General features: G+C 70.2%; 50 protein-coding genes, 1 tRNA gene and 1 pseudogene (2 of these 52 only partly in view). 28 read left to right on the forward strand and 24 right to left on the reverse strand.

The window, feature by feature from the left end; genetic code table 11:
* The 14 genes from HBB12_RS13005 to bchO all read left to right on the forward strand — a co-directional run.
* Window positions 1-507 carry the end of a magnesium chelatase subunit H gene (locus HBB12_RS13005; RefSeq protein WP_236989725.1) on the forward strand. It extends 3,195 nt beyond the left edge of the window, so 507 of the gene's 3,702 nt are visible here — the last part of the coding sequence; the start codon falls outside the window, past its left edge; the stop codon is at window positions 505-507.
* A complete protein-coding gene (bchL, locus tag HBB12_RS13010; RefSeq protein WP_048451562.1) occupies window positions 504-1,397 on the forward strand; it encodes a ferredoxin:protochlorophyllide reductase (ATP-dependent) iron-sulfur ATP-binding protein in 894 nt (297 codons plus the stop codon). The genes HBB12_RS13005 and bchL overlap by 4 nt, the downstream gene beginning before the upstream one ends.
* The gene (gene bchM, locus HBB12_RS13015) at window positions 1,397-2,098 is read left to right on the forward strand and encodes a magnesium protoporphyrin IX methyltransferase (RefSeq protein WP_236989726.1); all 702 of its coding nucleotides are present in this window, start codon (window positions 1,397-1,399) and stop codon (window positions 2,096-2,098) included. Before bchL ends, bchM begins: the two co-directional genes overlap by 1 nt.
* Window positions 2,095-3,501: a BCD family MFS transporter gene (locus HBB12_RS13020; protein WP_236989727.1), complete on the forward strand. Its 1,407-nt coding sequence runs from the start codon at window positions 2,095-2,097 to the stop codon at window positions 3,499-3,501. Before bchM ends, HBB12_RS13020 begins: the two co-directional genes overlap by 4 nt.
* 12 nt (window positions 3,502-3,513) lie before the next feature.
* Entirely contained in the window at window positions 3,514-4,305 is a 792-nt protein-coding gene (gene puhA, locus HBB12_RS13025) for a photosynthetic reaction center subunit H (protein ID WP_236989728.1), read from the forward strand.
* A 14-nt stretch (window positions 4,306-4,319) separates the two neighbouring features.
* Window positions 4,320-4,943 carry a photosynthetic complex putative assembly protein PuhB gene (gene puhB, locus HBB12_RS13030; protein WP_236989729.1) on the forward strand — a complete coding sequence of 208 codons (624 nt, stop codon included), beginning with the start codon at window positions 4,320-4,322 and terminating at the stop codon, window positions 4,941-4,943.
* A 9-nt stretch (window positions 4,944-4,952) separates the two neighbouring features.
* On the forward strand, window positions 4,953-5,402 hold the full coding sequence (puhC, locus tag HBB12_RS13035) for a photosynthetic complex assembly protein PuhC (protein WP_236989730.1): 450 nt from the start codon (window positions 4,953-4,955) through the stop codon (window positions 5,400-5,402).
* The gene (locus HBB12_RS13040) at window positions 5,402-5,701 is read left to right on the forward strand and encodes an O2-dependent cyclase accessory protein (RefSeq protein ID WP_058619061.1); all 300 of its coding nucleotides are present in this window, start codon (window positions 5,402-5,404) and stop codon (window positions 5,699-5,701) included. Before puhC ends, HBB12_RS13040 begins: the two co-directional genes overlap by 1 nt.
* Window positions 5,698-6,759, forward strand: a complete 1,062-nt coding sequence (acsF, locus tag HBB12_RS13045; RefSeq protein ID WP_236989731.1) for a magnesium-protoporphyrin IX monomethyl ester (oxidative) cyclase — start codon at window positions 5,698-5,700, stop codon at window positions 6,757-6,759. The genes HBB12_RS13040 and acsF overlap by 4 nt, the downstream gene beginning before the upstream one ends.
* An 8-nt stretch (window positions 6,760-6,767) precedes the next feature.
* The gene (gene puhE, locus HBB12_RS13050) at window positions 6,768-7,550 is read left to right on the forward strand and encodes a putative photosynthetic complex assembly protein PuhE (RefSeq protein ID WP_236989732.1); all 783 of its coding nucleotides are present in this window, start codon (window positions 6,768-6,770) and stop codon (window positions 7,548-7,550) included.
* Window positions 7,551-7,597: 47 nt separating this feature from the next.
* A complete protein-coding gene (gene hemA / locus HBB12_RS13055; protein ID WP_236989733.1) occupies window positions 7,598-8,809 on the forward strand; it encodes a 5-aminolevulinate synthase in 1,212 nt (403 codons plus the stop codon).
* Between the two features lie 526 nt (window positions 8,810-9,335).
* Complete coding sequence (gene bchI / locus HBB12_RS13060) at window positions 9,336-10,358, forward strand: magnesium chelatase ATPase subunit I (protein ID WP_272913322.1); 1,023 nt, start codon at window positions 9,336-9,338, stop codon at window positions 10,356-10,358.
* Window positions 10,355-12,304 carry a VWA domain-containing protein gene (locus HBB12_RS13065; protein WP_236989734.1) on the forward strand — a complete coding sequence of 650 codons (1,950 nt, stop codon included), beginning with the start codon at window positions 10,355-10,357 and terminating at the stop codon, window positions 12,302-12,304. The genes bchI and HBB12_RS13065 overlap by 4 nt, the downstream gene beginning before the upstream one ends.
* The gene (bchO, locus tag HBB12_RS13070; protein ID WP_236989735.1) at window positions 12,298-13,197 is read left to right on the forward strand and encodes an alpha/beta fold hydrolase BchO; all 900 of its coding nucleotides are present in this window, start codon (window positions 12,298-12,300) and stop codon (window positions 13,195-13,197) included. The genes HBB12_RS13065 and bchO overlap by 7 nt, the downstream gene beginning before the upstream one ends.
* Window positions 13,198-13,482: 285 nt before the next feature.
* Here the strand turns inward: bchO and HBB12_RS13075 are convergent, their stop codons facing one another.
* Together HBB12_RS13075 and HBB12_RS13080 are read right to left on the reverse strand one after the other, a co-directional pair.
* Window positions 13,483-17,562, reverse strand: a complete 4,080-nt coding sequence (locus tag HBB12_RS13075; protein WP_236989736.1) for a Pls/PosA family non-ribosomal peptide synthetase — start codon at window positions 17,560-17,562, stop codon at window positions 13,483-13,485.
* A 152-nt stretch (window positions 17,563-17,714) separates the two neighbouring features.
* Window positions 17,715-18,308, reverse strand: a complete 594-nt coding sequence (locus HBB12_RS13080) for a histidine phosphatase family protein (RefSeq protein ID WP_236989737.1) — start codon at window positions 18,306-18,308, stop codon at window positions 17,715-17,717.
* Window positions 18,309-18,402: 94 nt separating this feature from the next.
* Between HBB12_RS13080 and HBB12_RS13085 the strand changes: the two genes are divergently transcribed.
* Window positions 18,403-19,356, forward strand: a complete 954-nt coding sequence (locus HBB12_RS13085; protein WP_236989738.1) for a polyphosphate kinase 2 family protein — start codon at window positions 18,403-18,405, stop codon at window positions 19,354-19,356.
* A 15-nt stretch (window positions 19,357-19,371) separates the two neighbouring features.
* Here the strand turns inward: HBB12_RS13085 and paaZ are convergent, their stop codons facing one another.
* Window positions 19,372-21,402: a phenylacetic acid degradation bifunctional protein PaaZ gene (paaZ, locus tag HBB12_RS13090; protein ID WP_236989739.1), complete on the reverse strand. Its 2,031-nt coding sequence runs from the start codon at window positions 21,400-21,402 to the stop codon at window positions 19,372-19,374.
* Window positions 21,403-21,635: 233 nt separating this feature from the next.
* Here paaZ and HBB12_RS13095 point away from each other — a divergent pair, with 233 nt between their 5' ends.
* Window positions 21,636-24,494: a cation-translocating P-type ATPase gene (locus HBB12_RS13095; protein ID WP_236989740.1), complete on the forward strand. Its 2,859-nt coding sequence runs from the start codon at window positions 21,636-21,638 to the stop codon at window positions 24,492-24,494.
* Window positions 24,495-24,619: 125 nt separating this feature from the next.
* Here the strand turns inward: HBB12_RS13095 and HBB12_RS13100 are convergent, their stop codons facing one another.
* Window positions 24,620-24,946, reverse strand: a complete 327-nt coding sequence (locus HBB12_RS13100; protein WP_236989741.1) for a hypothetical protein — start codon at window positions 24,944-24,946, stop codon at window positions 24,620-24,622.
* Window positions 24,947-25,071: 125 nt separating this feature from the next.
* On the opposite strand from HBB12_RS13100, the gene relB reads away from it, so the two are divergent.
* A complete protein-coding gene (relB, locus tag HBB12_RS13105) occupies window positions 25,072-25,401 on the forward strand; it encodes a type II toxin-antitoxin system RelB family anti-toxin (RefSeq protein WP_236989742.1) in 330 nt (109 codons plus the stop codon).
* 189 nt (window positions 25,402-25,590) lie between these two features.
* Here the strand turns inward: relB and HBB12_RS13110 are convergent, their stop codons facing one another.
* The 4 genes from HBB12_RS13110 to HBB12_RS13125 all read right to left on the reverse strand — a co-directional run bounded on the left by HBB12_RS13110 (window position 25,591) and on the right by HBB12_RS13125 (window position 28,271).
* Window positions 25,591-25,983 carry a hypothetical protein gene (locus tag HBB12_RS13110; protein ID WP_236989743.1) on the reverse strand — a complete coding sequence of 131 codons (393 nt, stop codon included), beginning with the start codon at window positions 25,981-25,983 and terminating at the stop codon, window positions 25,591-25,593.
* A 384-nt stretch (window positions 25,984-26,367) separates the two neighbouring features.
* Window positions 26,368-26,453: transfer RNA gene (locus tag HBB12_RS13115), tRNA-Leu, on the reverse strand.
* A gap of 324 nt (window positions 26,454-26,777) precedes the next feature.
* Window positions 26,778-27,995, reverse strand: a complete 1,218-nt coding sequence (locus tag HBB12_RS13120; protein ID WP_236992767.1) for an FAD-dependent oxidoreductase — start codon at window positions 27,993-27,995, stop codon at window positions 26,778-26,780.
* 18 nt (window positions 27,996-28,013) lie between these two features.
* On the reverse strand, window positions 28,014-28,271 hold the full coding sequence (locus HBB12_RS13125; RefSeq protein WP_236989744.1) for a zinc-finger domain-containing protein: 258 nt from the start codon (window positions 28,269-28,271) through the stop codon (window positions 28,014-28,016).
* A 177-nt stretch (window positions 28,272-28,448) separates the two neighbouring features.
* On the opposite strand from HBB12_RS13125, the gene HBB12_RS13130 reads away from it, so the two are divergent.
* The 5 genes from HBB12_RS13130 to HBB12_RS13150 all read left to right on the forward strand — a co-directional run bounded on the left by HBB12_RS13130 (window position 28,449) and on the right by HBB12_RS13150 (window position 34,206).
* Window positions 28,449-28,781 carry a DUF456 family protein gene (locus HBB12_RS13130; protein ID WP_236989745.1) on the forward strand — a complete coding sequence of 111 codons (333 nt, stop codon included), beginning with the start codon at window positions 28,449-28,451 and terminating at the stop codon, window positions 28,779-28,781.
* A gap of 100 nt (window positions 28,782-28,881) precedes the next feature.
* On the forward strand, window positions 28,882-29,712 hold the full coding sequence (map, locus tag HBB12_RS13135; protein WP_236989746.1) for a type I methionyl aminopeptidase: 831 nt from the start codon (window positions 28,882-28,884) through the stop codon (window positions 29,710-29,712).
* Window positions 29,713-29,717: 5 nt separating this feature from the next.
* The gene (gene radC, locus HBB12_RS13140; RefSeq protein ID WP_236989747.1) at window positions 29,718-30,476 is read left to right on the forward strand and encodes a RadC family protein; all 759 of its coding nucleotides are present in this window, start codon (window positions 29,718-29,720) and stop codon (window positions 30,474-30,476) included.
* Window positions 30,477-30,826: 350 nt separating this feature from the next.
* A complete protein-coding gene (gene ligA, locus HBB12_RS13145) occupies window positions 30,827-33,304 on the forward strand; it encodes an NAD-dependent DNA ligase LigA (RefSeq protein ID WP_236989748.1) in 2,478 nt (825 codons plus the stop codon).
* Between the two features lie 32 nt (window positions 33,305-33,336).
* Window positions 33,337-34,206 (forward strand): 3'-5' exonuclease, encoded by an 870-nt coding sequence (locus HBB12_RS13150; RefSeq protein ID WP_236989749.1) that lies wholly within the window; start codon window positions 33,337-33,339, stop codon window positions 34,204-34,206.
* A gap of 455 nt (window positions 34,207-34,661) precedes the next feature.
* Here the strand turns inward: HBB12_RS13150 and HBB12_RS13155 are convergent, their stop codons facing one another.
* The 9 genes from HBB12_RS13155 to HBB12_RS13195 form a co-directional block, all read right to left on the reverse strand.
* A complete protein-coding gene (locus HBB12_RS13155) occupies window positions 34,662-36,887 on the reverse strand; it encodes a molybdopterin cofactor-binding domain-containing protein (protein WP_236989750.1) in 2,226 nt (741 codons plus the stop codon).
* 22 nt (window positions 36,888-36,909) lie between these two features.
* Window positions 36,910-37,875, reverse strand: coding sequence for an FAD binding domain-containing protein (locus HBB12_RS13160; protein ID WP_236989751.1), 966 nt, complete (start codon window positions 37,873-37,875; stop codon window positions 36,910-36,912).
* A gap of 11 nt (window positions 37,876-37,886) precedes the next feature.
* A complete protein-coding gene (gene paoA / locus HBB12_RS13165; RefSeq protein ID WP_236989752.1) occupies window positions 37,887-38,561 on the reverse strand; it encodes an aldehyde dehydrogenase iron-sulfur subunit PaoA in 675 nt (224 codons plus the stop codon).
* Window positions 38,562-39,314: 753 nt separating this feature from the next.
* Window positions 39,315-40,001, reverse strand: coding sequence for an urease accessory protein UreF (locus tag HBB12_RS13170; RefSeq protein WP_236989753.1), 687 nt, complete (start codon window positions 39,999-40,001; stop codon window positions 39,315-39,317).
* The gene (locus tag HBB12_RS13175) at window positions 39,994-40,521 is read right to left on the reverse strand and encodes an urease accessory protein UreE (protein WP_236989754.1); all 528 of its coding nucleotides are present in this window, start codon (window positions 40,519-40,521) and stop codon (window positions 39,994-39,996) included. The genes HBB12_RS13170 and HBB12_RS13175 overlap by 8 nt, the downstream gene beginning before the upstream one ends.
* 27 nt (window positions 40,522-40,548) lie before the next feature.
* Window positions 40,549-42,276 (reverse strand): urease subunit alpha, encoded by a 1,728-nt coding sequence (gene ureC / locus HBB12_RS13180; RefSeq protein WP_236989755.1) that lies wholly within the window; start codon window positions 42,274-42,276, stop codon window positions 40,549-40,551.
* Window positions 42,276-42,836: an HD domain-containing protein gene (locus HBB12_RS13185; RefSeq protein WP_236989756.1), complete on the reverse strand. Its 561-nt coding sequence runs from the start codon at window positions 42,834-42,836 to the stop codon at window positions 42,276-42,278. The genes ureC and HBB12_RS13185 overlap by 1 nt, the downstream gene beginning before the upstream one ends.
* Entirely contained in the window at window positions 42,833-43,453 is a 621-nt protein-coding gene (locus tag HBB12_RS13190) for an urease subunit gamma (RefSeq protein WP_236989757.1), read from the reverse strand. Before HBB12_RS13190 ends, HBB12_RS13185 begins: the two co-directional genes overlap by 4 nt.
* Before the next feature lie 96 nt (window positions 43,454-43,549).
* Entirely contained in the window at window positions 43,550-44,413 is an 864-nt protein-coding gene (locus tag HBB12_RS13195; RefSeq protein ID WP_236989758.1) for an urease accessory protein UreD, read from the reverse strand.
* Window positions 44,414-44,589: 176 nt separating this feature from the next.
* On the opposite strand from HBB12_RS13195, the gene HBB12_RS13200 reads away from it, so the two are divergent.
* Window positions 44,590-45,051 (forward strand): cupin domain-containing protein, encoded by a 462-nt coding sequence (locus HBB12_RS13200; protein WP_236989759.1) that lies wholly within the window; start codon window positions 44,590-44,592, stop codon window positions 45,049-45,051.
* Window positions 45,052-45,239: 188 nt separating this feature from the next.
* On the opposite strand, the gene HBB12_RS13205 is transcribed toward HBB12_RS13200, so the two are convergent.
* From HBB12_RS13205 to ileS, 5 genes are all read right to left on the reverse strand, one after another.
* Window positions 45,240-46,535 (reverse strand): M16 family metallopeptidase, encoded by a 1,296-nt coding sequence (locus HBB12_RS13205; RefSeq protein WP_236989760.1) that lies wholly within the window; start codon window positions 46,533-46,535, stop codon window positions 45,240-45,242.
* Between the two features lie 82 nt (window positions 46,536-46,617).
* Window positions 46,618-47,982, reverse strand: coding sequence for a M16 family metallopeptidase (locus HBB12_RS13210; protein WP_236989761.1), 1,365 nt, complete (start codon window positions 47,980-47,982; stop codon window positions 46,618-46,620).
* 422 nt (window positions 47,983-48,404) lie between these two features.
* Entirely contained in the window at window positions 48,405-49,064 is a 660-nt protein-coding gene (locus HBB12_RS13215; protein WP_236989762.1) for a hypothetical protein, read from the reverse strand.
* Between the two features lie 130 nt (window positions 49,065-49,194).
* Window positions 49,195-49,692 carry a signal peptidase II gene (gene lspA / locus HBB12_RS13220; RefSeq protein WP_236989763.1) on the reverse strand — a complete coding sequence of 166 codons (498 nt, stop codon included), beginning with the start codon at window positions 49,690-49,692 and terminating at the stop codon, window positions 49,195-49,197.
* 27 nt (window positions 49,693-49,719) lie between these two features.
* Entirely contained in the window at window positions 49,720-52,692 is a 2,973-nt protein-coding gene (gene ileS / locus HBB12_RS13225; protein ID WP_236989764.1) for an isoleucine--tRNA ligase, read from the reverse strand.
* Window positions 52,693-52,987: 295 nt separating this feature from the next.
* Between ileS and HBB12_RS13230 the strand changes: the two genes are divergently transcribed.
* The 3 genes and pseudogenes from HBB12_RS13230 to HBB12_RS13240 all read left to right on the forward strand — a co-directional run bounded on the left by HBB12_RS13230 (window position 52,988) and on the right by HBB12_RS13240 (window position 54,084).
* Window positions 52,988-53,254 carry a type II toxin-antitoxin system Phd/YefM family antitoxin gene (locus HBB12_RS13230; protein WP_236992768.1) on the forward strand — a complete coding sequence of 89 codons (267 nt, stop codon included), beginning with the start codon at window positions 52,988-52,990 and terminating at the stop codon, window positions 53,252-53,254.
* A gap of 18 nt (window positions 53,255-53,272) precedes the next feature.
* Window positions 53,273-53,722 (forward strand): annotated as a pseudogene (locus HBB12_RS13235) (PIN domain-containing protein); the annotation flags it as partial.
* Window positions 53,723-53,844: 122 nt separating this feature from the next.
* Window positions 53,845-54,084 (forward strand): hypothetical protein, encoded by a 240-nt coding sequence (locus HBB12_RS13240; protein ID WP_236989766.1) that lies wholly within the window; start codon window positions 53,845-53,847, stop codon window positions 54,082-54,084.
* Window positions 54,085-54,118: 34 nt separating this feature from the next.
* On the opposite strand, the gene HBB12_RS13245 is transcribed toward HBB12_RS13240, so the two are convergent.
* Window positions 54,119-55,114 (reverse strand): bifunctional riboflavin kinase/FAD synthetase, encoded by a 996-nt coding sequence (locus HBB12_RS13245; protein ID WP_236989767.1) that lies wholly within the window; start codon window positions 55,112-55,114, stop codon window positions 54,119-54,121.
* A 328-nt stretch (window positions 55,115-55,442) separates the two neighbouring features.
* Between HBB12_RS13245 and HBB12_RS13250 the strand changes: the two genes are divergently transcribed.
* Window positions 55,443-55,826 (forward strand): response regulator, encoded by a 384-nt coding sequence (locus HBB12_RS13250; protein WP_203155475.1) that lies wholly within the window; start codon window positions 55,443-55,445, stop codon window positions 55,824-55,826.
* 282 nt (window positions 55,827-56,108) lie between these two features.
* Window positions 56,109-56,630 (forward strand): protein phosphatase CheZ, encoded by a 522-nt coding sequence (locus HBB12_RS13255; protein WP_236989768.1) that lies wholly within the window; start codon window positions 56,109-56,111, stop codon window positions 56,628-56,630.
* A gap of 169 nt (window positions 56,631-56,799) precedes the next feature.
* On the opposite strand, the gene HBB12_RS13260 is transcribed toward HBB12_RS13255, so the two are convergent.
* Window positions 56,800-56,815: the final stretch of a TIGR01459 family HAD-type hydrolase gene (locus tag HBB12_RS13260; RefSeq protein ID WP_236989769.1), read on the reverse strand. The gene runs 890 nt beyond the window's last position; the window shows 16 of its 906 coding nt (coding positions 891-906); its start codon lies off the right edge, out of view; its stop codon occupies window positions 56,800-56,802.

Consider the following 56,815-nt stretch of genomic DNA (forward strand, 5'->3'; position numbering starts at 1 on the left):
GTGACCAGCGTCGACCATTACTTCGACGGGCTCGGCGGCATGGCCCGCGCGGTCGCGAAGGCCCGGGGGACCTCGGTCCCCGTCTATATCAGCGACCAGACCCGCGGCGAGGGCCGGGTGCGCTCGCTCTCCGAGCAGGTGGCGCTCGAGACCCGCACCCGCATGCTCAACCCGAAATGGGTCGAGGGGATGCTCGGCCACGGCTACGAGGGCGTGCGCCAGATCGACCAGCATCTCACCAATACGGTCGGCTGGTCGGCGACCACCGATCAGGTCGCGCCCTGGATCTACCAGCGCATCACCGAAACTTATGTCCTCGACGAGGCGATGCGCGAGCGCATGGCGGCGCTCAACCCCGCCGCCTCGGCCAAGGTCGCCCATCGCCTGATCGAGGCGCATCGGCGCGGCTTCTGGACCCCCGACCCCGAGACCCGGGCCGCCCTCGACCGGGCCGAGGAGGCCCTCGAGGACCGGCTGGAAGGCATCACCGCGGAGGCTGCCGCATGAACATCGCGATCCGAAACCCCGTCCCGGCGCGCCGGGAGGAGGGAAGCCTCCAGGTCGCCCTCGACCCGGATATCCGCATCGAGACCGCCAAGGTCTTCGCCGTCTACGGCAAGGGCGGCATCGGCAAGAGCACGACCTCGTCGAACCTCTCCGTTGCCTTCTCGAAGCTCGGCAAGCGCGTGCTCCAGATCGGCTGCGACCCAAAGCACGATTCGACCTTCACGCTGACGAAGCGCCTGGCGCCGACCGTCATCGACGCCCTGGAGGCGGTGCAGTTCCACTCGGAGGAGCTGCGCGTCGAGGATTTCGTGGTCGAGGGCTATAACGGCGTGCGCTGCGTCGAGGCCGGCGGCCCGCCGGCCGGCACCGGCTGCGGCGGCTACGTCGTCGGCCAGACGGTGAAGCTCCTCAAGGAGCATCACCTTCTGGAAGACACCGACGTGGTGATCTTCGACGTTCTGGGCGACGTGGTCTGCGGCGGCTTCGCCTCGCCGCTCCAGCATGCCGACCGGGCGCTGATCGTCACGGCGAACGACTTCGATTCGATCTTCGCGATGAACCGCATCGTCGCGGCGATCCACGCGAAATCCAAGAATTACGGCGTGCGCCTCGGCGGCGTCATCGCCAACCGCTCGGCCAAGACCGACGAGATCGACCGGTTCAACGACGCGGTCGGCCTCAAGCGCCTGGCGCATTTCCAGGATCTCGACGTGGTGCGCCGCTCGCGCCTGAAGAAGGCGACATTGTTCGAGATGGATCCCTCGCCGGAACTGCTCGCCGTGCAGGCCGAGTACCTGCAACTGGCCGAGCAACTCTGGGCCGGCGTCGACCCGCTTCCGGCGGTGCCGATGAAGGATCGCGACCTGTTCGAGTTCCTGGGATTCGATTGATGACCAGCTCCACCTACGCCACCCGCCGGGCCCAGCTCGAAACCTATTTCGACCGCACCGCCGTCGAGGCCTGGGCGCGGCTCACCTCGGACGCGCCGGTGAGCCGCATCCGCGCCACCGTGCGGGCCGGCCGCGACGCGATGCGGGCCGAACTCCTGTCCTGGCTCCCCGCCGACCTCTCCGGCCGGCGCCTGCTCGATGCCGGCTGCGGCACCGGCGCGCTCGCGCTCGAGGCGGCGCGCCGCGGCGCCGATGTCGTGGCGATCGACGTGTCGCCGACGCTGGTCGGCCTCGCCCGCGAGCGCACCGCGAGCCTCCGGCTCGAGGGCCGCCTCGATTTCCAGGTCGGCGACATGCTGGGCGAGGGGCTGGGACGCTTCGACCACGTCGTGGCGATGGATTCGCTGATCCATTACCGCACCCCCGACATCGTCCGCGCCCTCTCGGCGCTCGCCCGCCGCACCGATGCGTCGGTCCTGTTCACGGTCGCCCCGCGCACCCCGCTGCTCACCGTGATGCACGCCGCCGGCCGGCTCTTTCCCCGCGGCGACCGGGCGCCGGCGATCGAGCCGGTCGGCGAGGGGACCTTGCGCCGTCGCATCGCCGCCGATCCGGGCCTTCAGGCCTTCACGGTCGCCCGCAGCCGGCGGATCAATTCCGGCTTCTACCTCTCCAACGCCCTCGAACTGGCCCGCCGATGAGCACGGCCAGCCGCATCGCCCGGGCGCTCGCCGATCTCGGCCCCCGCTACCTGCCCTTCGCGGATGCCGCGACGAAGGAACTGCCGCTCGGCCGGCTGCTGCGCCTGTCGCTGTTCCAGGTCACGGTCGGGATGGCGGCGGTGCTGCTGATCGGCACCCTCAACCGGGTGATGATCGTCGAGCTCGACGTGCCGGCCTGGATCGTCGCCGTGATGCTGTCGCTGCCGCTGCTCGCCGCCCCGTTCCGGGCGCTCGTGGGCTTCCGCTCCGACAGCCACCGCTCGGTGCTCGGCTGGAAGCGCGTCCCCTACCTGTGGTTCGGCACGCTGCTGCAATTCGGCGGCTTTGCGATCATGCCTTTCGCGCTGCTGATCCTGTCGGGCGACACGACCGGCCCGATCGTCGTCGGCCAGGTTGCGGCGGCGCTCGCCTTCGTGCTCGTCGGCGCGGGCTTGCACACCACGCAGACCGTGGGTCTGGCGCTCGCCACCGACCTCGCGCCCGCGCATGCCCGCCCGAAGGTGGTGGCTTTGCTCTGCGCCATGCTGCTCGCCGGCATGATGGCGAGCGCCGTCGTGTTCGGGCTGGCCCTGCACAACTTCTCGGCCATCCGGCTGATCCAGGTGATCCAGGGCGCGGCGCTGGCCACCCTCGTCCTCAACGGCATCGCCCTGTGGAAGCAGGAGCCGCGCGACACCTCGCGCAAGTCGGCGCCGGCCCGCCGCTTCGGCGAGGCCTGGGAGGCCTATACGGCCCAGCCGCAGGCGCGGCGGCGGCTCATCGCCACCGGCCTCGGCACGGCCGGGTTCAGCATGCAGGACATCCTGCTCGAACCCTATGGCGGCCAGATCCTGCACCTGCCGGTGGCCGCCACCACCGCGCTCACGGCGGTGCTCGCCGTCGGCGGCGGGATCGGGCTTCTCACCGCGGCCCGCTGGCTCAACCGCGGCGGCGATCCGTTCCGGGTCGCGGCGGCCGGGGCGGTGGTCGGCATCGCGGCCTTCTCGGCGGTGGTCTTCGCCGCGCCGCTCGGCTCCGGCGGGCTGTTTGCCTGCGGCGTCGCGCTGATCGGGCTCGGCGGCGGGCTCTTCGCCCACGGCACGCTGACCGCCTCGATGGCCGGCGCGGCCCCCGAACAGACCGGGCTCGCGCTCGGCGCCTGGGGCGCCGTCCAGGCCTGCGCTGCGGGCCTGGCCATCGCGGCGAGCGGCATCCTGCGCGATGCCGGCTCGGCGCTCGCGGTCTCCGGCCGCCTCGGCGAGGCCTTGTCTGAGGCCTCCACCGGCTACCTCGTCGTCTACCACATCGAGATCGGGCTCCTCTTCGCCACCCTGGTGGCGATCGGGCCGCTGGTGCGCCGGCCCGCTCTTCCCCCGCTCTCCGCCCGTCCGGCCCTATCCTAGAAGGAGGCCATCATGCCCAAGGGTGCCCTCACAGGTTATCTCGACGTCGCGCAAGTGGTGCTCTACGCCTTCTGGATCTTCTTTGCCGGCCTGGTCTTCTACCTGCGCCGCGAGGATCGCCGGGAGGGCTATCCGCTCGAATCCGAGGTCCATGGCGGCCTGAAGGGCTGGGACTGGCTGTTCGTGCCGTCTCCCAAAACCTTCCTGCTCGCCGACGGCTCGGCCGTGCTGGCGCCGCGTCCGCACGAGGGCCCGGTCGGCGAGCTCAAGGCGGTCAAGCTCGAACCCTGGCCCGGCGCCCCGATCGTCCCGACCTCGACCGACGATTCGCGGCTCGCCGACGGCGTCGGCCCGGGTGCCTATGCGCTCCGCGCCGAGCGGCCTGACCTGACCTGGGAGGGCAAGACCCGCATCGTGCCGATGCGCGTCGCCGAGGAGTTCACCGTCGCGTCGTCCGATCCCGATCCGCGCGGCATGCCGGTCTACGGCGCCGACGGCGTGCTCGCCGGCACCGTCACGGAGATCTGGGTCGATCGCGGCGAGTCGCTGCCGCGCTACTACGAGATGGAGCTGGACGGCGCCCGCGACCGCACCGTGCTGATCCCGGTGACCTTCGCCGACCTGAACCGCTTCAGCCGGCACAAGAAGATCGTCGTCGAGGCCCTGCTCGCCCGCCAGTTCGCCGGCGTGCCGCAGCCGCGCGACCCCGACAGCATCACCCTGCGGGAGGAGGAGCGGGTCATCGCCTATTACGGCGCCGGCACGCTCTACGCCACCGATCGCCGCCAAGAACCGCTGCTGTGACAGGAGCCGCTGCTGTGACGGACCTGCTTCCTCACGGGCTGCCCGGCCCGCTGCCCAAGGGCGAGCGCCTGCTGTGGCAGGGCCGCCCGGCGCTCCTCAGCCTGGCGCGCCGCGCCTTCCACGTCGATCTCGTCGCGCTGTATTTCGCCGGGCTCGCCGCCTTCCAGGCCTATGCCTCGGGGCGTGTCTCCGCCGCCTGGCCGATCCTGCTCGCCGGTGCCCTGGGACTGGCGATCCTGTTCGCGCTCGCCTGGGGCGCCTGCCGCACCACGGTCTACACCTTGACCGACCGGCGGCTGATGCTGCGCATCGGCATCGCGCTCCAGATGGACATCAATCTCCCCCTGAAGGAGATCGAGGGCGCCTCGTTCCGCCGCTTCAACGACGGCAGCGGCGACCTGCCGCTCCTGCTCAAGCCCGGCGTGCGGCTCGCCTACCTGCATCTCTGGCCCCATGCCCGGCCGTGGCGCCTGACCCGGCCCGAGCCGATGCTGCGCTGCGTGCCGGACGCGGAAGGAGTGGCTAAGCGCATCGCCATGGCGCTCGCCGAGGCGAACGGCCAGCCGGTCCAGGCCCTGCCGCCGGCCCCGGTCGCGAGCCCCGTCCTCCCCGGCCGCCTCGCGGCGGCGGGCCACTAGGGGGTAACCATGGCGCACGACATCCCGGTCCCCCGCGCGCTCCTGCGCAATGCCGGCCTCCTCGTCGCCTTCTCGCTCGCCGCGGTGGCGATCGGCCGGTTCGGCGATGTGGGCACCACCCAGATGCCGCCGGCCAATCCCGTCCAGGTGCTCGACCTCGCGGTCGAGGACCGGCCGGACGGCCGCGTCGATCTCCGCAACGCCGAGAGCGGCCGCCTCGTCGCCGAGGTGCAGCCCGGCGAGGACGGGTTCCTGCGGGCGACCCTGCGGGTCATGGCCCAGGCGCGCCTGCGCGAGGGCCTGCCCCGCAACCCGCCGTTCCGGCTCACCCGCTGGGACAACGGCACGCTGACCCTCGACGACGTCGCGTCGGGCCGGCGGATCAACCTCGAAGCCTTCGGGCTCGACAACGCGGTCGCCTTCGCGCGGCTGCTCGAACAGGGGAGGGGCGCATCGTGATGCAGTGGTTCGGCGGCAAGCGCCGCATCGAGGTGCCGTGCACGGTCGAGATCGAGCAGACGGCGGAAAGCCTGCACGCCCATGTCACGCTGGACGGCGGCCTGCTGATCGCCCCCGGCGACGAGGTGACGGTGCACGACGCGCCGACCTCCGTTCCCTATGGCGACCGGATCGTGGTGCGCCGCACCGCTACGGTGGTGCGCGCCGGCGCCATGGAGCGCCTGTGGACCCGCATCGCGGGCCATTTCGAACTCACCGAACTCTACGAAGTCAGCTTCTCGGAAAGGACGCGGCTATGAGCGCGACGACCCTGAAGACCCCGAACGAGAGCACCAAGTCGGCCCAGGAAACCACTTTCCTGAGCCCGCGCTTCTACACCACCAACTTCGAGGAACTCGACCGCACCAACGTCGAGCCGGTGCGGGCCGAGTGGGACGTGCTCCTCGCCGAGATGCGCGCCGATCCCAACAAGCGCCACTTCGTGCGCAATTCCGACTTCGATCTCGACCTCTCCGGTCTCGACCCGGAGCTGCGCAAGGAATTCCTCGATTTCCTGGTCTCGTCGATCACCGCCGAGTTCTCGGGCTGCGTGCTCTATGCCGAGATGCGCAAGCGCGCCAAGAACAAGGACATCCGCGAGCTGTTCGCCTATATGAGCCGCGACGAGGCCCGTCACGCCGGCTTCATCAACGACACGCTCAAGGATTTCGGGGTCGGCATCGATCTCGGCTTCCTGACCAAGGCCAAGAAGTACACGTATTTCCGGCCGAAATTCATTTTCTACGCCACCTATCTGTCGGAGAAGATCGGGTACGCGCGCTACATCGCGATCTTCCGCCACCTCGAGCGCCATCCGGACAAGCGCTTTCATCCGATCTTCAAGTGGTTCGAGAAGTGGTGCAACGACGAGTTCCGCCACGGCGAGGCCTTCGCGCTGTTGATGCGCGCCAACCCGAAGCTGCTCACCGGCATCAACTATTACTGGATCAAGTTCTTTCTGCTCGCCGTGTTTTGCACGATGTACGTGCGCGACCAGTGCCGGCCGGCCTTCCACAAGGCGCTCGGGGTCGATCCCAAGCAATACGACTTCCAGGTCTTCGCCATCACTTCGGAAATCTCGCGCCAGGTCTTCCCGCTCACCCTCGACATCGAAAATCCGGGCTTCCGGGCCGGGCTGGAGCGGCTGCTCGCTTGCGCCCGCGGCATCGAGGAGGCGAAGGCGAGGGGCGGGATCGTCGGCAAGATCAAGCATGCCGGCTACGTCGCCAAGGCAGCACTCGCCTTCGGGCGGCTGATGGTGATGCCGGCGAAGGCCAACCCGATGCCCGCGCAGATCCGCCTCAGCCCCGCCTGGTAGCGCCCCGCATGTCCGACTATGCCGCGCCGATCGTCTATGCCGTCGTGATCTGGTGGTTCCTGACCGGGGCGATCCTCTGGCTGAACCACCGGCCGCGCCGCACCCATGCCTGGAGCTTCGGCGCGACGACCGTGGCGCTCTTCGGTGCGCTCTGGGTGATCGCCTGGAGCACAACCCAAGAGAGCGAGGCGGGGGCCTACGCGGCCTTCACGGCGGCGCTGATCGTCTGGGGCTGGCAGGAGATGGCCTTCTACATGGGCTATGTCGCCGGTCCCCGGCGCACCCCGGGTTCGGCCACCGACCGGGGCCTCGCCCGCTTCGGCGCCGCCGCCGCGACCAATCTCTGGCACGAGGCGGCGATCATCCTCGGCTTTGCCGCCATCGCCTGGCTCACGGCGGGCGGCCCGAACCGGATGGCGCTCTGGACCTACCTGGTGCTGTGGGGGATGAACCTCAGCGCCCGGCTCAACCTCTTTCTCGGCGTGCGCAACCTCCACGCCGAGTTCCTGCCCGAACATCTTCGCTATCTCGGCAGCTTCTTTCGCCGCGCGCCGATGAACGCGTTGTTTCCGGTGGCGATGATCCTCGCCACCGGCTTCCTCCTGGTGCTGCTGCACCCCGCCGTCACCGAGAGCGCGTCGGCCTTCAAGCGCTCCGGCCACACCATGATGGCGACCCTGATGGCGCTCGCCATCCTCGAGCACGGCTTCCTGATGCTGCCGCTGCCCTCGGCCGCGCTCTGGGGCTGGGGGCTGCCCGCCCGCCGCCCGGGAGCCGACGCCGCACCCTGACACCCAGAAGAAAACAACCGGAAAAACGCCGTACAAGGGGACGTTCGATGGACTACGAAGCGCACTTCTCCGCCGCTCTCCAGGGTCTGCACCGCGAGGGACGCTACCGGGTCTTCACCGACCTCGAGCGCCAGGCCGGCCGGTTCCCCTACGCCACCCAGCACGGTGCCCACGGCACCCGCGAGGTGACGGTGTGGTGCTCGAACGACTATCTCGGCATGGGCCAGCACCCGGCGGTGACGGGCGCGATGCACGAGGCGATCGACCGCTGCGGCGCGGGGGCGGGCGGCACCCGCAACATCTCGGGCACCAACCATTACCACGTGCTGCTGGAGCAGGAACTCGCCGACCTGCACGGCAAGGAAGCCGCACTCCTCTTCACCTCGGGCTACGTCTCGAACTGGGCCGGTCTCGGGACGCTCGCCTCGAAGCTGCCGGGCTGCGTCGTGTTCTCGGACGAGGGCAACCACGCCTCGATGATCGAGGGTATCCGCTCGAGCCGGGCCGAGCGCCATATCTTCCGCCACAACGATCCCGACGACCTCGACCGCAAGCTCCGCCTCGTCGACCCGAAGCTCCCGAAGCTCGTCGCCTTCGAATCGGTCTACTCGATGGATGGCGACATCGCGCCGATCGCCGAGCTCTGCGACGTGGCCGAGGCGCACGGCGCCATGACCTATCTCGACGAGGTCCATGCGGTCGGCCTCTACGGACCCCGCGGCGGCGGCATCGCCGAGCGCGAGGGGCTGATGCACCGCCTCACCGTGATCGAGGGCACGCTCGGCAAGGCCTTCGCGGTGTCGGGCGGCTACATCGCGGCCTCCAGCGCGCTGTGCGATTTCGTGCGCAGCTTCGCCTCGGGCTTCATCTTCACCACCTCGCTCCCGCCCGCCATAGCGGCGGGGGCGGCGGCGAGCATCCGCCACCTCAAGGCGAGCGGGGCGGAGCGCGCGCGGCATCAGGACCGCGTCGCCGCGGTGCGCCGGCGGCTCTCGGCCATCGGCATCCCGCTCCTCGACAATCCGAGCCACATCGTGCCGGTGATGGTGGGCGATCCCGTCCAGTGCAAGGAGATCAGCGACACGCTGCTCGACGAGTTCGGGATCTACGTCCAGCCGATCAACTACCCGACCGTGCCCCGCGGCACCGAGCGGCTGCGGATCACCCCGTCGCCGCTGCACAGCGATGCGGATATCGATCACCTGACGCTGGCCCTCGGGACGATCTGGGGCCGGATCGGGCTGGCGCGGGCGGCGTGACCAGGGCGCGACGCCCCCGAACCCTCCCCCCTCTGCGGGGGAGGGGATCCTGCGTGAGCAGGGGCCGGGAGAGGGGCAGCGCGACGGTGTTCCAGAGGGCGCTCTTCACCACGCTCGCGACCTCTCCGGAAGCGTGGTTCCCCTCTCCCGCCCGGCTCCGCCGGGCACCCTCCCCGCAGAGGGGGGAGGGTTCTCTGCGCTCGACTGATTCGGTTTCCGGCTGATCGCTTCGCGATGCGGAAACCGGCTTCGCTCAGGCGCCGCGCGGGCTGGTCATACCGTGTCCGGAAGATCCCTTCCGGACACGGTATGATGTGATCCTTCGAAGACGATCGGCGCAGCACTGTCACCAAAAACAACCGTCATTTTCATTAGACAATCCCACCTCTCCGTCCGATCCTACCCCTCTCATCCACCCGCAAGGACACGCACCGTGGCCCCCACCCACTCGGCCCTGTCCCGGCGGGCCCCCAAGCCGGGTTTCTCGAAGCCGATCGCTGTGGATCCCGCCGCACGTCCCGAGGCGATGCCCCGTCCGCCCTATCCGTTCGCGGCCATCGTCGGGCAGGACGCGATGCGCCGCGCGCTGCTCGTCGCGGCGGTCGATCCGGCGGTGGGCGGCGTACTGGTCTTCGGCGATCGCGGCACCGGCAAGTCCACCGCCGTGCGGGCGCTCGCCGCCCTCCTGCCGCCGATGCGGGCCGTGGCGGGCTGCGCCTATGCCTGCGATCCCGTCGATGCCGCCTCCCTCTGCCCGGCCTGCGCGGCGCGAAGGGGGCAGGGGCTCACGGTGAAGACCGTGCCGGTGCCGGTGGTCGACCTACCCCTCGGCGCCACCGAGGACCGGGTCGTCGGGGCGCTGGATATCGGCCGGGCGCTCGGGGCCGGCGAGAAGGCGTTCGAGCCGGGATTGCTCGCCCGCGCCAACCGGGGCTTTCTGTACATCGACGAGGTCAACCTGCTCGAGGACCACCTCGTCGACCTGCTCCTCGACGTGGCGGCCTCCGGCGTCAACACCGTCGAGCGCGAGGGATTGAGCCTGCGCCATCCGGCCCGCTTCGTCCTCGTCGGCAGCGGCAACCCGGAGGAGGGCGAGCTGCGGCCGCAACTCCTCGACCGGTTCGGCCTCGCCGTCACGGTGACGACCCCGACCGACCTCGCGACCCGGGTCGCGATCGTGCGCCGCCGCGACGCCTACGAGCGCGACCCGGCCGCCTTCGCCGCCGAATGGGCGGGCGAGGAGGCGCGGCTGGGGCAGGCGATCCTGGCGGCGCGGGCGAGCTTGCCCGACGTGACCGTGCCGGATGCGGTGCTGGAGGCGGCGGCGCGGCTGTGCCTGGCGCTCGGCACCGACGGGTTGCGCGGCGAGCTGACCCTGATGCGCACCGCCCGGGCCCAGGCGAGCCTGGATGGCGCCGAGACCGTGACCCTCGACCACCTGCGCGCGGTCGCCCCGAGTTGCTTGAGCCACCGCCTGCGCCGCAACCCCCTCGACGAGGCCGGTTCCGAGGCCCGAATCGCCCGGGCGCTCGCCGAGGTTCTCGGGTGAGCGCCGCGCCCGATCCGGTCTGGATCCAGGCCTGCCTGGCGGCGTCCCTCCTCGCGCGCGATCCAGCGGGCACGGGCGTCGTGCTGCGCGCCCGGCCCGGCCCGGTGCGCGAGGCCTGGCTCGACCACCTGCGCCGCCTTCTCCCCGATGGGACGCCGGTGACGCGCCTTCCGGCCGGCATCGCCGACGACGCGCTGCTCGGCGGGCTCGACCTGCCGGCGACCCTGGCGGCGGGGCAGCCGGTAGCGCAAACGGGGCTCCTCGCCCGCAGCCATGGCGGCGTGATCGTCGTCCCGATGGCCGAGCGGCTGGCCCCCGGTACCGCGGCGCGGATCGCGCAAAGCCTCGATACCGGCCTCGTCGAGGTCGCCCGGGACGGGATCGCGGCCCGCCACCCGGCGCAGGTCGGCCTCGTGCTCCTCGACGAAGGGGAGGGCGAGGACGAGGCGGTACCGGCCTGCCTCGCCGACCGGCTGGCGTTTCATCTCGATCTCGATAGTGTGCCGGTGAGTGCCGTCATGGCGGCGCCGGGCCTCGCCGTTGCCCATGCGGGCCCCTGGAATACGACAGTGTGGTCCATCCCCGGAACGGTCCCCTCCCACCCGGGCCCTCATCCTGAGGTGCCCACGCAGTGGGCCTCGAAGGAGGGTTCCAGGGATCGCCACGATATCTGGAGCCCTCCTTCGAGGCCCACTGCGTGGGCACCTCAGGATGAGGTCACGGGTGGGAGGGGACATGACGACGGGCTCGGCGTCGGTGTCGTGTCCCGTGATGCGGACCGGGTCGAGGTCCCGTCCGAACCCGACGGGCCCCCCGACGCCGCCGTCACGCTCTGCGCTCTCGCATCGCGGCTCGGCATCGCGTCCTTGCGTGCGCCGCTCCTGGCCTTGCGGGTGGCGCGGCTGCATGCGGTCCTGGCCGGACGCGACGCGGTCGAGGATTCCGATCTGGCTCTCGCGGCCGCCCTGGTGCTGGCGCCCCGGGCGTGCTGCTGGCCGCAGGAGGCGCAAGAAACGCCGGACGACCCCGCCGAGCCGCCGCCGGAGCAGAGCGACGAGGCCGGGCCCGTCGGCCAGGAGGGCGGCGAGGACCGTCTTCTCGCCGCCGCGGCCGCGAGCCTGCCGCCCGGCCTCCTCGCCCGCCTCGTCGCGGGAGGCGGACCGCGCACCCGCAGCCCGGGCGCCGGCCGCATGGGCGCCGCCGCCTCGGCCCAGCGCGGCCGGCCGGTCGGGACCCGGCCGGGCGATCCGCGCCGCGGGCGCCTCGCCCTGATCGAGACCCTGCGGGCCGCCGCTCCCTGGCAGCGCCTGCGCCGGGGCGAGGGCGAGGCGCGCCTGCGGATCACGGCCGACGACCTGCGCATCCGCCGCCTGGTGCAGAAGCGCGAGACCACCACGATCTTCGCGGTCGATGCCTCCGGATCCGCCGCCCTCGAACGCCTGGCCGAGGCCAAGGGCGCGGTCGAATCGCTCCTCGCCGAGTGCTACGTCCGGCGCGACCGGGTCGCCCTGGTGGCGTTCCGGGGCCGCGGCGCCGACCTCTTGCTGGTTCCGACCCGCTCGCTGGTGCGGGCCAAGCGCGCTCTGGCCTCCCTGCCGGGCGGCGGCGGCACCCCGCTCGCGGCCGGCATCGCGGCGGCGGGCCGGCTCGCCGCCGCGGAGCGGCGCAGCGGCCGAAGCCCGGTCGTGCTGCTCCTCACCGACGGCCGGGCCAATGTCGACCGCTCCGGCGCGCCGGGCCGGGCGCAGGCCGCGGCGGATGCCCTCGCGGCGGCCCGGGCGCTCGCCGCGGAAGGCACGCGGGCGCTCGTGATCGACACCGCCGCCCGCCCGCAGGATGCCGCCCGGACGCTCGCCGCCGCGATGGCGGCGCGCTACCTGGCGATGCCGCTCGCCGACGCCGCGCGCCTGACGCAGGCCGTGCGCGAGGCGGCCCCCGCATGCTGACCGCGATGGCCCGATCCGACGACAGGCCCGCCTTCGCGCGGGCGGGCCGCGACTGGCCGAACCGCGAAGCGAGCCGCTTCGTCTCGGCCGGCGGCCTGACCTGGCACGTGCAGGAGGCGGGTGCGGGTCCGGTCCTGCTCCTCGTCCACGGCACGGGGGCTGCGACCCATTCCTGGCGCGGGCTCATGCCGCGGCTCGCCCGCGACTTCCGTGTGATCGCCCCCGACCTGCCGGGTCACGGCTTCACCGATCCGCTGCCGACGCCCTCGCTGCCACGCATGGCGAGGGCGCTCGCCGATCTCCTGCGCGCTCTCGATGTCCAGCCTCAGGTCGCGGTCGGGCACTCCGCGGGTGCGGCGATCCTGGCGCGTCTCTGCCTCGACGGCGGGCTCGCGCCGCGCCTCCTCGTCGGGCTCAACGCCGCGCTCAAACCATTTCCGGGCATGGCCGGTTTCATCTTCCCGGCGATGGCCCGCGCCCTGTTCCTCAACCCGGTGACGCCGCGGGTCTTCGCCTGGTCGGCCGACCGGGCGGCGGTGGAGCGGCTGATCCACGGCACCGGCTCGACCCTCGACCGCGCCGGCCTCGACCTGTACCGGCGCCTGTTCCAGACTCCCGGCCACGTCGCGGGCGCCCTCGGCATGATGGCGCATTGGGACCTCGTCCCCCTCGACCGCGACCTGCCCCGCCTCGCGGGTCCGCTCCTGCTGATCGTCGGGGGCCAGGACCGCACCATCGCTCCCGACGTGTCGTTCGGCCTCGCCGACCGCCTCGGCGGCCGGGCCAAGGTCGAATTGCTGCGCGGCCTCGGGCACCTGGCCCACGAGGAGAAGCCGGAGCTGGTGGCGGAGTTGATCCGGGCCGGGGCGGAGCGGGAGGGGGTTCTGGGCTGAGGGGCTGTTCGAGCGGTTGCGTCGATCAATCCGGCAAACGGACCGACCTCACCAAGTGGGAGCGACGGCCGCCGCGCAACAACCCTCACCCCCTCTGCGGGGGGAGGGTGGCGAACGCAGTGAGCGCAGCGGGACGAAGTCCCGCCGAGAGGGGCAGCGCGACGGTGGTCGGGAGGGCGCCCTTCAGAGCGGTTCAGTCAATTCCGGAACCGTGGTTCCCCTCTCCCGCCCGGCTCCGCCGGGCACCCTCCCCCGTAGAGGGGGGAGGGTTCGCGCGTGGCGACCCTACTCCGCCGCCATCGCCTGATGCACCACCGGCACCGCCGGCGCGCCCTCCCAGCGGGAATTGGCCGGGATGCTCTCGCCCTTCATCACGATGGTGAGCGGGCGCAGCTGGGCGTAGTCGCCGACCTTGGTGTCGTAGAGCACCGTCGCGAAGGCGCCGACGCTGACGCCGCGGCCGACCTCGACCCGGCCGACCTTCATCACCCGGTCCTCGTAGAGGTGGGTCTGGAGCGCCGACATCCGGTTGACCGAGGCGAAGTCGCCGATGGTGACGCAGTCGAACTCGGTGATGTCGGTCGCGAGCAGGCACACGCCCTCGCCGGTGCGGGTGCCGAACAGCCGCAGCACCCAGGGCAGGAACGGCGTGCCCATCAGGTGCTCGAGCAGCACCTTGCCGGCCAGACCCCAGTACATCACCGCCACCGCCTCGGTGCGCATCGCCCACCACGACCACATCGGGTGCATGCCGGGCTCGTAGCGGCCCATCAGCAGCCACTTCACGGCGATGACCACCAGGGTCTGCAGCACCGCGATCACAACGCTGGTGGCGACGAAGCTGATGGCGAGGCCCGACCAGTCGCCGGCGAGGATGGCCGGGTAGAATACGAAGTCGATCGCCAGGATGGCGAAGGTGATGAACAGCATCGGCGAGAACGAGGAGGTGAAGGCCTCGAACACGCCGCGGCGGACCCGCGGCCAGATCCCGGGCTCGAAGGTCTGGGCCTGGCCGAGATCGACCTTCTGGCGGACCGGCAGCTTGATCGGCGGCGAGCCGAACCAGGTCTCGCCGGGCGCCATGCGGTCGTTGGCCGGCGGCTTCGACTTGATGCCGATGAGCACGTCGTCCGGGATGATGGCGCCGGGCGGCACCACCGCGTCGTTGCCGACGAAGACCCGGGCGCCGGTGCGGACCGGGGCCAGCTCCATCACGCCGCGGCGCACCTCCTCCTCGCCGTAGACGACCTCGTCGGCGATGAAGTTGCGCGGGCCGACTTCCGCGAGGTCGTAGCGGCCGGCGAGGTTGGTGGAGATCTCGGCGCCCTGGCCCATTCCGGCGCCCATCAGCCGGTACCAGGCCCGCATGTAGACCGTGGCGAAGAGCGACGAGAGGGTTTCCAGCGTCACCTCGGCGGCGAGCGCCACCGCCCATTTGCGCAGGTAGACGCCGCTATGGATCGAGTAGCTGCCCTCGCGCAGGCGCGGCAGCACCAGCCAGCGGATGCCGGCGATCAGCCCGACCGTGCCGGCGGTCATCAGCATCGCCGTCGGCCAGGTCAGGAACGGCAGGTACCAGTGGTAATCCACGTCGGTCATCGTCGCCAGCGAATCGCTGATCTGGTCGAAGATGTAGAAGGCCGGGAAGATCGGCAGCAGGCCGACCGCCGGAATCGCCGCCAGCAGCACGGCGTAGATCGCGAAGAACACCGCCCGGCGCTGGCCCGAGACCTCGGGCTCCGGATGGATGTCCGAGAGATCGACCATGCCGACCTTGCGGCCGGGCGAACCGTCCCAGGCCTCGGCGCGGCCGACCACGGTGCCCGACGGCACGGTGGTGAGGTCGGCCAGTTCCGCGTGATCCTCGATGCGGGTGTCGTAGCCGACGACGCAGGAGGTGCCGATGGCGACGTCGTCGCCGATCGAGACGGGTCCGATGATCAGCTCGTTGCCGACCACCTCGGCATTGGCGAGCGTCAGCCGGCCGCCGAGCGAGGCACCGCGCCCGATGCTGACGAGGTCCGGCGCGCCGATCTCGATGTCGGAGATCAGCGCGTCCTCGCCGATCTTGGCGCCGAGAAGCCGCAGGTAGATGCGGATCATCGGCGAGCCCTGGAGCCACTTGACGTGGACCAGCGGCGTCAGGCGCTGGGTCAGCCACCAGCGGAAATAGTAGGTGCCCCAGAGCGGATAGCGTCCGGGTTTCGTCCGCCCCAGCACCAGCCACTTCACCGCGATGGCGATCAGCGCCGTCGCGGCGTTGAGGCCGATATAGACCAGCAGCAGCACCGCCATCTCGGAGAAGAAGCCGAGTTCTCCGCCGGTGATGAGCAGGTAGGTGACGAAGATGCCGAGCCACTGCGCGGTGGCGAGGGCGATCACGAAGGGCAGCACGGCGGCTTGCGCCAGGCCGCACAGGAAGCGGCGCATGAGCGGCGGCGGCGCGAACGACAGGTCGTGGGTCGCGGCCGCCGCGCCCGCGCCGCCGGTCCGCTCGATCAGGGTCTCGGACATCGCCCGCAAGGTGCGGCCGTTATAGACGTCCTGGAGGGTGATGGCGGCGAGCGCCGGCACCGTGCGCACCGCCGAGACGAAGCGCGCGGCGAGCAGCGAGTGCCCGCCGAGATCGTTGAAGAAGTCGGCCTCGAACGGGATCGGCTGGTTGCCGAACACCGTGTGGGCGGCGGCGAGCAAAGCGGCTTCCGTCTCGTCGCGGGGCTCCTCCTGCTCGCCGGAGGTCTCGACCACGGCGAGCGGCCGAGCGCGAAGCGCCTTGCGGTCGACCTTGCCGGAGGCGGCGAGCACGGGCAGGCTCTCCACCACCTCGAAATGCGCCGGGATCATGTAGGGCGGCATCGTCTCGGCGAGCGCCGAACGCAGCCGGCCGCGATCGAACTCGGCGCCCCGCTCGGGAACCACGAAGGCGACGAGCCGGTCGACGCCGTCATCCTGGCGCAGCACCACCGCCGCCGAGGCGATGCCCGGCTGCACCCGGATCCGCGATTCGATCTCGCCGAGCTCGACCCGGAAGCCGCGAACCTTCACTTGGTCGTCGATGCGGCCGTGGAAGACGATGCGGCCGGCGTGATCCAGCGAGACCGCGTCGCCCGAGCGATAGAGCACCGGGTCCGAACTATTGCCGCCATACGGGTTGGCGACGAACTTTTCCGCCGTCAGTTCCGGCCGGGCGAGGTAGCCCTTGGCGATGCCGGGACCGCCGATCAGGAGTTCGCCCTGCACGCCGGGCCCGACCAGGTTCAGGGCCTCGTCGGCGATGTAGGCGGTGTAGTTGGCGATCGGCCCGCCGATCGTGACGGGGTCGCCGGGCTTCATCTCGGCGGCGGTCGCCACCACGGTCGCCTCTGTCGGCCCGTAGGTGTTGAACAGCTTTCGCGAGCCGGTGGCCCAGCGGGCGATGAGCGGCTCGGGGAGAGCCTCGCCGCCGAGCAGGATCAGCCGCAAGGCGGGCACGTCCTTGGTCATCAGGCCGAGCAGGGTCGGCACCGTGTCGAGGACGGTGATGCCGGCCTCGATCAGGATGTCGGGCAGGGCCTCGGCATCGCCCATCTGGGCCGGGCTCGCCACGAACAGGGTCGCGCCGGCCAGATACGGAACCCAGATCTCCTCCATCGAGAGATCGAAGGCGACGGACGCACCCTGGAACACCACGTCGTCGCCCGTGACGCCGTAGAGGTCGTTGGCCGAGCGCAGGAAGTGGCAGATGTTGCGGTGGCTGATGACGATGCCCTTCGGCACGCCGGTCGAGCCCGAGGTGTAGATCAGGTAGGCCGGGTGCTCGGGGGTGAGGCCGGCGGCCCGCAGGTCCGGCGCCGGGCCGCTCGCCTGGGCGGCGATCTCGTCCGGGGTCAGGGCCGGGCAGGCCTCGGTCGGCGCCTTGTCCTTGAGCGCCGCGGACGTCACCAGGGCTTTCGCCTCGGCATCCTTCAGGCAGATAGCGACCCGGTCCGAGGGCGCCTCGGCGTCGAAGGGCAGCCAGGCGGCGCCGGCCTTGGTGATGCCGATCTGCGCCACCAGCAGGTCGGGCGAGCGCGCCATCCACAGGCCGACCACGTCGCCGGGCTTGATGCCGCGTGAAGCGAGGCCCGAGGCGATCGCGTCCGAGCGCCGGTCGACCTCGGCATAGGACAGGCGGGCGCGCGAGGCCTGATCGGTGCCGCTCGCCGCGTCGATGAGCGCGGCGTGGTCGGGCCGCGCCCGGGCGGTGTCGCGAAAGACCTCGGCCAGCACCTCGTCGCGGATCAGGTCCGGCCGTACGGGGCCGCGGAGCACCGCCGCGCCTGCGGGCGGGACGACCGGCTGGCTCGTCCCGGTGGGCGTGCGGACGGTCCCGGCGGTGTGGTTCATCAAGCGACTCCGCTGGCCCGGGCGGGCCGTTGACATCAAGGCACAGGGCCGGAACCGGGCTCTCGTGCCGCATGCGTCCCGATCTCGGGCAGGCGGGAGGTGGACGAGAACCGGGGCCGGTTCAAGGCACGCCCGGGCAGAAATCCGGGTCCTCAGGCCCAGCGCCGGGTGCCGGCCTCGAAGACCAGGACTCGGCCCTGGAGGATCTCCAGGTGGGGCGCCTCCTCGGTCGAGGCCGTCCCCAACGCCACCATGACCGCCCGGGCGACGCCGCCATGCGCCACGACGATGGTCGGGCGGTCGAGGGAGTCGAGGAGCGGGCGCACCCGCTCGGCCACCATGGCGTAGCTCTCGGCGCCCTCGCCCGGCGGGCAAAAGGCCCAGCGGTCGCGGTCGCGGGCCTGGGACCGGGCCGGGTCCGAGCGCCGGACCTCCTTCCAGGTCAGGCCCTCCCAGGCGCCGAAGCCGATCTCGCGCAGGCGCGGATCGATCGTGTAGCCGGCGGGATCGAGGCCGAGCGCAGTGCGCAGGCCCTCCATGGTGTGCCGGGTGCGCTCCATCGGGCTGGCGACATAGGGCAGGTCGCCGATGCCGGTGCCCAGCAGGGCCGCCAGACGTTCGCCGGCCTCCGCGGCCTGGGCGTGGCCCTTGCGGTTGAGGGCCGTGTCGCGCTGTCCCTGGAGGCGGCCTTCGGCGTTCCAGTCGGTCTCGCCGTGGCGCACGAAGTAGAGCGGCGCGCGCGTCACCGGTCGCACCTCGCGGAACGGCCCCGCTTGGCCGCCGTTGATCTTGCTGTCATCCGTCGCACGAAGCCGTCCCTGCCGGAGTCCCCGCTTCCCGATGTCGAAGAAGAACCCGAAAGACAAGCCGGTTTCGCTCCCCGGCCATCCGCGCCCGTCCTCCGCCGCCTGGGCGAGCGAGGCCGGATCGCTGGCGGAGGCGAGCCCGGGCTTCCTCGCCGAGCACGGCGCGACGATCCCGGTCCCGCCGCCGGGAATCGTCCAGTTCCGGCCCGAGGCGCCGTGCCGGCTCGCCGAGATCGACCCGGACGCGCCGGGTTCCTCCGACGGCAAGGCGGCGGCGGAAGCCGAGCTGGTCGAGGTGCGCGCCCGCATCCAGGCGCTGCAGGAACGGCTCTATGCCGAGCGCAAGCGCAGCCTGCTGGTGGTGCTCCAGGCGATCGATACCGGCGGCAAGGACGGGACGATCCGCCACGTCTTCGAGGGCGTGAACCCGCAAGGGTGCCGGGTGTCGTCGTTCAAGACGCCGAGCGCCGAAGAGCTCGACCACGATTTCCTCTGGCGCTACCACCGCGAGGTGCCGGCCCGCGGCATGATCGGGGTGTTCAACCGCAGCCATTACGAGGACGTGCTGATCGTCCGGGTCAAGCAGCTGGTGCCCGAGGCGCTGTGGCGGCCGCGCTACGACCTCATCAACGATTTCGAGCGCCTGCTCACCCTCTCGGGCACCACGGTGCTCAAGATCTTCCTGCACATCTCGAAGGCGGAGCAGAAGGAGCGGCTCGAGAGCCGCCTCGCCGACCCGACCAAGAACTGGAAGTTCGACCCCGCCGACCTCGTCGAGCGCGAGGCCTGGGATTCCTACCAGGCGGCGTTCCAGGACGCGCTGACGCTCTGCGGCACGCGGCTCGCGCCCTGGCACGTGGTGCCGGCCAACCGCAAGTGGTTCCGCAACCTCGCGGTGGCCCGGCTGATCGCCGGCACGCTGGAAGCGATGGACCCGCGATTTCCCGAGCCGAAGGCGGATTTGCGCGGGATCACGGTGCCGGATTGAGGACGAACTGCGCGCTCACGCTCCCCGCATCGCGTTCATCGTCAGCAATTCGTAGGTCGCCGCCGTTTCGTCGGCGGCCGTCCGGATCTCCACGTCCCACCGCACCTCGCCGTATTGCGCGTTGCGCGGCGACTTCTCCTTGGCGGTGAGCCGCACCCGGATCGCCTCGCCGGGCTGGATCGGCTTGAGGAAGCGCAACGAGTCGAGCCCGTAATTGGCGAGAACCGGGCCCGGATCGGGATCGACGAACAGGCCGGCGGCGAAGGACAGGAGCAGGTAGCCGTGCGCCACCCGGCCGGGGAAGAACGGGTGCCCCTTCGTCGCCTCCTCGCTCATATGGGCGTAGAAGGTGTCGCCGGTGAATCGAGCGAAATGCTCGATGTCCTGAAGCGTGATCACCCGCTCGGCCGAGTGGAAGCTGCGGCCGATCTCCAGGTCCTCGAAGTGGCAGCGGAACGGGTGCTCGGGCAGGATTGTTTCCGGCGCGCCCTTGATCCAGCTCTGGGTGATCCGGGTCAGCATCGCGGGCGAGCCCTGCAGCGCCGTGCGCTGCATGTAGTGGGACAAGGCCCGCACGCCGCCCAGCTCCTCGCCGCCGCCGGCCCGGCCGGGGCCGCCATGCATCATGTGCGGCATCGGCGAGCCGTGGCCGGTCTGCTCCTTGGCGCAGTCGCGGTCGAGGACGACGAGGCGACCGTGATAGGGACTGACGCCGAAGACCAGTTCCGCCGCCGCCGCCGGGTCGTGGGTGTAGAGCGAGGCGACGAGGCTCCCTCCGCCGCGATTGGCGAGCGCCGCCGCCGCCTCCAGCCCGTCATAGCCCATCACGGTGCAGACCGGGCCGAAGGCCTCCAGCTCATGCACCTGCCGGGCCCGGAGCGGGTCGGCGCAGTGGAGCAGCATCGGCGGCAGGAAGGCGCCGGTCTCAGGATCCGCCCCCGCCACCGCGAGGCGCGCCGGATCGCCGAAGACCAGCTCGGCCTCCCCCCGCAAGGCCTCGACCCGGGCGAGCACGTCGCGGCGCTGCGACAGGCCGACCACAGGGCCCATCCGCACGTCCTCGCGGGCGGGATCGCCGATCGTGACCCCGGCGAGGCGCTGCTTGAGCGCCTCGATCACCGCCGGCACATGCTGGCGCGGCGCCAGCGCCCGGCGGATCGCCGTGCATTTCTGCCCGGCCTTGACGGTCATCTCCTTGGCGACCTCCTTGACGTAGAGGTCGAATTCCGGCGTGCCGGGCCCGGCATCGGGGCCGAGGATCGCCGCGTTGAGCGAGTCGCGCTCGGCGACGAAATGCACCGCCTCGCGGGCGATGACCGGATGGCGCTGGAGAGTCTGCGCGGTCTCGGCCGAGCCGGTGAACGACACCACGTCCTGGCCGGTCAGGTGATCGAACAGGTCGCCGGTCGGGCCGACCACGCATTGCAGCGCGCCCTCGGGCAGGATGCCGGATTCGGCGATCAGCCGCACCAGCGCGTGGGCGACGTAAGACGTGATGGTGGCAGGCTTCGTCACCACCGGCACGCCGGCGAGGATCGCGGGCGCGAGCTTTTCGAGCAGGCCCCAGCACGGGAAGTTGAAGGCGTTGATGTGGACGGCGCAGCCTCTCCGCGCCGTCATCACGTGGCGCCCGACGAAGCTGCCGCCCCGCGACAGCGGCTCCACCGCTCCGTCGATCAGGAATGTGGCGTTCGGCAATTCGCGCCGCCCCTTCGAGGCGTAGACGAAGAGAGTGCCGATTCCGCCGTCGATGTCGATCAGGTTGTCGGCGCGGGTCGCCCCGGTCTGGTGCGACAGGGCGTAGAGCCCGTCCCGGCGCTCGTTGAGATAGGTGGCGAGCCGCTTCAGCATCTCGGCGCGCTGGTGGAAGGTGAGGCGGCGCAAGGCCGGACCGCCGACCCGGCGGGCATGGTCCAGCACCTCGGCCATATCGAGACCGCCGCCGCCGACCTCCGCCACCACCGCGCCGGTCACGGCGCTGCGGATGCCGGTCCAGTGTCCCCCCGGCGCGATCCAGCGTCCCTGGACGTAGCTCTCCAGCCGCATGGCGTCCTCCCTTCGTTATGCTCCCATTATTGACCGACCGGCCGGTTGGTCAAGCGGGGCGGGAGGCGCTCGTTCTGCCGGGGCGGCACGCGCCCCAAGGACTCGGCGTCCTGCGAGCCGGGCTCACGCCGACGGGCCATCCGCCCCTGTTGCCCTGGATCAACGACACCCTGCCCCGTCACGCATCGAGTGTGGGCGGGCGCCGCCTGGAGATCGGCCGAGGGAGGGATCGGGTGAGCGAGCAGACGACGACGGCCCGTCCCCATGCCGGCCCGGGTGCGCCCGAAGGCCTGTCCACGGACGCGGTCCTGGCTGCCCTCGGTGTCGATCCCGCCTCCGGCCTGAGCCGCGACGCGGTGCGCGCCCGGGCGGAGCGCTTCGGCCCGAATGCGCTCCGCGCCCGGCCGCCGGTTCCGGCCTGGCGCCGGCTGATGGCGCAATTCACCGATCCGCTGGTGCTGCTGCTCGTGGCCGCCGCCCTCGTCTCGGCGGGCGTCTGGCTCCAGGACTCGGTACGGGCGGGGACAGGGAGAGAGAGCCTGCCCTTCGAGGCTCTCGCCATCCTGGGCATCGTGCTCCTCAACGGTGCGATGGGCTACGTCCAGGAGGCGCGGGCGATGCAGGCCATCGCGGCCCTGCGGCGGCTATCGGCGGCCCGGGCCCGGGTCGTCCGCGAGGGGAGGCGGGAGGAGATCCCGGCGACCGGGCTGGTGCCCGGCGACATCGTCCGGATCGAGGAAGGCGACGCGATCCCCGCCGATGCTCGCCTGATCGCGGCGAGCGCCTTGCTCACGAACGAGGCCGCCCTGACCGGCGAGAGCCTGCCGGTGTCAAAGGACACCGCGCCGCTCGCCGGTGACGCGAGCCTGGCGGAGCGTCGCACCCTGGTGTTCAGCGGCACCACGGTCGCGGCCGGGCGGGGCGTGGGCGTGGTGACGGCGACCGGGATGCGGACCGAGCTCGGGCGCATCGCCGGCCTGCTCGACGAGACGCCGGAGGAGGCCACCCCGCTCCAGGCGGCGCTCGCCCGGCTCGGCCGGCGGCTCGGGCTGGCGGTCCTCGCCATCGCCGCCGCCCTGGCGGCGACCATCGTCCTGGCGGACCGGGTCCGGACGCTTCCGGCCCTGCTCGATACGCTGATCCTGGCGGTGGCACTCGCGGTGGCGGCGGTCCCGGAGGGCCTGCCGGCGGTCGTGACCGCGTCCCTCTCCCTCGGCGTGCTGCGCATGGCGCGGCGGCGGGCGATCGTGCGCCGGCTCGCGGCGGTGGAGACCCTGGGCTCGGCCGAGGTGATCGCCTCCGACAAGACCGGCACGCTCACCCACAACCGGATGGCGGTCCGCACGGTTCTGACCGCGAGCGGACCCACCGCGTTCGATCCCGCCCCGGCCGGCCTCGACCGGGACGAGGCGCGCCGCCGCGAGGTGGAGCGGGCCCTGCGCGCGGCCGCGCTCGCCAACGACGCCGTGCTGCAACGGCGCGACGGCGCCTGGACCATCCAGGGCGACCCGACCGAAGGGGCCCTGCTCTTCGCCGCGCAGGCGGCCGGGCTCGATCCCGGCGCCCTCGCGCGCCGCTTCGCCCGCCTCGCCGAGATCCCGTTCTCGTCCGAGCGCCGGCGGATGAGCACGCTCCACCGTGACGACGGGCGCCGGCTCGTCGCCGTGAAGGGCGCCCCCGACACGGTGCTGGCGCGCTGCACCCACGAGCGCGCCGGCGGGCGGGACCGGCCGCTCACGCCGGAGCGGCGCGAGGCGATCCTGGCGGCCGGCGCAGGGCTCGCCGGACGCGGCCTGCGGACCTTGGGCGTCGCCGACCGCTCCCTGCCGGCCGGCGACGACGCGGCGCCGGACGAATCGATCGAGCGGGATCTCGTCTTCCTCGGCCTGATCGGCATGAGCGATCCGCCCCGCCCGGAGGCGCGCGCGGCGGTGGCCCGGGCGCTCGCCGCCGGTATCCGGCCGATCATGCTGACGGGGGACGATCCGCGCACCGCCGCCGCGGTCGCGGCCGAGATCGGCCTCCCGGGCGACGGCACCGTCCTCACCGGGGCGCAGCTCGACGCGCTGTCGCCGGAGGCCCTCGCCGCGGCGGTGCGCCATGTCTCGGTCTATGCCCGCGTCGCGCCCGCGCACAAGCTGGGCATCGTCCGGGCGCTCCAGCGCAACGGCCTCGTCGTCGCCATGACCGGCGACGGCGTGAACGACGCCCCCGCCTTGAAGGCGGCGGAGATCGGCATCGCCATGGGGGTGACCGGCACCGACGTCTCCCGCGAGGCCGCCGACATCGTGCTCGCCGACGACAACTTCGCCACCATCGTGGCGGCGGTCGAGGAGGGGCGGGCGATCTTTGCCAACATCCGCAAGGTGCTGCGCTACCTGCTGTCGTCGAATCTCGGCGAGGTGGCGACGATGGCCCTCGGCGTGGTGCTGGCCCCCGTCCTCGGCCTGCCCGCCGCGTCCGGCGCACTGGTGCTGCCGCTCCTGGCGACGCAGATCCTGTGGATCAACTTCGTCACCGACGGCGCCCCGGCCCTGGCCCTCGCGCTCGACCCGGCCGACCCTGCCGCGATGATGCAACCGCCGCGCCCCCGGGCCGAGGGCGTGCTGACCGGCGCGATGGCCTGGAGCCTCGGCTTCGTCGGCCTCGTGACCGCGGGGTGCAGCCTGTTCGTGCTCGATGCCTGCCTGCCCGGCGGGCTCGTCGCGGGTCAGGGCAGCCTGGCCTACGCGCAGACGATGACCTTCACGACCCTCGTCCTGTGCCAGCTCTTCAACACCCTCAACGCCCGCTCGGCGCAGGCGAGCGCCTTTGCCGGCCTGTTCCGGAACCGCTGGCTCTGGGCCGCGATCGGCGTCTCCCTCCTGCTCCAGGTCGCCGTCGTCTCCCTTCCCGTGCTCCAGCAGGGTTTTTCGACCGTGCCCCTGAGCGCCGGCGACTGGCTGTTCTGCACCGCTATCGCCAGCCTTGTGCTGGTCCTCGAGGAGGTGCGGAAGGCGGTGGTCCGGGCGATCGGCGCGATGCGGGGGCGACGGCCGGCGCGCCCCAACCCTCTACCCTCTGCGGCAGGGGGCGGGAAAAATTTCCTTTAACATCAAGCGCGGGATCCCCTCTCCAGGCGATGCCGGGCTTGCCCGGCATCGCCTGGAGAGGGGAGGTGCGGCACACCTTCCCCCGGATAGCCCTGCCCCAAGGGAAGGCGGAGACCTGCTCCGCCTCACACGCCGCCTCGATTCCACGCCGCGCGCGACGCCTCTTCCTCCCGCATCCTCGCCCTGATCCGCCGCCGCACCCGACGCCACTGGCCCTGCTCGACCGCCCGGCTGCGGACCCAGGCCGCGTGCTCCTCCCGGAACGCCCAGCCCTCCGGATCCTCGGGATGCTCCCGCATCACCGCCTCGGCGAGCGCGTCGATGGCGTCGCGCGGGATCAGGCGGGGGAAGAGGAGCCCTTCGACGAGCGCCCAGCCGAGGGCGAGCGCGATGGGGGAGAAGGCCGCGGCGACCAACGCCCATCGGAGGGGGCTCCAGACCCAATCGGGCATGACCCGTAATCCTTATGCGTACATCGCGATTTTAGTAATTATATTACTTATATCACGCTGATCGCAACACCATTCCCTTCAGCCATTGGCCTCCCCCGCAGAGGGTCGCTGCGCGGAGGTAGCGCGTGTCCCTTGCAGTCATTTTCGGAACAAACTTACGAAATTGCCGTAAATCGCGACGCTTGACGCAAGCTGATCTCGCGGAGAAAACGGCACTTTCTATGGAGATGATCAGTAAGATCGAGCGTGGAGTAGCCTCTCCGTCATTTTCCACTATCGAAAAACTCGCAGAAATATTGAATTTTCCTGAGAGTGCCTTCTTCGGCGAAGGGCCAATTGTGTCCGCAAACGGAGAAAGGGCGCGCATACTTTCTAAAATATATACAAAGCTTTCTAGATTTAATGAAGATCAATTGGCTAAAGTTGATAAAATAATTGATGTCGCGATCGATTGAGGCGCGAATGCGACGTTTGCAGGATAAAATTATAATGTATTATTTAATAGGTCGCACACTCAATAAAAAACGCTGACATATATAAGAGCCCCTAACTTAACCCGCCCCGGCACCCGCTAAGTGGTTGAAATAACAGGAGCGAAGGCGGTTTAGATAGGCGCTCTAAATGTAAATGTTATTTGAACAAAATTAATATCCATGGATTTTCCGCCACTGAAAATATATATCCATGTTTTTTGTCGTGTTTTTATAAACCGCAATGAATTTACTAACTGATCTATCAATTGCTAGGACAACCTCAAACTCTCTGATGTTGATATATTCCTCGTCTTTCTTATGTTTTAGCCAATTTTTTAACCCATTTATCTCCTTTGACATTTCGTTGCTGTGTTTCTGGATAACAAGAAATATGTATGGCTCTTCCGATTCTGGCATAGCATCCTCTGCGGCTAAGGCCAAATTTACAGCGGCGGGGTAATTATCGCTCAAGAATAGAAAAATTGCCGCGTTAATTTGAGCTTCTACTGCTTCCCGCCGACTGAATGTTTTTCCTATCGGTATTCTTTCTTCAGGGACGCTCATAACTTTTATCACCTTTCGAAATTCTATCGCCTTTACGATCTGGGTCGGAGGCTCTGGTTCCGAGTCATTAAGTATTTTTTGACATTGCAGCGCTCGTATAAAATATAACAAACAACGCCTTCACTGTTATTGGAACGATCTTGGGGAAATATGTCGCATCGATATGAATGCAAACAATCATACCTCAAAATAAATCATACATCGCAATTTATAAAATAAAGTCTAATTTTATCAAATTTATTTTCCTTATTGCTTCTAATGAGCGCCAAAAATATCAATATTAGTTAGCTGATTTTTCCAGAGGAGCCGTCCGCAGCGGGGTCCGGATTTATCCGTGGCTTTGTTCGATTCTATGCCGCATTTCGTAGTGTTGAAACGAGCACTTGGTGCGGACGGCGGGACTCGAACCCGCACGACCAGAGGTCGCAAGATTTTAAGTCTCGTGCGTCTACCGATTCCGCCACGTCCGCGCGGGTGCTTAGCCCAGCCCGTCCGGGTTAGCGGGGTGCGGGGCGCAGATCAAGGGCTCTGAGCCGCAAGGCTGTCCGGTTAAAAGAATGGCGCTTTCCCCTCCCCCTTGTGGGGAGGGGTTAGGGGTGGGGGTGGTGCAGGAGGCACCGCCTCGCTCTATCCGGCACCACCCCCACCCCCATACCCCTCCCCACAAGGGGGAGGGGAGGCGCGCGACTTTCAAGCGGGGAGACGTGTCGGATCAAGATGGTTGAACGCAGTCGCCCGTGTGGGAGAGGGATTCCGCATTTGGTTGTGGAGGTCTATTTCCCGGGCAGCTTTGTTCACGCCGGCCCGAGCGGCCGCCAGCCGTAGAGCCACGCATAGCGCTCGGTCATCTGCTCCGCACCCAAGCGCCCCATCACCACGTCGCGGGCGGCCGAGACCAGGGTGCCGGCGTGGTAGATCCGGCCGTTGCGGCGAGCGTGCGCCTGGATGGTGGCGACCCGCTCGGCCCGGGCCTTGGCGTAGCGGGACAGCGCCGCCGGCACGGAATCGCCGGGGTCGAGGCAGGCGGCGAGCACCGCGGCATCCTCGATCGCCAGGGCCGCGCCTTGCGCCAGGAACGGCAGCACCGGATGGGCGGCGTCGCCGAGCAGCGCGATCCGGCCGCGGGCCATCGGGCGGGCCGCCGGGCGGTCGACCAGGGACCAGACCAGCCAGGATTCGGGCCGGGCGAGCAGGCCGGAGAGCGGCGGGGCGGCGTCGGCGAAGGCGGCGCGCAGGCGGGAGGGCTCGCCGCGGGCGCCCCAATCCTCGCTGCGCTCCTTGTCCGGCACGACCGCCACGAGGTTGAGCCGGCGCCCGCCATTGATCGGGTAATGCACCACGTGCCGGCCGGGGCCGAGCCACAGGCCGGTCTCGTCGGCCAGGAACTCGGGCGGTACCGCCTCGCGGGGGAGGGTGGCGCGCCAAGCGGATTCGCCGCGGGGGCGCAACGGGCGCCGGTCGAACCGGGCCCGCAGGGACGAGCGCACCCCGTCGGCCGCCACCACGAGGTCGGAGTCGAGGGTCTCGGTGCGGCCGCCGTCGCTGGCGAGCGTCAGGGTGGTGCCCGACGCAGCTTCCTGCACCCCGGTGACGGCGCGGCCGATCAGGAGCCGGATGCCCGGCCGGCCGCGGGCGGCCTCGAGCAGGATGGTCTGGAGGTCGGCCCGGTGCACCACCCAATAGGGCGCGCCGAAGCGCTCGCGCATCGCCTCGCCGAGCGCGATCTCGCCGATCGCGCGGGCATGCGTCAGGCTCCGGATCCGCACCCGGGCCGGCTCGCCGGCGACGCGGCGCAAGGGCAGCCCGAGGCCGAGCTCGGTCAGGATCCGGCTGGCATTGGGTGAGAGCTGCAGGCCCGCCCCGACCTCGCTGAAGGCGGTGCGGCGCTCGACCAAGGTGACGTCGTGCCCGCGGGCGCTCAAGGCGAGGGCCGCCGTGAGCCCGCCGATGCCGGCCCCGACGATCGCGATGCGCAGGCCCGGCCGGTCCGGGACCGGTCGGTTCCCCGGCAGATGGCTCGATGCCAAGGTCTACTCGGCGGCGAGGCGGGCGCGGTCGTCCCAGACGCTCGCGGCCGGCTCCGCCGTGCCGGCCTTCAGGGCCGGGTTGTAGCGGTACAGCGTCGAGCAATACTGGCAGATGATCTCGTCGTCGGCGCCCATGTCGAGGAAGACGTGGGGATGGTCGAACGGCGGCAGCGCGCCGATGCACATGAACTCCTTCGAGCCGACCTGGATGACCGGAACGCCGTCCTGGTTGTGGAAGTGCGGGACCGCCTTGTCTGCCATCGCCTCAGAGTTCCTGGATTTGCGGGGCAAGATGCCCTCGGAAGATCGTGTTCTCCTAGCCCCTCGGGGCCGCCGCGCCTAGGGGTTCGGGCCGGCGCGGCGCACGCGCCGCGGTTTCGTCATGGTCTTGCGACATCGGGGCGCCCGACCGGTTTCATGACCACGAGAGGATCGCCCGTGACCCGCTTCCTGCCGAGGCTCGCCCTCCTCCTCGCCCTCAGCGGCGCGACCACGCTCGGCGCCACCGCGGCCCAGGCCCAGAGCCGCACCGTGGTCGGCGCCGGGGCCGGTGCGGTGGCGGGCGCCCTCGTCGCCGGGCCGATCGGCGCGGTGGTGGGCGGGGTCGTCGGCGCCGCCTGGGGCGAATCGGCGAGGGGCCACCGCCGGGCCGGCCGCCGGGTGCGGCGCCACCACGCGGTGCGCCAGGCCGCGGCGCGGCCGGTGCGGGTCGCGCAACGGGCGCCCGCCGCGGCGCCGGCCCGGCCGCGCGCCTGGGTCGATCCGCGCTGAGACGCCCCTTCCCCCAATCGTGCCTCCTTGGCTTCGGGGCCGGAAGCGCCTACATCGAAAGCCATCCAGAGCGCTGCCAGCATCCTATCCCGGGCCCCCGATGAGTCGTGACGAGCAGAGTGCGGTCAAGGACAGCCGCCGGCAGGAACCGCCGATCCACGGCCCCGAGGCCTTCGCGGCGATGCGCAAGGCCGGACGGCTGACCGCCGAGGCCCTGGACCTGCTGATGGAGGCGGTGGCGCCGGGCGTCACCACCGAGGCGCTCGACCGCCTCGCCTACACCTTCGCGATGGATCACGGCGCTTATCCCGCCTCGCTGCATTACCGTGGCTATCCGAAATCGATCTGCACCTCGATCAATCACGTCGTCTGCCACGGCATCCCGAACGACAAGCCCCTGCGCGAGGGCGACATCGTCAACCTCGACATCTGCCTGATCGTCGATGGCTGGCACGGCGATTCGAGCCGCATGGCCTATGTCGGCGAGGTGCCGCGCAAGGCCGCGCGCCTGTGCGAGATCACCCACGAGGCGATGATGCGCGGCATCGCGGCGATCAAGCCGGGCGGCACCACCAACGACATCGGCGCGGCGATCCAGGCTTTTGCCGAAGCCGAGCGCTGCTCGGTGGTGCGCGATTTCTGCGGCCACGGCCTCGGCCGCACCTATCACGACGCGCCGACCATCCTGCACTACGTCGAGCCGAGCTACAGCGTCGCCCTGAAGCCCGGGCAGTTCTTCACCGTCGAACCGATGATCAATCTCGGCCGCCCGGCCGTGAAGGTGCTGGCCGACGGCTGGACCGCCGTGACCCGCGACCGTTCGCTCTCAGCCCAGTTCGAGCACACGGTGGCGGTGACCGAGACCGGCGTCGAGATCTTCACCCTCTCGCCCAAGGGGCTGGACAAGCCGCGCGACACCGTCGCCGCCTGACGGCCATGGCCCGCCGCACCACCCCCGGTTTCGCGGAGGCCGGCGGGCCGGAACCCGGCCTCAAGGCGCAGGACGGCAAGGTCCACGAAAAGGCCGAAGAGCCGCATTACCACGGCCACCGCGACCGGCTGCGCGCCCGTTTCGCGCAGGGCGACACGCTGCCGGATTACGAGTTCCTGGAACTGGTGCTGTTCCGGGCCATCCCGCGCCGGGACGTCAAGCCGATCGCCAAGGCGCTGATCGCCCGCTTCGGCAGCTTCGCCGAGGTGATCAGCGCTCCCGCCGAGCGCTTGCTCGAGATCGACGGGATCGGGCCGTCGGTGGTCACCGACCTCAAGATCATGGAGGCGGCCGGGCGGCGGCTCGCCCGCGGCGCGGTGGCAGAGCGGACGCTGCTCTCGTCCTGGGCCGCGGTGATCGACTATTGCCGCGCCGCCATGGCCTTCGCGCAGCGGGAAGAGTTCCGGCTGCTTTTCCTCGACAAGCGCAACCGCCTGATCGCCGACGAGGTGCAGGGCCGCGGCACCGTCGATCACACCCCGGTCTATCCCCGCGAGGTGGTGCGCCGGGCGCTCGAACTCTCCGCCACGGCGCTCATCCTGGTCCACAACCACCCGTCCGGCGATCCGACCCCGTCTCAGGCCGACATCAAGATGACCCGCGACATCATCGCGGTGGCCGGGCCCCTCGGGATCGTGGTGCACGACCACATCATCGTCGGCCGGGACGGCCATGCGAGCTTCCGCGGGTTGAAGCTGATCTGAAGTGCCTGTTTGACCGCCCAATCCTTTCAAAGGCTGGAAATTGGCCTGCGATGCCCCACCCGCACCCTCATCCTGAGGTGCGACCGCCAGGGAGCCTCGAAGGAGGGCTCCAGAAGTCTCTGCAATCCCTGGAGCCCTCCTTCGAGGCCAACCGATCTTCGATCGGCCGGCACCTCAGGACGAGGTGGAAGGTGGGAGAGAGCCGCCGATTCAATCAAACAGGCCCTGAAGCGGTCTTCTCCGCGCGGGGTGGCCTGGTTAACGAAATCCAAGCCATCCTTGAGCCAGGACAGGCCCCGATTCGCGCCGCCTACCAAGCCCGGCCAGATTCTTCGCGTTCAAGAGCGTCCATGCCCCCCACCCGCGACACCGCCCCCGACGACCTCGACCCGAAGAGCGCGCAGAGCCTCCACGCCGCCCTCTCGGCGGAGATCGCGGAGCACGACCGGCGCTATCATGGCGAGGATGCGCCGACGATCTCGGATGCCGAGTACGACGCCCTGCGGCGCCGGCTGGAGACGATCGAGGCGCGCTTCCCCGATCTCGCCGGGACCGGCGAGGCCTCGGCCAGCGTCGGTGCCAAGGCGTCGGACAAGTTCGCCAAGGTGCGGCACGCGGTGCCGATGCTGTCGCTCGGCAACGCCTTCTCGGACGAGGAGATCGGCGATTTCGTCGAGCGGGTGCGCCGCTTCCTCGGCCTCTCGGGCGATGAGCCGGTCGCCTTCACGGCCGAGCCGAAGATCGACGGGCTGTCCCTGTCGCTCCGCTACGAGCAGGGGCGCCTCGTCACCGCGGCGACCCGGGGCGACGGCGAGGTCGGCGAGGACGTGACCGCCAACGTCCGGACGATCAAGGAGATTCCGGACGAGCTGGCCGGCGAGGGCTGGCCGGAGGTGTGCGAGATCCGCGGCGAGGTCTACCTGTCGCACGCCGATTTCGCCGGCATCAACGCGCGCCAGGAGGCGGCCGGCAAGCCGCTCTTCGCCAATCCGCGCAACGCCGCCGCCGGCTCGCTGCGCCAGCTCGATTCGAGCATCACCGCCTCGCGCCCCTTGCGCTTCTTCGCCTACGCGGCCGGCGAGATGTCGGACCAGCCGGCCGATTCGCAGTTCGAGATGATCGAGGCGTTTCGCGACTGGGGCCTGCCGGTGAACCCGCTGACGGTCCTGTGCCAGGACGCGGCGGCGATGCTGGCGCATTACCGGATGATCGAGGCGCGTCGCGCCGATCTCGGCTACGACATCGACGGCGTCGTCTACAAGGTCGATTCGTTCGCGCTCCAGCGCCGCCTCGGCTTCGTCGCCCGCGCGCCGCGCTGGGCGACAGCCCACAAGTTCCCGGCCCAGCGCGCCACCACGGTGGTCGAGGCGATCGACATCAATGTCGGGCGCACCGGCTCGCTCAACCCGCTGGCGCGGCTGAAACCGGTCACGGTCGGCGGCGTGGTGGTGTCGAACGCGACGCTCCACAACGAGGATTACGTCCACGGCGTCGATGCCGACGGCAATCCGATCCGCAGCGGCGTCGCGATCTGGAAGGGCCAGACCCTGCGGGACGACGTCGATCTGGCGCAAGGGTCGGACGTGCGCGTCGGCGACACCGTGGTGGTCCTGCGCGCCGGCGACGTGATCCCGAAGGTCGCCGACGTGGTGCTGGAGCATCGCCCCGCGGAGGCCGTGCCCTATCGCTTCCCCGAGACCTGCCCGGCCTGCGGCAGCCATGCGGTCCGCGGCCTCAACCCGCGCACGGGCAAGCTCGACGCGGTGCGCCGCTGCACCGGCGGGCTGATCTGCCCGGCGCAAGGCCAGGAGCGGCTGAAGCACTTCGTCTCGCGCAACGCCTTCGACATCGAGGGCTTCGGCGAGACCTATATCGAGACCCTGTTCGAGGCCGGCCTGGTGCGCCAGCCCGCCGACCTGTTCCGTCTCGATTTCGAGCCGCTGAAGGAGGCGGTGGTCGCCCGGCGCCAGGCGCTCTCCGCCGAGCGGGCGCTCGCCGCCGGCAAGGAGATCAGGAAGGCCGCCAAGAAGAAGGACGACGAGGACAAGGCGATCAAGAACCTGCTCGCCGGGGTCGAGGCGCGGAGAAAAATCCCGCTCAACCGGTTCATCTTCGCGCTCGGCATCGAGCAGGTCGGCGAGGCCACCGCCAAGGCGCTCGCCAAGCACTTTTCGGATATGCCGGCCCTGATGGCGGGCGTCGCGGCGGCGGCCGAGTGTCAGCCGGGACCGGACTGGATCGCGCTCGCCAGCCTCGACCGCGTCGGCGCCACCACTCGCGACCGGCTGCTCGACGCCGCCAGGGACCCGGAGATCGATCTCCTGGCCGGCGGCGCCGTGGCCCGACTGTCGGCGCCGCAGCGCGACTCCCTGGTCGGGGCCTATGGCGATTCCGCCGGCGTGCGGGCGGCGGTGGAACGCGCGGCGCAGCAGGTCCCGGGCGATGCCTACCGGGCGCTCGCCGATGACGGCGAGATCGGCGCGGTCACCACCGCCTCCCTGATCCAGTTCTTCTCGGAAGAGCACAACGTCGCGGCGGTACAGGCGTTGCTCGCCGAGGTCGAGACCGAGCGGGCGGCGCCGGTCGCGCAAGCCGCGGCGTTCAGCGGCAAGACCGTGGTGTTCACCGGCACGCTCGAAAAGATGACCCGCAGCGAGGCCAAGGCCACGGCCGAGCGCCTGGGCGCCAAGGTCTCGGGCTCGGTCTCGGCGAAGACGGATCTCGTGGTGGCCGGGCCGGGTGCGGGCAGCAAGCTCAAGGATGCCGAGAAGCACGGGGTCAAGGTCGTCTCGGAGGACGAGTGGCTGGCGATGGTGGCGAGCGCCTGAAATTCGGCGTCTTCGCGGGGGAGAGCGCCGGCATGACCTTTCCCCGCACCCTCGCGATCGACTTCGAGACCGCCAACGAGCGCCGCGACAGCCCCTGCGCCGTCGGCCTCGCCTGGATCGAGGGCGGCCGGGTGGTGCGGCGGGAATCAACGCTGATCCGGCCGGCGGAGATGCGCTTCTCGCCCGGCAACATCCGGGTCCACGGCATCCGGCCGCGGGACGTGGAGCGGGCACCGTCGTTTCCGGAGGCGATGGCGCCGTTCCTGCCGGAGATCGCCGGCAGCCTGGTGCTGGCCCACAATGCCAGCTTCGATGTCGGGGTGCTCGCCGCGACGCTCCAGGCCTACGGACTGCCGCAGCCGGCCTATACGTCGCTCTGCACGGTGCAACTCGCCCGCCGGCACTGGCCGGGGGAGGGCGGCCAGGGACAGGGGACCTACCGGCTCTCGGCGCTCGCCGCCCGGGTCGGCGTGACGTTCCGCCACCACGATGCCGGCGAGGACGCCTATGCCTGCGCGGAGATTGCCCTTGCCGTCATGCGGGAGGCCGGCGCGCCGGACATCGCGAGTCTGGCCCGCCGCATGAATCTCACCCGCGAGCGGGCCGGGGAGGGTGCGCGGTCGTCCGAGGGAATCGTCGCCCGGGCCCTGCGCGGGGTGGCGCCGAGCCGCAGCCGCGCGCCGCTGCTGCATTTCGTCGTCCGCGGCAGCACCGGCACGCCCTACGACGTGCGGCTGGTGGACACCCGCGACGGCCCGCGCCTGCGCTGCACCTGCGCCGGTGCACGGTTCCGGCCCGATTGCCGGCACGTCCGGGCGCTGGCGAACGGCGAGATCGACGCGCTGTTGTCGGACAATCCGGGGGATGTGGCGGCGTTGGCCGGGTTGTTGCGGGTGGGGTGAGTATTCCGGGTTGGATGGATTAATATTATCGTTCAATCCAGCATAATATAATAATATAAAATTAGTGATGCAATAACATGTCTAAAAATTTGATTAATTAGCAAAAAATATTTTACAACACGTCGTCAAATATTTTTCCAAAATGATGTTGTTGCCTGAGAAGAAATCCCGATCACCCACCTCATCCTGAGGTGTTAGCCGATCGAAGATCGGCTGACCTCGAAGGAGGGCTCCAGATGTCGCTGTGAACCCTGGAGCCCTCCTTCGAGGCTGCTTCGCAGCACCTCAGGATGAGGTGAGACGATAGGATCTCTTTTGCTTACGCTCTTTTTTGGGGAGATCAATTCGCTCAAACAGGTGCTCTGGATGAGGTGAGAGAGATGCCGTAAGGTCTCGAATGTTTCTTGCCAAAAACGGCTCAACCAGGCCCCGGCAACACTCGATGCCGTCGTGCATCACGCCCGCCGCGGCCCGGTCTCCTTCGCGCCGAAACCCTCCAGGATCTTGTCCAGGGTCAGCGGGTAATCCCGGATCCGGATCCCGGTCGCGTTGTAGACCGCGTTCGCCACCGCCGCCCCGGCGCCGCAGATGCCGAGTTCGCCCAAGCCCTTGCTCTTCAGCGGGTTCGCCTTGTCGTCGAGTTCGGGCAGGAACACCGCATCGATCTCCGGCAGGTCGGCATGGACCGGCACGTGGTACTCGGCGAGGTCGTGGTTGACGAAGGTGCCGTAGCGCGGGTCGACCTCGACCGCTTCCATCAAGGCCGCGCCGACGCCGAACACCATGCCGCCGATCGCCTGCGAGCGGGCGGTCTTGGGGTTGAGGATGCGTCCGCCGGTGAACACGCCGAGCATCCGCCGCAGCCGGATCTCGCCGGTATCCGCATCGACCCCGACCTCGGCGAAATGCGCGCCGTAGGAATACTGCGAGAACTTCTTCTCGTTCTCGCCCGGCTTGATCTCGCCTTCGGCCTCCAGCCCGGGGCCGATCAGGTCGCGCAAGGCCGCCGACCGGTTGCCCGAGGTGATCCGGTTATCCGCGAAGACCGCGTTCGCAGGCTCCAAGTCGGTCTTCGCCAGGAGCTGCCCGCGCAGGGCCTCGCAGGCCATGTAGAGCGCCGAGCCCGACGACGCGGCGCCGAACGAGCCGCCGGACCCCGACGACATCGGATCGGCGGTGTCGCCGAGGATCATCCGCACCTCCGAAACCTTCACGCCCAGCATCTCGGCGGCGATCTGGCTCAGGATCGTGTAGGTGCCGGTGCCGATATCGGTCATCGCCATCCGGGCGGTGAGCGTCCCGTCGGGGTCGAGGCGCACCCGCGCCTTCGCCGGCTGGAGCGGGTTGAGGCGGGCCGCCGCCGCGACGCCGGTGCCGACCATCCACTGCCCGTCCCGCACCGAAGCGGGCTTCGGGTTGCGCTTGTCCCAGCCGAAGCGACGCGCGCCCTCCGTCAGGCAGGGCACGAGCTGGCGGGTCGAGAACGGGACGTGCTTCTCCGGGTCCTGCGCCGGCTCGTTGCGGATGCGCAGTGCGATCGGATCGAGGGCCAGGGCCTCGGCCAGTTCGTCCATGGCGCATTCGAAGGCCAGCATGCCGACCGCCTCGCCCGGCGCCCGCATCGAGGAGGCGGGCAGCAGGTTGAGGTTCGCCAGCCGATGCGCCGTCAGGCGGTTGGGCGCCGCGTAGAGCGAGCGGGTGACATTGGCCGAGGTCTCGAAGAAGTTGTCGCCGGGCGCGGTGTCGGACCAGGATTCGTGGGCGATGGCGATCAGCGTGCCGTCTCGGTCGGCGCCGAGGCGGACCCGCTGCACCGTACCCGAGCGCCGCGTCGTCGAGGTGAAGACCTGCTGGCGGGTGAGCGCGACCTTGACCGGGCGGCCGTTCAGGTTCTTCGAGGCGAGCGCCGCCAGGATCGCATCGGCCTGCGGCTGCAGCTTCCCGCCGAAGCCGCCGCCGACGAAGCGGCTGATCAGCCGGACATTGTCCTTGGGCACCTTGAGCACCGAGGCCAGCGCGTCCTGGCCGCGATTCGGCATCTGGTTGGCGGTGATCAGCGTGACGTGATCGCCCTCCCAGGCCGCGATCGTGGCGTGCGGCTCCATCATCGCGTGGCTCTGCACCGGGGTGGTGTAGCGCGCGTCGATCTTGACCGGGGCCGACGCCAAGCCGGCCTCGACATCGCCGAGGGACGAATCCGGCGGCGTCTTCGCCTTCTCGGGCTTCTTCGCCGCCCCGAGCGCGTCGGCGAGGATGTAGGCGCCCTTCTGCTCGTCGTAGGCGACACGCACGGCAGCCGCCGCGGCGCGGGCCTCCTCGAAGCTCTCGGCCACCACCAGCGCGACCGGCTGGCCCCGATGCTCGATCTCGGTCCCGGTCAGCAGCGGGCCGACCTGCTCCTTCTTCTCGCCCTGGGACGGCACGTTGCGGTGGGTGAGGACGTGGACGACGCCCGGCATCCGTTCGGCGGCGGCCGTGTCGATGTCGCGGATGCGGCCCTTGGCGATGGTCGCGGTGACGACGAAGCCGTAAGCGGGATTCGCCATCTCCCGGCTTTCATACGCATAAGGAGCGCGGCCCGTGACCTTGAGCGGGCCGTCGACGCGGTCGATCGGCTGGCCCACCGGGCCGTCGGTGTGCGTGTCGAGGGGCGTGACGCCGATCGGCTGGCTCATGTCCATGGCTGTTCTCCGATGTCGGCGATCAGGCGCGCATCGCTTCCGCGACGGCGGCCGCGAGGGTGCGCTTGGCGAGCGGGATCTTGAAGTCGTTGGCGCCGTAGCCGCGCGCGCCCCGCAAGGCCGCTTCGCCGGCGGCGCCGACGCCCTCGCGCACGAGAGCCTCTTCGGCGTCGGCCACCCGCCAGGGCTTGGGGGCGAGGCCGCCGAAGGCGAGGCGGGCCGAGCGCACCTTGCTTCCGTCGGCCTCGATGACGGCCGCCACCGAGACCAGGGCGAAGGCGTAGGACGCGCGGTCGCGCACCTTGCGGTAGACGTGCCGCCCGCGCACGGGCGCCGGCAGGGTCACGGCGGTGATGATCTCGCCGGGGGTCAAGGTGGTCTCGATCTGCGGCGTGTCGCCGGGCAGGCGGTGTAGGTCGGCGATCGGGATCTTTCGCTCGGTCCCCTCCGGGGTCACGGTCTCGATCGTGGCGTCGAGGGCCCGCATCGCCACCGCCATGTCGGAGGGGTGGGTGGCGATGCACTGGTCGGAGGTGCCGAGGACCGCCAGGATGCGGTTGAAGCCCTGAAGCGCCGCGCAGCCGGAGCCGGGCCGGCGTTTGTTGCACGGCATCGCGGTGTCGTAGAAATACGGGCAGCGGGTGCGCTGCAGGAGGTTGCCGGCGGTGGTCGCCTTGTTGCGCAACTGGCCCGAGGCGCCGGCGAGCAGCGCACGGGAGAGCACGCCGTAGTCGCGCCGCACCCGCTCGTCGGCGGCGAGATCCGCGTTGCGCACCATCGCGCCGACGCGAATCCCGCCATCGGAGGTTGCCTCGATCCGGTCGAGCGCCAGGCGGTTGACGTCGACGAGGTGGGCCGGCGTCTCGATCTGCAGCTTCATCAGGTCGAGGAGGTTGGTGCCCCCGGCGATGAAGCGGGCATTCGGCTGCCCGGCGGCCTTGGCAGCCTCGGCCACGGTGGCGGGGCGCTCGTAGGTGAAAGCCTTCATCGGTCGCCCCCTCAGAGCCGGGTCGCCGCGCCGCCGGCATCCCGGATCGCCGCGACGATGTTCGGATAGGCCGAGCAGCGGCAGATATTGCCGCTCATCCGCTCGCGGATTTCCGCGTCGGTCAGGGCGACCTTCGCCGTGAGGTCCTGCGTCACGGTGCTGGGCCAGCCGGCCTCGGCCTCGTTCAGCATGCCGGCGGCCGAGCAGATCTGGCCCGGCGTGCAGTAGCCGCACTGGAAGCCGTCATGCTTGACGAAGGCGGCCTGGAGCGGGTGCAACTGGTCGCCCTCCGCGAGCCCCTCGATGGTGCGGATCTCGTCGCCCTCGTGCATCACGGCGAGCGTCAGGCAGGAATTGATCCGGCGCCCGTTCACCAGCACCGTACAGGCGCCGCACTGGCCATGGTCGCACCCCTTCTTCGAGCCGGTGAGGCCGATGCGCTCGCGCAGGGCATCGAGGAGCGTGGTGCGCGGATCGAGGTCGAGGGGCCGGGCCTGGCCGTTGACCTGGAGGGTCACCGGCATGCGCGGTGTCGCCGGCTCGGCGGCGGGGGACGGGGGCGTCGACGGGGCCGGCGAGGGCGCGGCCTGGACGCGGCCGGAAAAGCCCAGCACGGCCGCCGCGGCGACGCCGCTCTCCAGTACGCTCCGGCGCGTCAGGCGCGGCGCGGAATCGGATTTGTCCATGGTGCCTCCCGGCCGAACGACGAGGTGACGGCGCGAGGGCGCCTGCATCGGCTCGGCCGTTGGGCCGCGACGCGATCGCTCACCAAACGTTTCGGGGACTGGACAGGTCCCGGCTGGGGCCCGGGTGCGGCATCGCGTGCGAGAGATGGTCGGCCACCGGATCGCTGGCGATCAACCCTCCCCTCTCCCCGCGGGCGGGGAGAGGCTTTCGTCCCCCTTGTCGGGGACGAAAGGAGCGGCGGCGAAAGCCGGAGCGAGGGTGAGGGGGGGGTTCCGGAGAAGCCTCACTCGTCGACACCCCCTCACCCTCGCGGCGAGCCTATGGTTCGCTGCCGGGCTTCCTGAGCCCCTTCGGAGCTCAGGCCTCTCCCCGCAACGAAGTCGGGCAAGCCCGACTTCGTCTGGCGCTTGCAGATCCCGGGCAAGCCCGGGATCTGTCGGGGAGAGGGAGAAAATCAGCGCCGCTTCTTTCCCCGGAAAGCCCTGCGCAGAGGGGCTACGGCCTATACGGATTTGACTCGCTGCCGCTTTGGATAGCGATCTCGACTTTGCCCCCTTCGGGAGGCAGGGGTGACACCCAGTCGATTCCGGCTGCGAGGACTGGTGCGAAGCAAATCCGCCAAGGCTATTGGCAAAGAGGGAGGGTTCCACACGCCGAGTAATTCTCGAAAATCGAAAATATGATTGTTTTTAATTAATCGTTATTTTGATCGGTGTGCTGTAGAAAATTCTGCTGCGCGGCAGAATTTGAAACTAAGACCGGAAAATCCGCGTATACTGCGTCTCGTGCCGGAACGAGCCGAGATCGAGCCGTACCGTCGCCGTTCCCGCTTCGTCGAGGGGCAGTTCCTGCACCGCCCGCGCCAGGGAGGCGACCAGCGGCATCAAGGCGGCGACCACCCGCGTTCCGGCGGTCTGGCCGACGGGGGCGAGGCGTAACGACGCCGAGACGAGGTTCTGCAGGAAGGCCGCGAGATAGGCCGCCAGCACCGTAAGGCGGTCGAGCCCGTGGGCGCCTGCGGCGGTGCCGACAGCCACCGGGTAGGCCACAGGGCCGTCGAGATGCGGGGCGAGGCCTGCGAGGCGCGGTACGTCCCAGGCGGCGCGGGTCGCGTCGAGGAACGAACGGCCCTGCTGGCTGGTCTCGAGATGCAGCTCTCGCGAGGGGCTGAACGCCAGGGCGAGGTCGTTGACGGCGACCAGAGCCTCGGCATCCCCCGCCGCCGCGGCCCGGTGGGCGTGGGCGGCCAGGATCGCGTCGCTGCGGCCGGCGCCGTGCTCCAGGACGCCGGCGAGCCAGTCCCGCAAGCTCGCCTCGTCGCGCACGTCGCCGGCCTCCACGGCCCATTCGAGGCCGTGCGAATAGGCGTAGGCCCCCACCGGATAGCCGGGCGAGAGCCAGGCGAGCAGCATCAGGGCGTCCGGAACCCGCTCAGCCATGGGAATGGTCGTGCGAATGGTCGTGATGATGGTGATGCCCGTGGCCGTGGTCGTGCCCATGGTCATGGGTGTGATCGTGGGGGTGCCCGCCCGCATAGGCCCCGCCCTCGGGCCGGAACGGCCTTTCCACCGGGGTCGCTGTGCCCCCCAACCCCTCGACCATCGCGGCGAGCACGTGGTCGTGGGCGATCCAGAGCGCGTCCGGGCCGATCTCGGCCGGGATGTGCCGGTTGCCGATATGCCAGATCAGCCGCTTGAGGGCGTGATCGGTGGGCGCCCGGATCTCCAGCAGGCGCTCGGGCGCCGCCTCGACCCAGACCAGGCGCCCATCCTCGAGCCGCAGCGCGTCGCCGTCGTCGAGCACGGCCGGCTCGGGCAGGTCGAGCAGGAAGGCGAGGCCGCCGATTCCCCGCATCGCCATGCGGCGGCGGTGGCGGTCGCCGGAATCGAGCACGATGCGGTCGACGATTTCGCCGGGGCCGAGGGCGTCGCGGCGGATGACGCGGGTGGCACGGATCATGGGGGACGCAAACGCCTTTCAGGTCGCTCAGAACAGGAAGTAGCGCTGCGCCATCGGCAGCACCTCGGCGGGCTCGCAGACCAGCAATTCGCCGTCGGCGCGCACGTCGTAGGTCTCGGGGTCGACCTCGATCACCGGGGTGGCGTCGTTGTGGATCATGCTCTTCTTCGAGATGCCGCCGCGCACGTTCTCGACCGCGACCATCTCCTTCATCACCCCGAGCGTGTCGCGAAGCCCCGCCTCGATCGCGGCCCTCGACACGAAGGTGAGCGCGGTCGAGGCCGGCACCCGGCCGAAGGCGCCGAACATCGGGCGGTAATGCACCGGCTGGGGCGTCGGGATCGAGGCGTTGGGATCGCCCATGGGGGCCGCCGCGATGGCGCCGCCCTTGAGGATCAGGTCCGGCTTCACCCCGAAGAAGACCGGCGACCACAGCACGAGATCGGCGAGCTTGCCGACCTCCACCGAGCCGACATGGCGCGAGATGCCGTGGGCGATGGCCGGGTTGATCGTGTACTTGGCGACGTAGCGCTTCGCGCGGGCATTGTCGTTGCCGGAAGAGTCGCCCGGCAGCGCGCCGCGCTGGCGCTTCATCTTGTCGGCGGTCTGCCAGGTGCGGATGATCACCTCGCCGACCCGGCCCATCGCCTGGCTGTCCGACGACATCATCGAGAGCGCGCCGATGTCGTGCAGGATGTCCTCGGCGGCGATCGTCTCCTTGCGGATCCGGCTCTCGGCGAAGGCGAGGTCTTCCGGGATCGACGGGTCGAGGTGGTGGCACACCATCAGCATGTCGAGATGCTCGTCGATGGTGTTGCGGGTGAACGGCCGCGTCGGGTTGGTGGAGGAGGGCAGCACGTTGGGCAGCCCCGCCACCTTGATGATGTCCGGCGCGTGGCCGCCGCCGGCGCCCTCGGTATGGAAGGCGTGGATGGTACGGCCCTTGAAGGCCGCGATCGTGTCCTCGACGAAGCCCGATTCGTTGAGCGTGTCGGTATGGATCATCACCTGGATGTCGTGGGCATCGGCCACCGACAGGCAGCAATCGATCGCAGCCGGCGTCGTGCCCCAATCCTCGTGCAGCTTCAGCGCGCAGGCGCCGGCCCGGATCATCTCGACCAAACTGTCGGGCTTCGAGGCGTTGCCCTTGCCGGCAAACGCCAGGTTCATCGGGAAGGCGTCCGCCGCCTCGATCATCCGGGCGATGTGCCAGGGACCGGGGGTGCAGGTGGTGGCGAAGGTGCCGTGGGCCGGGCCCGTGCCGCCGCCGAGCATCGTGGTGATGCCGGAATTCAGCGCCTCGTCGATCTGCTGCGGGCAGATGAAGTGGATGTGGCTGTCGAACCCGCCGGCGGTGAGGATCTTGCCCTCGCCGGCGATGACCTCGGTGCCCGGCCCGACCACGATGGTGACGCCGTCCTGGATGTCCGGGTTGCCGGCCTTGCCGAGCGCCGCGATGCGCCCGCCCTTCAGCCCGACATCGCATTTCACGATGCCCCAATGGTCCAGCACCACCGCGTTGGTGATGACGGTGTCCACGGCGCCGCCGGCATTGCTCGCCTGGCTCTGCCCCATCCCGTCGCGGATCACCTTGCCGCCGCCGAACTTCACCTCCTCGCCGTAGCGGGTGTGGTCCTGCTCGACCTCGATGACGAGGGAGGTGTCGGCGAGGCGGATGCGGTCGCCCTTGGTCGGCCCGAACATCGCCGCGTAGGCGGCGCGGGGGAGGCTGGCGGGCTTGGGGGTGTTGGACATCAGACCGCTCTCCGCGCCGCATCGGCGGATTGATCGAAGATGGATTCGAGGGCCGCATTCGTGCCGCGGCACCCGGCGACGACGCGCTCGGCCCAGGCGACGTAATCGAGGAGCCGTATGCGGTCCCAGTCGTCGGGCGGGCTCGATGCCAGGGAGCGCAGGTTGCTGACCTTGTCGGCGATCTTGATCGCCTTGGCATCGGGCGACTTGTGCGGCGCCCGCTCGACCTGGAGGCGCTTGCGCTCCGCCTTGGGCAGCGACTTGTCGTCGGTGACCTCGGCCACGAGATCGGCCACGACGGGCCCGAAGAGGCGCGAGAGTTCGTCGTGGGTGGTGCCGGTATCCTCGATCGAGTCGTGGAGCCAGCCGGCGGCGACCAGCCAGGTGTTCGGCGCGTCAGCGGTGTCGGCGAGGAGCGCGGCGACCTCCGCGAGATGGTTCACGTAGGGTTCCCGCGCGGCGCCCTTGCGGCGATGGTCCGCGTGCCGGCGGGCCGCGAAATCGGCCGCCCGCGCGACGAGGGCCACGTGATCGCGAAGAACCTTACCGTAGGGGCTCACAGTGCCCCCATCACGTCGCCCCGGAACCCGTACACCGCGCGCCCGCCGCCCATCGGGATCAGCACCACCTCCCGGGTCGAACCGGGCTCGAAGCGCACGGCGGTGCCCGGGGCGATGTCGAGGCGCTGGCCGCGGGCCTTGTCGCGGTCGAAGCGGAGCGCCGGGTTGACCTCGAAGAAGTGGTAATGCGAGCCGACCTGGATCGGCCGGTCGCCGGTATTGGCGACCTCCATCACCATGCGGGGCGCACCCTCGTTGAACACGATCTCGCCGTCGGGCGTCGTCACCTCGCCGGGCACGTCGCTGGCGGGGGTGCCGCGGATCGGGTGGTGGACGGTGACGAGCTTGGTGCCGTCCGGGAAGGTGGCCTCGACCTGGATGTCGTGGATCATCTCCGGCACGCCCTCCATCACCTGGTCGGCGGTGAGAACTTGCGCGCCGAGCTGCATCAGCTGGGCCACGGTGCGGCCGTCGCGGGCGCCCTCGACCACGAAATCGGTGATCAGCGCTACCGCTTCGGGGTGGTTGAGCTTCACGCCCCGGGACAGGCGGTTGCGGGCCACCATGGCCGCCATGGCGACGAGGAGCTTGTCCTTCTCGCGGGGGGTCAGCAGCACGGGCGCATCCTCCGGATCGATGTAGCCTCTCTCCATCGCCGAGGCTTGGGCGCGAGGCAAGATCGTGCTGACGGAGGCAAGAACCGAGCCGGTCTCTCAGGTCTGCCACACCCGCGGCAGCGGCCGGCCGCGAAACCCTTCGAGGATCCGCGAGGCCACGAGGCGCAACGGGCCGATCTCCGGCCCGAGCAGGCGTAAGCTCAGCATCCCGTTCCAGGCGCTCGCCCCGGCTTCGACCGACAGGGCCTCGCAGCCCGAGGCGGCGATCAGGTCGCGGGCCTGATCCAGGCGGCTCTCTGCGTCCGGGGCAAGGTGGAGCAGGGTCGCCATGGCGCGAGCGCCGCCGGCCACCGCGCGCTTCGCAAGCCTCTCGGAGATGTCGGCCTCGAGCCGGAACGTGTCGGCGTAGACGAGGCGCCCGGCGCGGCGCAGGCGCCAGGAATCGGCGAGGGCGCCGTCCCGCATCACCTCGCCCTTCGCGGCGCGGCCGAAGACCAGGGCCTCGAACAGGGTGAGGCGGGCATCCGGGGCGATCTCGGCGGAGAAGCTGCGGGCGAGCCGCGCGCCGTCGAACAGGATCGTCTCCTGCGGCAGCCAGGCCAGGGCGGCCTCGGCCTCGAGGGTGAGCGCCACGTCGAGCCGCGTCACCGGCCCGTCCGAGCGGTAGATTTTTTCCGCCGCCGTGGTGGTGAGGACGAGGTCCGTTCCCGGACCGAGCCGTGCCTCGACCGTGAACCGGTCGCCGCAGGCGATGCCGCCGGCGCTGTTGAGCAGCACCGCTTCCATGGGCCCAATCCTGCCGCGTCCATGTTCGGGCCGCGGCAGGCGCAGGCGCAACGGGCCGGATTCGGCGAGGTCGGCGGTCCGCGTGGCGCCGCCCGGCATCCGTGCCACGCTGAGCGCGACGTGCCCGATCGAGCGCTGGCGGCGGAGGGCGTCGGGAAGGGGGGATTGCTGCATCGAAGGCCCGGAGGCGGGCGCGGACGGCCCTCTGTCGCCCCGCTTAGACCGCGTCGGCCGCCCGTCAGGCAAGCCCCCAAGGCGAGGCGCCGGTCATCGGGCGATGCCGGCCGATGCCCCGCGCCGAATGTCTCGAATCCGCTTAAACTCGCCTTCGCTCACGTGGAGGACGCGCCATGTCGCCTGACATCATGTCATCTGATGCCCTCTTGTCGGAGGGCGCCTGCCGGGTCGTGCGCCCGGGCTCGACAATCGTCGGCAAGCAGGCGCTGACCTACGCGCCGGCAGTCTCGGCCGAATCGGTGGGGTCGAAGGGTCTGCACATGCAGCTCGTCACCCTGCCGCCGGGCGCGCGGGCGAAGGCGCACCTGCACGAGGCGCACGAGACCGCTCTGCACGTGCTCTCGGGCGTCGCCGGCACCTGGTACGGTCCCCGGCTGGAGCATCACCTGTGGAGCCGGGCCGGCGATTTCGTCTACATCCCGGCCGGAGTGCCGCACCTGCCCTACAATGCCAGCCGCACCGAGACCTGCACGGCGGTGATCGCCCGGACCGATCCGAACGAGCAGGAGAGCGTGGTTCTGCTGCCGGAACTCGATGCGCTCCGGCCGCCGGAGGCGGACGTGATGGCGGAGTGAGCGGCGGCACGCGCCTCTCCCACCCTCGACCTCATCCTGAGGTGCCGCACGCAGCGGAGGCCTCGAAGGCGGGCTCCAGAAGTCTGGGTGATCTCTGGAGCCCTCCTTCGAGGTCAGCCGATCCTCGATCGTCCAACACCTCAGGATGAGGTCGAGGGTGGGAGCGAAGGTCGAGATACCGCTCCTTCTCACATCGCCGTCGGCCGCCCCGCCGCCACCACCAGCAGCTTCCCATCCCCCAGCGTCCGGGCCGCGGCGCGGCGGATGTCGGCCTGCGTCACCGCGCCGATCAGGCCGTTGCGGCGGGCGATGTAGTCGATGCCCAGACCCTCGAAGGCGATCTGCACCAGCTGGTGGGCGATCTTGGTCGAGGTATCGAAGCCGAGCGCGTAGGAGCCGGTGAGGTAATCCTTGGCCTTCTGCAACTCGTCGTCGTCGGGGCCGTCGCTGGTCAGGCGGGCGATCTCGTCGGCGATCACCGTCAGGCACTCGGCGACGCGCTCGTTCTTGGTCGCGGTGTAGCCCCAGGTCATCGAGGCGGCGCGGTGGCTCACCAGCGAGGTGCCGACCGAGTAGGCGAGGCCGCGCTTCTCGCGCACTTCCTGAAACAGCCGCGAGGTGAAGGCGCCGCCGCCCAGGATGTGGTTGAGCACGTAGGCCGGGATGAAGTCGGGGTCGCGCCACGGCACGCCGTCGGTGCCGAAGCGCAGGACCGATTGCGGCACGTCGAGATCGACGACGAGGCGACGGCCCAAGCCCGTGATCCGGGTCGTCGGCACCACGGTCAGTTCGCCGCCCTCCGGCAGGGCACCGAAGGCGGCGTCGAGTGCGTGCAGCAGCACCTCCTCGCCGATGGCGCCGACCGCCGCGACCTTGACCCGGCCGCGGGCGAGGAGCCGGCGGTGCATCGCCACGAGGTCGTCGCGGGTGATCGACGACACGCTCTCGATCGTGCCGGACGAGGGCCGGCCGTAAGGGTGCCCCGGATAGGCTTCGGCGAAGAAGCGGCGCGAGGCCATCACGCCGGGGTCGTTCTGCTGGTAGCGCAGTCCCGCCAGCATCTGCGCCCGCACCCGCTCGATCGCCGCGGGGTCGAAGCGGGGCTGGGCGAGCGCCAGGGCGAGCAGCTCGATCGCCTCGTCGGCGTGCTTGACCAGCATCTTGAGCGAGCCGCCGATGGCGTCCGGCCCGGCATGGAAGCTCAGCTCGATGGCGCGGGCGGCGAGCCGCTCCTGGAAGGCGTCGGAATCGTGCGGGCCGGCGCCCTCGTCGAGGAGGCGGGCCAGCATCTGGGCGGTGCCGGCCTTGCCTTCGGGGTCCTGCGCGGCGCCGCCCTCGAAGGTGAAGGCCAGCGCGATCAGCGGGACGACCGGCGACGGCACGTGCCAGGCCTCGATGCCGCGGGCCGAGAGGACGGGGCGCGCCAGGGTCGGCGAGGAGGACGAGGCGGCGGCAGTGCGGGAGACGGCGTCGGCCGGGGTCATGAGGACCTCTTGTTGTGTCTTAAGGCGATCAAAGAACCGCCCGGGGATGCGACGGCCCCGGGCGGTGTCCTGGCGGATGAGGTCAGGCGGCCGCCGCGGCTGCCGGGCCCTTGATCAGGTAGCCGGTGACCGAGCGGGCCGGCACCAGGTAGCGCTCGGCCACCGCCGCGAGGCGCGAGGCCTGGACCGACTCGATCTCGGAAGGCCAGCGCCGCACCTCCTCGATGCTCTCGCCGATGGCGAGCGCGGAGCCGAAGATGCGGGCGAGCGACGACTGGCTGTCGGAGGAATAGACCGTCTCGGCGACCAGCCGGGTCTTCGCCCGCTCGATCGCGGTGGCGGACAGGGCCTCGGAGGGGGCGCGGGCGAGCGCCCGGTCGAGGGCTTCTTCGAGCTTTTCCAGGCTCACGCCCTCCGCCGGCACGGCGTAGACCGAGAAGCGGGTGTCGTCGATCGCCGAGCCCATGTACCAGGCGCCGGCATTCACCGCGACGCCCTGCTCCAGCACCAGGCTGCGGTAGAGGTAGGAGGTCGGCCCGCCGCCCAGCACCTCGGCCAGCAGTTCGAGCGCGTGGCTCTCGCCGTCGCGGGCGGTCATGCAGGAGGGGGTGAGGTAGAGCCGCTGCAGGGTCGGCTGCTCGACCTTCGGGTCGGCGACGCTGAGCCGGCGCGCGGCGCGGGGCTCCGGCTCCCGCGGCCGCACCCGCTGCGGCCGGGCGCCGCGCGGCGCCACCACGCCGTAGGTGTCGTCGGCGAGCCGCCGGACCTCGTCGGCGGTGACGTCGCCGGCGACCACCAGGATGGCGTTCTCCGGGGTGTAGAAGCGGCGGTAATAGTCGAGGGCGTGGGTGCGGTTCAGAACCTCGATCTCGTGCATCCAGCCGATGATCGGGATGCCGTAGGGATGATGCACGAAGAGCGAGGCCGCCATCGCCTCGGAGAGCTGCGCCGCCGGGTCGGTCTCGACCCGCATGCGGCGCTCCTCCAGCACCACGTCGCGCTCGGGCGCCACCACGGCGTCGTCGAGGATCAGGCCGGTCATCCGGTCCGCCTCGAAGCTCATCATGGTCTTGAGGTTGTCGCGGGCGACGCGCTGGAAATACGCCGTGTAGTCGAAGGACGTGAAGGCGTTCTCCTGGCCGCCCAAGCTCGACACCGCCTTCGAGAAGGCGCCGACCGGGTGGGTCTCGGTGCCCTTGAACATCAGGTGCTCGAGGAAGTGGGCGATGCCGGACTGGCCGAGCGGATCGTCGGCCGAGCCGTTGCGGTACCAAACCATGTGGGTGACGACCGGCGCGCGGTGGTCGGGCACCACCACCACGTCGAGGCCGTTGTCGAGCACGAAGGACGCCACTTCGGGACCGCCCGCCTCCGCTCGGCCGAAGGGCGCCGCGTCGGTGCGCAGGGTGGCGCTGACGGGGCAGACGAGGCCGGGGGCGGGGCGCATCCTGACTGGGGGCATCCTGATCTACCTTAGCCGGGCGGCCGGACGGGCCACCCGTGTTGGATCGTGAACCGGCTCACTTAAGAGAGGCTTGCGGCTCATGCGAGTCACGGGCCAGCGGGGCGTCCGAGCCGGCCGGCGGGCCGGCCACCGGGGTCGCTGGCCGTTAGAGACCCTGTTCTAGAGCATTTTGTGGCAGGGGGGACCCGAGAACTGCGGAGAAATGCACTCGACGCAGATCGGCCCCGTTATGGCTCAGATTAAGCCTGAACGGATATTCATCCGAAGCTTGGCCCTCGCGCTGCCAGGGCGGTCCTTGCGGCAATCCGGCCCGCAGCCCTGCGGGCCAAGCGGGTCTCGACCAACGAAAACCCCGGGCCGCAGGGCGGCCCGGGGTCGAGGAACTCGCGACGATCTCGGAAACGTTACTGGCGCGAGCGCAGATACACGCCGGGATCGGCCTGCTCGCGGTCGCTGATCATCCCGTTCGGACCGCGGTCGGTGCGGGCGAGCTTGCCGTTCGGCGGCTTGCGGTAACCGGTCGGCGGCTCGGTCAGCGAATCGCGGGAGGGCTCGACGTCGGGGAGGTTGGGATCCTCGTCCTTCTTGCCGGCCAGCAACTGCATCGGGTTGAGCCAGAACGACTCCTTGACGTTGTCGCCGGGCTTGTAAGTCGGCTCCGTGGTCACGCTGGCGCCCTCGCGTCGGCCGCCGCGCATCTCCTGGATCGGCAGGGTGGCGTTGTTGTCGCTCATCCGGCCGCCATAGCCGCGGGTGATCGGCTTGCGGTCCTCGGCGGCGCGCCGGTCGCGGGCGGCGGTCTCGGGATCGGTCGGCCATTGCGGGTTGGCCTCGCGCACAGCGCGGCGGTCGACCGGCGGCGGCAGGGCGGCCTTGTCCATGTGCGGCGGCAGCACCAGGGGCGCGCGCTCGCGATAGGTGATGGTCGGCCGCTCGGGCTCGATCAGGCCGATCGACGACAGGGCGTTCTTCATCGCGACGCCTTCCTGGGCCTGCGCCCCGGAAGACAGGCTGAGCCCGGCGGCGACCGTCACCGCGGCGAGTATCGTGCGCTTGTCGAGCATGCTGGCCCCTGCCTGTTCCGCCCCATGATTTACCAGCTTGGGTGGTGGCGGTTTCGGGCGAAGGTATGGCGTGGCCATCGTGAGGCGCAACGCCGGCGACCGGCGTTGCACCCGCGACACACAAGGGTTTTCAGGTCCTCTCGCCGGTTGCCGGGGCGCGGCGGCGCTCCAGCACCAGCCCGTCGTAGAGAAGCCCCACCACCCCGAAGACGATGCCGGCATCCGCCACGTTGAACACGTACCAGGACCAGGCCCCGGCATGGAGGTGGACGAAGTCGAACACCGCCCCGTAGGCGGCCCGGTCGATGGCGTTGCCGATCGCCCCGCCGACGATCATCCCCAGCGAGCCGGCGAGCCAGCGGCTGCCGGCCCGCGCCATCCACACCGAGAGCGCGACCGAGGCCACCAGCGACAGCGCCACCAGCACCCAGCGCCCCAAAGCCGAATCCTGCTGGAACAGCCCGTAGGAGACGCCGCGGTTCCACACCACGATCAGCTGCGCGAAGGGCGCGAGCACCACGGGCTCGCGCAGGGGAAGATCGGCGACGAAGAGAAGGCCGAGCTTCGTCGCCTGGTCGAGGACCAGGGTGACGAGCGCGACCAGAAGGCCGAAGGGGAGGGGACGCATGAGTTTTCCTCGCCCGTTCCTCGCCCCTTACTCGGCGGCCTTGGCGTGGAGCGCGTCCCACTCGCGCAGGGCCTGCGCGTCGCGGGGCGTCACGTCCGGATAATCCGGATCGCTGCCGACGCTGCCCAGCACCTTCCACGAGCGGGCGCATTTGCGGCCCTCGGCCAGGGCCGGCACCACCGCGACGCCCTTGACCTCGTCGAGCCGGAAGGCCTCCGCCGGACCCTCGCCGGCCTCGACCGCGATCCGCGAGGTGATGCAGACCTCGGCGAAGTCGATGCCCTCTAAGCTCGCCAGCAGGTCGGAATCGGCGACGAAGACCTTGGGCGCCGCCTCCAGGCTCGCGCCGATGCGCTTGCCCGCCCGCTCGATCTCGAGCGCCCCGGTCACCACCCGGCGCACCCGGCGGATCTTGGCCCAGCGCTTCGCCAGGGCCTCGTCGCGCCAGGCGGCGGGCGTCTCCGGCAGGGTCTCGGTATGGACCGAACCGGTCTCGGAGGGGGTGCGCGCGAGCCAGGCCTCCTCCGCCGTGAAGGCGAGGACCGGGGCGAGCCAGACCGTGACGCGCTTGAAGACCTCGTCGACCACGGTGAGCGCGGCCCGCCGGGTCTGCGACGAGATCGGGTCGCAGTAGAGCGCGTCCTTGCGCACGTCGAAGTAGAACGACGACAGGTCGCCGGTCATGAAGCCGTTGAGCAAGGCCACGACGCGCTTCGTATCGAAGGTGCGGAAGGCGTCGCGGATCTCGGTGTCCAGCTCGGCCAGCCGGTGCAGGATGAACCGCTCCAGCTCCGGCATCTCTTCCGGGGCGACGCGGTCCTCGGGCCGGTGATGGGCGAGCGTGCCCAGCATCCAGCGCAGCGAGTTGCGCAGCTTGCGGTAGGTCTCGGAAAACGTCTTGATGATCTCCGGGCCGATGCGCAGGTCGTCGGTATAGTCCGAGGCTGCCACCCACAGGCGCAGGATGTCGGCGCCCGAGCCCTTGATCACGTCCTGCGGCGCGACGACGTTGCCCTTCGACTTCGACATCTTCTCGCCCTTGGGGTCGAGGACGAAGCCGTGGGTCAGCACCACGTCGTAGGGCGCGCGGTCGCGGGTACCGCAGGATTCGAGCAGCGAGGAGTGGAACCAGCCGCGATGCTGGTCCGAGCCCTCGAGATACATCACCGTGTCGTCGCCCCCGTCGCGGCGGCGGCGGATGCCGGCAAGGCCCGGAAACTGCTCGGGGTCGTCGAGCGTGAAGGCGTGGGTCGAGCCGGAATCGAACCACACGTCGAGGACGTCGGTCACCTTCTCGTAGGCGGCCGGGTCGTGCTCGGGGGCGAGGAACCGGGCGCCGTCGGCGTCGGTGAACCAGGCATCCGCCCCCTCCGCCGCGAAGGCGGCGTGGATGCGGGCATTGACCGTCTCATCGCGAAGAATCTCGCCGGTCTCGCGGTGGACGAAGACCGTGATCGGCACGCCCCAGGCGCGCTGGCGCGACACCACCCAGTCCGGGCGGTTGGCGATCATGCCGGTGATGCGGTTCTGGCCCTGCGGCGGCACCCACTGGGTGACGGCGATCTCGCGGAGCGCCACGTCCCGCAGGGTCGCGCCGTTCAGGGTCTCGACCGGCTTGTCGAGGGCGATGAACCATTGCGGCGTGTTGCGGAAGATGACCGGCTTCTTCGAGCGCCAGGAATGGGGATAGCTGTGCTTGAGCGTGCCGCGGCCGACGAGCGTCCCGGCGGCGGTCAGCGCGGCGATCACCGCCTTGTTGGCGTTGCCCTTCTGGCCCTTCTCGTCGAGCACGCGGGTGCCGGTGAGGCCGGGCGCGGCTTGCGTCAGCACGCCGTCGGCATCGACCGTATAGGGGATCGCCGTCTCGATGCCGCGCTCGCGCAAAGCCCGGCCGTTCGCCATCCAGACCTCGAAGTCCTCGCGGCCGTGGCTGGGTGCGGTGTGGACGAAGCCGGTGCCGGCCTCGTCGGTGACGTGCTCGCCCTCCAGCATCGGCACCGCATGGGCATAGCCGTCGTTCCAGCCCGCCAGCGGATGGGCCAGCGTCACGCCGGCAAGGTCTTCCGCCGAAACGTCGCTCAGTCGCTCGTAGGATTCGACCCGCGCTGCCTTGAAGACGTCGCTCGCCAGTTTGTCAGCAACAACGTAACGAACACCAGGTTGAGACCAGTTCTCTTGAGGCGCAGCAACGACACGATACAATCCGTAGGAGACTTTTTTGGAGAAGGCGACGGCCCGGTTGGCGGGGATCGTCCAGGGGGTGGTGGTCCAGATGACGACGCGAGCGCCGAGCAAGTCCGGTACCGTCTTCGACTCGACGACCGGGAAGGCGGCCCAGATCGTGTCGCTGACGTGGTCCTCGTACTCGACCTCGGCCTCGGCGAGCGCGGTCTTCTCGACCACCGACCACATCACCGGCTTCGAGCCGCGATAGAGCTGGCCGGTGGTGGCGAAGGTCATCAGCTCGCGGGCGATCGCGGCCTCGGCCGGATAGGCCATGGTCAGGTAGGGATGGTCCCAGTCGCCGGTGACGCCGAGGCGCTTGAATTCCTCGCGCTGCACCGACAGCCAGTGCTCGGCGAAGGTCCGGCATTCGCGCCGGAACTCGACCACCGGCACGTCGTCCTTGTTGCGGCCGGCGGCGCGGTACTGCTCCTCGATCTTCCACTCGATCGGCAGGCCGTGGCAATCCCAGCCCGGGACGTAGTTGGCGTCCTGCCCGAGCGCGCCTTGCGTGCGGACGACGATGTCCTTCAGGATCTTGTTGAGCGCGGTGCCGATATGGATGTGGCCGTTGGCATAGGGCGGGCCGTCGTGCAGCACGAATTTCGGCCGCCCGGCCGCCGCCTCGCGGATGCGGGCATAGAGGTTCGTGCGCGCCCAGCGCTCCAGGATCTCCGGCTCGCGCTGCGGCAGGCCGGCCCGCATCGGGAAGTCGGTGACCGGCAGGAACAGGGTCTCGGAATAGTCGCGCCCGGCGGCGGGTTGAGGCTCGGTCATGGGGGTTCAAAGGCTCGTCTGGGGCGCGGGACGCGCAGCCCGTTGAGGGAATCGCAAGCGGCGAAACGGCAGCAACCCGGCCTTCCGCGCGGCCGCGAGCGGCCCTCAGGCGGAAGCCGGGCTCGTAATTCGCCGGATGGCGACGCAGCGCGGGTGCGATTCGGTCATCCGGCGCTTCTAGCAGCGGCGGGCGGGCGGGGGAAGCGGGGTGATGGGGCCCCGGGCGTCCGCAGGCCGCGAGACCTCGCTTGCCGCGGAGCGGAATGCCTTTGTCGATGCCTCCGGCAGCGCCATCATGACCACAATGGTCATGGAGTGCACGACGCAGGAAATTCAGCTGCGCGATACGAAGGCGACGTTGTCCGCGGTCATCGATCGCGCCCGCCAGGGCGAACCTTCGGTGATCACCCGGCACGGCCGACCCGAGGCCGTCTTGCTGAGCCATGAGGAATGGCAGCGCCTGTCGCAGATTCCTTCCTTCGGTCGGCTGCTCATGTCCGCGCCCCTGGAACCGGGGGATCTGCCCGAGCGTGACGGCGGAGTGCGGGATGTCGAGCTCTGACGCACGTACCTCGTCGATACCAACGTCGTGTCTGCCGGTGCTCCAACCCAGGCGGCGAGCCCATCCGACCTCGCCGCCTGGATGGATCGCAACAGTGCCGACCTGTATCTCTCGGTCATCACCGTCGCCGAGGTCGAGGCCGGCATCGCGAAGAGCCGCGGGCAGGGCGCGCGTCGCAAGGCCGATCGGCTGGCGGAGTGGCTGACGACGCTGCTGCATCTCTACGGCCCACGGATCGTCCCGATCGACCTCGACGTGGCGCGGCCCATCGGCAGCCTGATCGACCTGACGCTGGGGCAGGGCCGCAAGCCCGATCTGGCGGATATCGCCATCGCCGCAACGGCGCGGTGCCACGGTTGGTCGGTGCTGACCCGCAATCTCCGGCATTTCAGCCCGCTGGGTGTGCCGGCATTCGATCGGTTCGCCGCGCTGCCGTCCGGGTCGCAAGCGCGGATGCTCGACCCTTGATCACCGGCACCGCGTTCATCGTGCCGATCTCCACCCGGTAAACCCCGTGCGAACGAGAAGGCCGGAACGGAGCGCGGCGTCGCGCGGTTGACGGACAGGCTCAGTGAATCCGGAGCTTTGCCATGCGGATCCTGCTTCCCGCCCTCGCCCTCGCCGCGCTCCTCGCCGCCCCGGCCGTCGCCCGCGAGCTGCGCGCGCCGCCGCGGCCGGTGCCGGAGGACATCGACGCCACCGGGTCCGTCACGCCGACCGACCCGCTGCTGATCCCCGACGAGGAGAAGGGCCCGGCGCGGCGGGTGAAGCGCCCGCGCGAGCGGGGCATCGACACCGAGGCGCCGATCCGCGAGTTCATCCCGGAATAGCCCGCGACCTCACCCCCGTTTCACCCCGGCCCGGTCACCCCAGCATCGAGGGCGTGCGGTCCTCGGCCAGCCTCCGCTTGGCCTCGGCGGCGTCGGCGTGCATCTGCACCACCAGGGCCTCGGCGCTGTCGAACCGCGCCTCGCCGCGGAGGAAGCCGACGAACTCGACCGCGATGCGCTCGCCGTAGAGGTCGCCGGAGAAGTCGAACAGATAGGTCTCGAGGAGCGGTGCGCCGTCGTCGAAGGTCGGGCGGCGGCCGTAGCTCGCCACGCCGTCGCAGACGCGGCCATCCGCGAGGCGGGCCCGCACCGCGTAGATGCCGTGGGCGAGCGCGCAGGCATCGAGCGCCACGTTGGCGGTCGGGAAGCCGAGGGTGCGGCCGCGCTTGTCGCCGTGACGCACCTCGCCCTCGACGAACCAGCGGTAGCCCAGCAGATGGTTGGCGGTGGCGATGTCGCCCGCCTCCAGGGCCGCCCGGATCGCACTCGACGAGACCGGCGCCTCGCCGCCGCCCGCGGCCACCGCCGGCACGATCCGACAGGCGAGGCCGTTCTCGGCGCACAGCGCCTCCAGCATCGCGGGCGTGCCCTCGCGGCCGCGGCCGAAATGGAAATCGTGCCCGATCACCACGCCCGACAGGCCGAGCTCGCCCTTGAGGGTGTCGGCCACGAAGGCGGCGGCCCCGGTGCCGGCAAGCCTCGCGTCGAACCGGCGCACGAAGGCCCCGTCGATGCCCAAGCGGCGCAGCACCGCCAGCTTCTCGCCTTCGCCGGTGAGGCGGAACATCGCCGTATCGGGAGAGAAGAAGGCGCGGGGATGAGGCTCGAAGGTGACGACGGCGCTCGGCCGGCCGAGATCGGCCGCCATCTCGCGCACCGCCGCGATGAGCGCGCGGTGGCCCTGGTGGATGCCGTCGAAATTCCCCAGAGCCGCGACGGCCCCGTTCAGGCCCGCCGGCACCGGCTCGCCGTCGCGATGGACCGGGAAGGGCGACGCGACGGGGCGCGGGGCAGTCTCGTCGCGCGGCATCAACGGTCCTTGGCTGGCGAAGGAGGCAGGGGGCTTGCGAAGGCGGCCGGACCCTGTCGAAATCCGCTCCGTGGGTCAAGCCGCGGGGCCGAAGCCCCGCGCGCGGGAGATCGGGAGAGCCGGCGACCTGCAAGAAGGACAGAGGGGAAGGAGGCGGCTTTCTGCGCGGCGGGGATGGGTCGAGCCGGTCGTCGGCGGGTTAACCCCTTCTCAAGGGGGTGGATTTACAAGCCTAGACCAGAAGCGCCGCCCGGTGCTTCCCCTGATGATCCAAGCGGGGTTCGTCGCGCACGGGGATGCGTCGCGCCCGCGAACGGAGCCGTAAGCCATGGCACTCGACCTCGGCATGCCGATCCTCGTCGTGGATGATTACCAGACGATGGTCCGCATCATCCGCAACTTGCTGAAGCAGCTCGGCTTCGAGGACGTCGACGATGCCTCCGACGGCACCGGCGCCCTGGCGAAGCTGAAGAACAAGAAATACGGTCTCGTCATCTCCGACTGGAACATGGAGCCGATGACCGGGTACGAGCTGCTGCGCCATGTCCGGGCCGACGACGCCCTGCGCACCACGCCGTTCATCATGGTCACCGCCGAGTCGAAGACCGAGAACGTGATCGCGGCGAAGAAGGCCGGCGTGAACAACTACATCGTGAAGCCGTTCAACGCCCAGACGCTGAAGACCAAGATCGAGGCGGTCTGCGGCGCCTGATCTCGCCGGCTCGGTGACGGGGCGGCGCCTTTCGGGCGCGGGAAGCGGGCGGCCAGGTCTGATAAGGCCAGCCGCGCCTCCCGCGCCGGATCGCCGGGCTTCGGCCTCGATGCCGCGTGTCCCGGACTGCAGCAGAAGACCCGCACCCGGAACGCCCGGTCCCGGGAGATCCGATTCGAGAACAACCCACGCGCGGGGAGGGATCACGTGCTCAGGCAGATGACGGCGGGGCCGCGATCCGCCCTCAACCGACTGCTGGGAGGCCAGGAGCCCGTGGCTCGCGTGACCAAGGCCGAACCGGCGGACAGGGCGATCCCCGTGAGCGAGCTGCTCGAGATCGCCGACTACATCACCAAGCTCAAGCGGGGCATCGCCGCTTTGCGGGCCCAGGAACTGACCCGCGACCGCATCCCGATGGCGCATGACGAGCTCGGCAGCGTCGTCGCCGCCACCGCGAGCGCCACCAACCGGATCATGGAATCGGCCGAGGCGATGATGGCCATCGAGGCCAAGACCCTCCCGGAGTACCGCCGCCAGGTCGAGGCGCATATCGGCGACATCTTCGAGGCCTGCACGTTCCAGGACATTACCGGCCAGCGCATCTCCAAGGTGGTGGAGGCCTTGGGGCAACTCGAGAAGCGCCTCTCGCAATTCTCCACCGTGGTGAACGTGCGCGACGGCGAGGCCGAGCACGACCCGGAGGAAGCCCGCCGCAAGGCCCGTGCCGAGAAGCTCCTGCTCAACGGCCCGCAGCTCAAGGGGCCGGCGACCCCGCAGGACGCGATCGACGCCCTGTTCTCCTGACATCCCGTCCTTCAGGACGGGCGAAACCGGGATGCGGCCCAAGCGGTCGGCGCGTTGGCAGGCCAACGCGCCGACCGCTTGGATCGTTGTTTTGTCGCAGATTTTTTTGCAAAACCGGTGCCCGCTTTTGCGAAATCCGCTTGGGCCGCGCCTCGGTCCTTCGCCGTCGCTACCAGCGCAGCAGG

It is taken from the genome of Methylobacterium sp. SyP6R (genome assembly GCF_019216885.1).
Lineage (GTDB): Bacteria > Pseudomonadota > Alphaproteobacteria > Rhizobiales > Beijerinckiaceae > Methylobacterium.

Bases quoted from the DNA above. Each gene is read 5' to 3' on its own strand.
- bchL (WP_048451562.1), top strand. From the start codon at position 504: ATGAACATCGCGATCCGAAACCCCGTCCCGGCGCGCCGGGAGGAGGGA.
- bchM (WP_236989726.1), top strand. From the start codon at position 1,397: ATGACCAGCTCCACCTACGCCACCCGCCGGGCCCAGCTCGAAACCTAT.
- HBB12_RS13020 (WP_236989727.1), top strand. From the start codon at position 2,095: ATGAGCACGGCCAGCCGCATCGCCCGGGCGCTCGCCGATCTCGGCCCC.
- puhA (WP_236989728.1), top strand. From the start codon at position 3,514: ATGCCCAAGGGTGCCCTCACAGGTTATCTCGACGTCGCGCAAGTGGTG.
- puhC (WP_236989730.1), top strand. From the start codon at position 4,953: ATGGCGCACGACATCCCGGTCCCCCGCGCGCTCCTGCGCAATGCCGGC.
- HBB12_RS13040 (WP_058619061.1), top strand. From the start codon at position 5,402: ATGCAGTGGTTCGGCGGCAAGCGCCGCATCGAGGTGCCGTGCACGGTC.
- acsF (WP_236989731.1), top strand. From the start codon at position 5,698: ATGAGCGCGACGACCCTGAAGACCCCGAACGAGAGCACCAAGTCGGCC.
- puhE (WP_236989732.1), top strand. From the start codon at position 6,768: ATGTCCGACTATGCCGCGCCGATCGTCTATGCCGTCGTGATCTGGTGG.
- hemA (WP_236989733.1), top strand. From the start codon at position 7,598: ATGGACTACGAAGCGCACTTCTCCGCCGCTCTCCAGGGTCTGCACCGC.
- bchI (WP_272913322.1), top strand. From the start codon at position 9,336: ATGCCCCGTCCGCCCTATCCGTTCGCGGCCATCGTCGGGCAGGACGCG.
- bchO (WP_236989735.1), top strand. From the start codon at position 12,298: ATGCTGACCGCGATGGCCCGATCCGACGACAGGCCCGCCTTCGCGCGG.
- HBB12_RS13075 (WP_236989736.1), bottom strand. From the start codon at position 17,562: ATGAACCACACCGCCGGGACCGTCCGCACGCCCACCGGGACGAGCCAG.
- HBB12_RS13085 (WP_236989738.1), top strand. From the start codon at position 18,403: ATGTCGAAGAAGAACCCGAAAGACAAGCCGGTTTCGCTCCCCGGCCAT.
- paaZ (WP_236989739.1), bottom strand. From the start codon at position 21,402: ATGCGGCTGGAGAGCTACGTCCAGGGACGCTGGATCGCGCCGGGGGGA.
- HBB12_RS13100 (WP_236989741.1), bottom strand. From the start codon at position 24,946: ATGCCCGATTGGGTCTGGAGCCCCCTCCGATGGGCGTTGGTCGCCGCG.
- HBB12_RS13110 (WP_236989743.1), bottom strand. From the start codon at position 25,983: ATGAGCGTCCCTGAAGAAAGAATACCGATAGGAAAAACATTCAGTCGG.
- HBB12_RS13125 (WP_236989744.1), bottom strand. From the start codon at position 28,271: ATGGCAGACAAGGCGGTCCCGCACTTCCACAACCAGGACGGCGTTCCG.
- map (WP_236989746.1), top strand. From the start codon at position 28,882: ATGAGTCGTGACGAGCAGAGTGCGGTCAAGGACAGCCGCCGGCAGGAA.
- radC (WP_236989747.1), top strand. From the start codon at position 29,718: ATGGCCCGCCGCACCACCCCCGGTTTCGCGGAGGCCGGCGGGCCGGAA.
- ligA (WP_236989748.1), top strand. From the start codon at position 30,827: ATGCCCCCCACCCGCGACACCGCCCCCGACGACCTCGACCCGAAGAGC.
- HBB12_RS13150 (WP_236989749.1), top strand. From the start codon at position 33,337: ATGACCTTTCCCCGCACCCTCGCGATCGACTTCGAGACCGCCAACGAG.
- HBB12_RS13155 (WP_236989750.1), bottom strand. From the start codon at position 36,887: ATGGACATGAGCCAGCCGATCGGCGTCACGCCCCTCGACACGCACACC.
- HBB12_RS13160 (WP_236989751.1), bottom strand. From the start codon at position 37,875: ATGAAGGCTTTCACCTACGAGCGCCCCGCCACCGTGGCCGAGGCTGCC.
- paoA (WP_236989752.1), bottom strand. From the start codon at position 38,561: ATGGACAAATCCGATTCCGCGCCGCGCCTGACGCGCCGGAGCGTACTG.
- HBB12_RS13170 (WP_236989753.1), bottom strand. From the start codon at position 40,001: ATGGCTGAGCGGGTTCCGGACGCCCTGATGCTGCTCGCCTGGCTCTCG.
- HBB12_RS13175 (WP_236989754.1), bottom strand. From the start codon at position 40,521: ATGATCCGTGCCACCCGCGTCATCCGCCGCGACGCCCTCGGCCCCGGC.
- ureC (WP_236989755.1), bottom strand. From the start codon at position 42,276: ATGTCCAACACCCCCAAGCCCGCCAGCCTCCCCCGCGCCGCCTACGCG.
- HBB12_RS13195 (WP_236989758.1), bottom strand. From the start codon at position 44,413: ATGCAGCAATCCCCCCTTCCCGACGCCCTCCGCCGCCAGCGCTCGATC.
- HBB12_RS13200 (WP_236989759.1), top strand. From the start codon at position 44,590: ATGTCGCCTGACATCATGTCATCTGATGCCCTCTTGTCGGAGGGCGCC.
- HBB12_RS13205 (WP_236989760.1), bottom strand. From the start codon at position 46,535: ATGACCCCGGCCGACGCCGTCTCCCGCACTGCCGCCGCCTCGTCCTCC.
- HBB12_RS13210 (WP_236989761.1), bottom strand. From the start codon at position 47,982: ATGCGCCCCGCCCCCGGCCTCGTCTGCCCCGTCAGCGCCACCCTGCGC.
- HBB12_RS13215 (WP_236989762.1), bottom strand. From the start codon at position 49,064: ATGCTCGACAAGCGCACGATACTCGCCGCGGTGACGGTCGCCGCCGGG.
- lspA (WP_236989763.1), bottom strand. From the start codon at position 49,692: ATGCGTCCCCTCCCCTTCGGCCTTCTGGTCGCGCTCGTCACCCTGGTC.
- ileS (WP_236989764.1), bottom strand. From the start codon at position 52,692: ATGACCGAGCCTCAACCCGCCGCCGGGCGCGACTATTCCGAGACCCTG.
- HBB12_RS13230 (WP_236992768.1), top strand. From the start codon at position 52,988: ATGACCACAATGGTCATGGAGTGCACGACGCAGGAAATTCAGCTGCGC.
- HBB12_RS13240 (WP_236989766.1), top strand. From the start codon at position 53,845: ATGCGGATCCTGCTTCCCGCCCTCGCCCTCGCCGCGCTCCTCGCCGCC.
- HBB12_RS13245 (WP_236989767.1), bottom strand. From the start codon at position 55,114: ATGCCGCGCGACGAGACTGCCCCGCGCCCCGTCGCGTCGCCCTTCCCG.
- HBB12_RS13250 (WP_203155475.1), top strand. From the start codon at position 55,443: ATGGCACTCGACCTCGGCATGCCGATCCTCGTCGTGGATGATTACCAG.